This is a genomic window from Bacillus sp. 22475, assembly GCF_052044835.1.
Classification (GTDB): domain Bacteria; phylum Bacillota; class Bacilli; order Bacillales; family Bacillaceae_G; genus Bacillus_A; species Bacillus_A cereus.
Window position 1 is genome coordinate 1 of the sequence record NZ_JBQENW010000034.1, and the last position, 49,110, is coordinate 49,110.

Sequence of the window (49,110 nt, forward strand, 5' to 3'; positions counted from 1 at the left end):
AAGTGCTTCGACTGACCCTTCAGCTAAAGGTTGTTTTAATTGTTTATTTGAATCTTTTTTCATGGATGGACGCCCCTTTTTCTTAGATTGAAGGGCATCAATTCCTTGTGTTTCGAGCTGTTTTTTCCAAACAGAAATCGTTGAAGGGGCAGGAATATTAAAGATAGCTGCTGTCTCAAATAAGGACATACCGTTTTCAATCATAAAGTTTAGTATGTCTAGTTTAAATTGTTGTGTGTAATTTGTACATCGTTTTAGAAAAGCTTCCAGACCATTCTGTTTATATTGGTTTACCCAATTCAAAATGATTGTGTCACTTATACCGAGCGATCTACCCATTTCTCGATAACTTTCATTTCCGTTCAAATAACGTAGAACGATTTGTATTTTTTCATCAGCTGTAAATTTAGCCATAGAAAAACTGCACCTCCAATTGTTAGACTGTGTCTAACAATTGGGGTGCAGTTCATTATTGTTCACTCTTTTTTAATTCTATTTCAGCTAAAAGTGGTAGTACGTTATCAAAAATATGCGTATTATTCTTTTCACCTGTTACATATCCACCGTAATATCTACTAAATACGTTGTCATTTCGGAATGTGGCCATATGATCATACAATTCCTTCGCAAACTTTGTATCACCTGTTTGTAGTACGTACAAAATCGTTAGTCCGTACGCGGCCGGCGATTCATAATTCACAGTTTGTTTTCCCGTTTCTAAATTGTAACGACCGTATAGCTTTCCATCCTCCTGGAACTTCTTCTTTATAAATTCCAAATAAGCAGCTGATGAAAGACCACCTAAACTTCGATGATATGCAACGTATGATTGGTCAATAAGATTCACTTCTTTATCGTACGTAAATGTACCATCTTCTTTATACTCTTTTGGGAATGCCCAGCCATGCCTTGGATAATCAGCTAAAAATTGAACGACCTCCTGATATTGCTGAGCAGAAACTTTGTCGTACTTCTTCATATAGGAGAATGCACGCGGATTTATGTATGATGTTGTTACAAAATTATTTTGTTTCCCTGCATCTGCATCATAATAATCAACATAATAATTATCTTTTTTATTATAACGAAGTACAGCATCACTTAATTGATCGGCAAGGTTTTTATAACGCTCTTCCTTATACATTTCATAAGCACGATATAATTGTTCTATAATACGAAGATCGTCTATAAGTGCATTTGTAGCTGACTGCCTCTCTCCCTTTTCAGAGAGTTTCCATAAAACGATATGATTCTTATATATGAAATTATCTTGAATAACCTTTACGTGCTCATCAAATAACGCCTGATCATCTTTATCAAGTGTATATTGTAACCATAATCCCGCCGATTCTGATAAAGCTTCACGTCCCTTGGCTTCACCTGTACCTGCCTTAGTATCTACTAAACGATACGTGGCAAGCGTTCCATTGTCATTCACCATATGTCTTAAAATAAAATTTTCTGTACGGTTTCCTTGTAAAGCTGACCAAAATACAATTCCACCTAAAGCGATTAAGAAGATAACTCCAATCCCTATATATAAACGTTTCCGCAATCTTTTCACCTCCCTAGTAAGGCTAACCTTAATTTTATCAGAACATACATAAATTTAAAAAAGACAATCTATTAGATTGTCTCCCGCATTTCTATCCCCCGCAAACCTCTTTAGAAGGTTTATATAGCGATTGTACAAGTCGATCATATTCACGACGTGTAATTTCTTTATTATATAGCTTCAATAATAAATCTCTATGCTCTTTTGAAAATGCCATCTTTTTAATGACTTCAGGATACATAAAACACCCTCTCCATTTCACATAAACTTCTTGATTCCGAAAAACAGAACTTATGTTCGCATAAAAGATTATAAAAGATTCCTGAGCAAAAAACAAACAAAACATGACCAACTATTTATTTCTTTCTATTCAAAATATTACAACATTATATTATCATATTCACTTTTTAAATACATATATATTTTTGGTAGTTTTTTGAATAAATCTTCCAATTCAATCAGAAAATAATGGCAAAAAAGAAGAGGAGTTTACATATGGATACGGTAACATTAGCAAGAGCATTTTTTGGTTCTTCATTAGCATTCCACATTATCTTTGCAACACTTGGCGTCGGACTTTCATTGATGATTTTTATAAGCGAAATACTCTATCACTGGAAGAAAGACTCCGACTATGCCATTATGGCGAAAAGATGGACAAAGGCGTTTGCTATTCTTCTCGGTGTAGCAATTCCAACTGGAACAATTGTTGGTGTGCAAATCTCACTTCTTTGGCCTGGTTTCGCCAAAATTGTTGGGCAAGTTATTTCTGTTCCCTTCCAAATTGAGATTTTCGCCTTCTTTTTGGAGGCTTTATTCATGTCGATTTACGTATATGCAGCCGATAAACTTCCTCCATTTATGAGATTAATCTCGCTATTTTTCGTCATGCTTGGTGCCACGGCATCCGCCGTGCTTATTACATCAGCAAATACATGGATGAATACACCAGCAGGCTTTTCAATGAATCCAGATGGATCTGTTTTTAACGTTGATCCGTGGAAAGCTTTCTTTAATCCAAGTTTTGGCACAAGTGCATTCCATGTTGTTATTACGGCTTATGCAACTGGTGCGGCTGTCATTGCTTCTATCGCTGGATTTAAATTATTGAAGAAAAATTTAAGTACACGTGAAATTGCTTATCATAAAAAAGGGCTACTATTAGGGCTTGTCGTTACATTTATTACAGGCGCTACGATGTGGCTTTCAGGACATGAATCAGCGATTGCCTTACATAAACACTCACCTGAAAAACTTGCATCTGCTGAAGCTTTATTTGAAACGACATCACACGCACCGCTATCCATTGGCGGAGTTGTGGATCCTAATACACTTGAACTAAACTATGCACTTGAAATTCCAAACATGCTTAGCTTATTAGTGGGACTAGACCCTAGCACTGTCGTAAAAGGTCTAAACGAATTCCCACAAGAAACATGGCCACCATTTTATACACATACACTATTCAACTTAATGGTCGGCACCGCTGCGTTCACCTTTGCAGTTGCAGCAATTGCGCTCTTATATTGGTACTTCGTGTACCGAAAAAAGGGAACAGAACTACCGAAGTGGCTACTTTGGGGGGCTGCCGCATGCGGACCAATTATGATGCTCGGTATTGAATTCGGATGGATTTTCAGTTGTAGCGGTCGTCAACCATGGACAATTTATGGTATGCAACGTACCGTCGATGCAGCTACACGCGCTGATTTCGTCGGTCCTTTATTTATTTTGTTCATCATTTTATATATTGGACTCGCTATTTTAACAGTCTTTGTTCTACGGACATTCTTTAGAAGACATCCATTAAAGAATGATTTACAACACCAAGGAGGCGATTCTCATGCATGAGGAAAGTATTGCAATCATCATCTTATGGGCCCTTATTTTCGTATACAGTATATTAGGGTCCATCGATTTTGGCGCTGGTTTTTGGGGCATGGTATACGCAAAACATCCAACGCTCGCTGCCAAACTTGCGAATCGGTACTTATCACCAACTTGGGAAGTAACAAATACGTTTCTCGTCTTCGTCGTTGTCGCATTTCTCGGCTTCTTTCCGAAAGCGGCCTTTACCCTTGCGACAGTAATGTTCGTACCAGTTATGTTAATTTTAGTGCTCGTTGCAGTACGTAGTACATTTATGGTGTTTGCTTACTCCTTGCCGAAATATCAGTACCTTCTTCGGGTTATTTCAGGTATTACTGGTCTCTTAATTCCAGCACTATTAATTACCGTTTTACCCGTTACAGAGGGAGCCTATATTACAATGTCTGAAGGGAAAGAAGTACTCCTGTATGGAAAACTTCTTTCTAGCCCGGTTATCTATTGCTATATGCTCTTCGGAATAACGTCTGAACTATTTCTCTCCTCTCTCTTTCTTGCTGATTTTGCGAGAGAACAAAGTTCAGAAGATACGTATAGAATTTATAGAAGAAATGCCATCATCCTTGGTCCTGCAACGCTCGTTACGGCGATCATCGCCCTCGTTGTAATGGATCCTGAAACACATTGGCTTATGCAAGGATTAATAAAGCAATTCCCGTGGTTTACAGTTTCTATTGTTTTATTCGTTATCGGATACTCGTCCCTTTGGTGGACAAACAAAAAGTACAATACACTAGGATATCCTCGTATTGCCGTTTTAGCTGTCATCGCTCAATATGCATTTGCAAGCTACGCTTACGGCGTCGCGCATTTACCGTATATTATTTATCCTGACGTAACTGTATTTACAAGCTTTACAACGACAGAAACGTTCTATGCACTGCTCATTCTATACGCAATTGGGATTGCAATTTTATTACCAGGATTTATTTTCTTCTGGAATTTATTCTTGAAGGATCGTACTTTTTTGAAGGAAAAATAATATAGTCTTGGGGTCTGTTCCAAAAGGCATTTTGGGATGGGCTCCTTTTGTCATGTTTTGTCGATAAGTCGATATATTTTAAAAATCGCCGATATATTTTGAGTTGCGCCGATATATCTCAATACTCGCTGATATATTTTAAGTTGCGCCGATATATTTCAATAATCGCTGATATATTTTAAATTGCGCCAATATATCTCCATAATCGCCCATATAAATTTCATTTACTATTTTACTGCCCCAATAATTTATAGACTCATCTCATAATAGTTATTTCACTATTCGTGACACTTGTCCTTTAGCATGAAAAACACATATTCGCTTCATCTCGTTATACGTCTAGTTCTTCTTATTTTTTGCTGAATATACTACCAATATAACCTTGAGACAAGCTACATCTATTCAAGGGAAAATAGAAAGGTAGGCAAAATATGAGCATTGAAATATGGATTACTATTATTGTATTCTTCTTAACGATGATTGTTATCTTTTGGCGGCCTCGAGGTTTAAATGAAGCGTGGCCAGCAGCAATCGGAGCTGGTATCATCATAATTACTGGACTTGTATCAAAACCAGACGTCATGGATATTATAAGTAAAATTGGCGGTGCTTCCATAACAATATTAGCGACCATCGTCATGGCAGTTATATTAGAAAGCTTCGGCTTTTTCCATTGGTCCGCAGCGAAACTAGCAAATCTAGCAAAGGGTTCTGGACGCCGCTTATACTGGTATATTCAATTATTATGTTTTCTCATGACTCTTTTATTCAATAACGACGGTAGTATTTTAATTACAACTCCAATTTTAATTCTTCTTCTAAAAAATCTTCAATTAAAACCTCATCAGCAAATTCCTTATTTATTAAGTGGTGCTTTAATCGCTACCGCATCTAGTGCACCAATTGGTGTAAGTAATATCGTAAATTTAATCGCATTAAATATCGTTAATATGACTCTTTATATGCATACTGCTATGATGTTTGTACCTGCAACATTAGGCTTATTATTTATGTCATGGCTCATGTATACAGTTTTGAAGAAAAAACTTCCGAAAAAATTACCTGTTTCTTCATATGATATTGAAGAAATTTTCTTCACGAAAAACTTCCATCCACTAAAAGGAAATAATTCTGTTGATACGAAACAAAAACGGACAAGATTCATGTTAAAAGTATTAGGTTTCGTCTTCCTTATGCGCTGTCTTCTATTCGTTGCATCCTTCTTATCCATCCCAATTGAAATCGTTGCAGTACTTGGTTCACTCGTTCTTCTCATTTGGAGATGGTACTACTTACGAACAAATCCTGTCGACATTTTGAAAAAGACACCGTGGCACATTTTAATTTTCGCCTTCTCTATGTACGTCATTATTTACGGACTCCACAACGCAGGATTAACAGCTGCACTTGTACAATGGCTCGAGCCAATTGTGAATCAGCATCTACTCTATGCTAGCTTTGCAATGGGTGGACTTGTATCCATCCTCTCTAACGTCTTCAATAACCATCCTGCCCTTATGATTGGTACAATTACATTAACAGAAATGGGACTAGATCCAGTCACATTAAAAACAATCTATCTTGCAAACATCATTGGTAGTGACATCGGTTCACTATTACTACCAATTGGTACACTAGCTTCACTCATTTGGATGTATATTCTGAAACAAAACAAAATTAAAGTAAAATGGAAAGACTATTTAAGTGTATCCCTTATCGTTATCCCGCTCACAACAGTCGTCACACTATTCCTCTTATTCTACTGGGTACATCTCTTCTTCGCCTTATAAAGTGAAACTTTAATCAGTGGGGGTTTTGTTCATCCCCCACTGATTATTAGCCTTCACCAATCAGGCTTTTACGGGCAGCCCGACCCCGACCTAACTTCTTTGCTTCCGCTGAATTTTGAGGTGGGGGTCTTACTGCCCACAAATAGCGGGATAAACAACAGAAGCCCCATTTGCTACCGTCTTAGCAAATGGGGCTTCTTCTATAATAAAGTTAGGTACTACAGTGTGATCAATCAAGTAAAGAGGTGTAACATGTTATTGATATAAATGACTACCAGCTTCTTTAAATTCTTCTGCTTTCTCTTTCATTCCTTTTTCAATTGCTTCTGTCGTTTCTAAATCATTTTCTTTTGCATACTCACGAATATCATGTGAAATTCTCATACTACAAAACTTCGGTCCACACATTGAACAGAAGTGAGCTGTCTTTGCCCCTTCTGCAGGCAACGTTTCATCGTGATATTCCATCGCACGTTCAGGATCTAAAGATAAATTAAATTGATCGCGCCAACGAAATTCGAAACGTGCTTTTGAAAGTGCATCATCACGCTGATGAGCCGTTTTATGTCCTTTTGCAAGATCAGCCGCATGCGCTGCAATTTTGTACGTAATAACACCCGTGCGTACATCATCTTTGTTTGGTAAACCTAAATGTTCTTTCGGCGTTACATAACAAAGCATCGCCGTTCCAAACCAACCGATCATCGCAGCTCCAATTGCCGATGTAATATGGTCATAACCTGGTGCAATATCTGTCGTTAGCGGCCCAAGTGTGTAAAACGGCGCGCCCTGACAAATATCAAGCTCTTTCTCCATATTCTCTTTAATTAAGTGCATCGGTACGTGTCCAGGTCCTTCGATCATAACTTGCACATCATGTTTCCAAGCAATTTTAGTTAATTCACCAAGTGTTTCAAGCTCAGAAAACTGTGCTTCGTCATTTGCATCTGCAATAGACCCTGGACGTAATCCATCTCCAAGAGAGAACGAAACATCGTACTGCTTCATAATTTCACAAATCTCTTCAAAGTGAGTATATAGGAAGTTTTCTTTATGATGGAATAGACACCACTGCGCCATAATCGAACCACCGCGCGAAACGATACCTGTCGTACGCTTTGCCGTGATTGGAATGTAACGAAGCAATACACCAGCGTGAATCGTAAAGTAATCAACGCCTTGCTCCGCCTGCTCAATTAACGTATCACGATATACTTCCCACGTTAAATCTTCTGCAATTCCGTTTACTTTTTCCAGCGCTTGATAAATCGGTACAGTTCCAACTGGTACAGGCGCGTTACGAATAATCCACTCACGCGTCGTATGAATATTTTTACCTGTAGATAAATCCATAATCGTATCTGCACCCCAGCGCGTTGCCCATGTCATCTTCTCTACTTCTTCTGCAATCGAAGAAGATACAGCTGAGTTTCCAATATTCGCGTTTACCTTCACATGGAAATTACGCCCGATGATCATCGGTTCAGCTTCTGGATGATTAATATTGGCTGGTAAAATAGCGCGGCCTTCTGCGATTTCCTTACGAACAAACTCCGGCTCTACCCCTTCACGAATCGCAACATATTCCATCTCAGAAGTAATAATGCCATTACGTGCATAGTGCATTTGCGTAACATTTGCACCTTGCTTTGCTCTAAGCGGTTGGCGATCCATTTGCGGGAAAACAGGTGTATGCTTCGAAGCTACTTTCACACCGTCATCCTCTGGTTTCACTTCACGCCCTTCGTATGCTTCTACATCACCACGCCCCATAATCCAAGAGTGGCGCGGCGTTGGAATGCCTTTTTCCAGCTCGACCTTATACGCAGGATCTGTATAAGGACCGCTCGTATCATACACACGGATTGGTGGATTTGGGACGCCATTCGTTTCGCTTTGTTCAATCTCACGCATCGGTACTTTCATGCCTTCTCGTGGTCCATCCACATATACTTTCTTACTCCCTGGTAAACTCGATTTCAATTCAATTTGCTCAGCTGAAACAGATTGTTTCATAATTTTTGTTGCCCCCCTGTTCGTGACAAGGACGAGATATGGCCAGCGCATGCCAAAATAAAAAGAGCCAGGTCCATAAAAAAATAAGGACCTGGCTCATAAAGACATCATTATGTAAAGCCGTTAACTTCCCTACGCTGGTACGAGCCAGATCAGGTCCAAAGGGTTAAGAAGTTCACGCGCTTCTCTCTCAGCCTACGCATACGTTAGGCACCCCTAGTTTATCACTGATTTAATTTTCAATACTTTCCCATCATACACGATAATCTGAAAAATTCAAAGTTTATTTCTTTTGTTTTTTATGGAATCATCCACGTTAAATAATACGCCTGCACATACGTCATAATACCAACAATAATTACGAAGAATAAGCTATGCTTCACTGTAAAACGGAACAAATCCGATTCTTTTCCAGCAAGACCAACCGCCGCACAAGCGATCGCAATCGACTGCGGGGAAATCATTTTCCCTGTTACACCGCCTGTTGTATTTGCTGCAACGAGGAGCACTTCAGATACGCCGACTTGCTGCGCTGTAATGGCTTGTAAATTTGAGAACAGTGCATTCGCAGACGTATCAGACCCTGTTAGGAATACGCCAATCCAGCCTAAGAATGGTGAGAAGAACGGGAATAGTCCGCCAGTTCCAGCTAATGCTAACGCTAACGTGGAAGATAGACCAGAATAGTTTGCGATAAATGCAAACCCTAGTACGAATCCGATAGATAGAATTGGCATTTTTAATTCGCTTAACGTTTCTTTAAATGTCACTACTGCATCTTTTACATTCATTTTCAAAATAAACATGGAAATGATACAAGCAATTAAAATCGCTGTTCCGGTTGCCGATAATACATCAAACTTCAGAATTGCCTCGTAAGGCGTTGGTTTATTTACAATTGGCTCTGCTTTCATTACTAGATTATGCAGACCTGGAATTTTAAACTTAAATACAAGACTTTCTAAAGCCCCTCCTGGAGCGAATAATGCCTTAAAGAAACTTTGGCTCCAAATGACTACCATAACCGTTAATACGATAAATGGAGACCATGCTTTTACTACTTTTCCAAACGTTAATTTCGGCATCGATGCTGCTGTCGTTGTTGCTGCTACTTCACTATTTGCTTGCCCGGATTGATAGATTTCTTTCGGCTGCCAAACTTTTAAGAACAGCGCTAAACTAATTAAACTTACAAGTGCCGATGTAATATCCGGAAGTTCTGGCCCTAAAAATGTCGCTGTAATAAACTGCGTAATCGCAAATGAACTACCCGCTACAAGTAACGCAGGCCACGTTTGTCTTATCCCTTTAAATCCATCCATTAAAAATACGATAAAGAATGGAACAAATAATGATAGGAACGGTAATTGATGTCCAGCCATTTGTCCAATTTTATGTGGATCAATACCTGTCACTTGTCCAGCAACTGTAATCGGTATTCCCATCGCTCCGAACGCCACTGGTGCAGTATTTGCAATCAAACAAAGACCTGCTGCGTATAAAGGATTTAACCCAAGACCCGCAAGAAGCGCTGCTGTAATCGCTACTGGTGCTCCAAATCCTGCCGCTCCTTCTAAAAATGCTCCAAATGAAAATCCAATTAAAATAACGAGTAGACGATGATCGTTCGTAATCGATAATACCGATGCACGAATCACATCGAATTGACCTGTTTTTACAGAAATTTTATATAAAAATACCGACATAATAATAATCCAAGCAATTGGCCATAACCCGTACAAAAAACCGTACCCGGTTGCTGCCATTGCCATCTTGAACGGCATTTTATAAGCGAATAACGCTACTAAAACTGTAAGTACAACTGTAATAAATCCTGCTACATACCCCTTCATGCGGAAAACTGCTAAAGCTAAGAAAAAAAAGATAATCGGAATAAGTGCGACCGCTGCCGAAATCCAAATGTTTCCGAATGGATCATAAACTTGTGTCCATGTGTTCATTGTTCTCTCCCCCTAAAGAATCCCCTTTTAAATACAATAACCTCATCAATAGAATATCAGGTCATCATACCTTTAAGTCTAAAATAAAAAAACGTTTAAGAAAACGTTTTCAACAACTTTCATTTATACTGTACCATAACAATTTCTATTAAAAAAGATTTTTTTGAAAATTTTATTATTTAACAGAAAATCTTACAAAATCGTCACGTTCTTGTAATGTTCATCGATAGGAAGTTTGCCAAAATTATTGCATAATAATAGTATAACAACAGAAATTATTTATGAGGTGATATATATGAACGGAAATAAAATATTAGCTGCGTTATCATACTTTAGTGTACTATTTGCCCCTATCTTATTCCCTATTATCGTTTGGATTGTAGGAGACGCTGAAACAAAACCACATGCAAAACGTGCTCTATGGACACACATCATTCCAAGTATCGCTACATTCATTGGCGTAACTATTTTAGGAATTATGGGTCTTGGATCTGATCAACCAGATGTAACACTTGGAATTGGATCAATGATTGTCTTAGCTATTTGCGGAATCATCAGCTTATACTACTTCATCTGGAACATTGTAAAAGGAATTAAAGTGCTGAAAGCTTAATTTTAAACAAATGTTTGTTTAAAAAGGGCCCCTTGCAAATTGCAAGGGGCCCTTTTCCTAATTCGTTCACTTTATCTTCTGCGTTTCTTCTTTTTTCTCATCATTTTCTTTCGGCGTGTATTCACTTTATCCGCTATAATGTGGAGCGTACTTGCCACAACAATTCCCATTAAGAACGTTACAATTTCAACCTCATGTTTCTTCGCAATTTCTATTAAATTACCATCCAGTGCGATTACATTTAATAGAAATAAAAATGGAGAAAAGACGATTAACATGTACGCAATACGAATCACATCACCAAGTATAATCGTATGCGTAAAGAAAGATCGATGTGGCATTACTTTCTTATAAGGATACCAAAATATACGTAAGAAACCCCATTTGTTATAAGCATTACTGTACGTATCTAAATCTGGTGTTAAAAATGAAGTACCTACTAAAAAACCAATTGCAAAAGTTAATAAAAAATCAAAATTTGTTAATCCATACGAAAAGAGCAAAAACAAAACAACCGGAAGGGATATTAAGTTTATTTTCGTATGCGTTCTTCCTGATGGCATAATGCACTTCCTCGCTTACGTTCGTCCTGTCACCTTATGACAGGTTTCACCTATTGACCTAATTTCTGATCGATAAATGTTGTGTCTATATCCGAACCAAACCATTCTGCCAACTTCACTCGTGCCTTATCTTTCACATCTTCATTGACGTATAACGACACCTGTATTAGTGCGGCCGTTAACGCCCCTAAATCATCCGTATAACCAATTCCAGCAATGAAATCTGGAATCGCATCAATCGGTGCAATAAAATAAGCAAGTGCTCCAATTACAATAATTTTCACTCGTTTTGGAACATCGGGTCTTTGCAAAACGTAAAACAGTAATAAACTTGTATAAATGACCGACTGCCCTGCTTGCTTTGCAACATGTTTTACTTTCTTCCAAAACGCTTCAACTGAAAATTTTTGTTTCATGTAAAAGCCTCCCTATTTTTAAAAAGAAATAAGCTACAATATGTTATCAGTAAAAGTTCATAGAAATTACACAAAACCTATCAATGAACTTTCATTGTAACAAACAAACTAAAAAAGAACAAGTGTTCGTTAATTTTTACACAATTTCCTTCATATAATAGATTTCTAGATAACCCTTACCCATCTTCGTTTCTTATTTCTCAACAAAGAAAATTTTCACTTCCACTTAACATTCTGCTCTATCTTTGTTATATTTTCTAGTTGACGGACATAAAAACGAATGTTAAAGTTTTCTCTGGTAGTGACAAATCTTATACAAAAAATGTAAAATGTTATAGTGTTTCTCAGAAATGAATTTTGTTGTATAATACAGAAATGACGTTATGCTTATGAGCAACAAAAGAAACCAAAAGGGTATGCATAGTTATAGTCGTATATGGGTGAATATAGAACCTTTAATTATGGCCAAGAAAACTATGTATTTTTTATTTTAGCATTTTTCGCTCCAAAATCGACCAAGCCTGATAGAGAAAGGGTGGAAATGAATGAAAGAAACCTTGAAATCACAATTTCAAAATGTGCGTTTCACTGTATTCGTAGCATTAGCCTTATGGCTGAAAACTTACATTATTACACGCACAAGCTTTGATTTAAAACTTGAATCTTTCATGCAAGAATTCATTTTATTCCTTAGCCCATTAGCAGCATCATTACTGCTTGTTGGTCTTGCATTATTTGCAAAAGGGAAAAAACGTAACTATATAGCACTTGGAATTAATTTTGTCTTAACAATCGTTCTTGTTGGTAACGTAATGTTCTACGGATTCTACAATGACTTCGTTACTTTACCAGTACTCGGACAAACATCTAACTTCGGAAGTTTAGGTTCTAGTGTAAAAGAATTATTTAACTACAAAATTATTCTTGCATTTGCAGACATTATCATATTCTTCGTTCTATTGAAGAAAATGAAAAACTTTGCACCTACAGAGCGTGTAGCACGCCCGATGCGTTCTCTATACTTCGTATCAACAGTTGCTATTTTCTTCGCAAACTTAGGACTTGCAGAAGCTGAACGCCCAGAACTATTAACACGTTCATTCGACCGCGTTATGCTTGTTAAAAACTTAGGATTATATGTACACCAAGTATACGATCTTGGCTTACAAGCGAAATCAAGTTCACAAAAAGCATTCGCTGACGGTAGTAAATTACAAGAAACAGAAAACTACGTGAAAACAACACAAAGTAAACCAGATCCAAATATGTTCGGTACTGCAAAAGGGAAAAACGTAATTGTTGTCTCTCTTGAGTCATTACAAACATTCTTAATTGGCGCAACAGTTAACGGACAAGAAGTTACACCATTCTTAAACCAATTTACGAAAGAAAGTTATTACTTTGATAACTTCTTCCATCAAACTGGGCAAGGTAAAACATCTGATGCTGAATTCCTAGTAGATACTTCTTTATATCCACTAGACCGCGGTGCTGTATTCTTCACACACGGTAACAATGAATATACAGCAACTCCAGAAATTTTACGTCAGCAAGGGTATCACACGTCGGTATTCCACGCAAACAACGCAACATTCTGGAACCGTAACATTATGTATCCAGCACTTGGTTATGATCGTTACTACAACGAGCTTGATTACAAGATTACGCCGGAAACAAAATTAAACTGGGGATTAAAAGATATCGAATACTTCGATCAATCTATTGATATGTTGAAAGAAGTGAAGCAACCATTCTATACTCGCTTCCTTACTTTAACGAATCATTACCCATTCACTTACGATGACAGTACAAAATTAATCGACGAATATAATTCTGGTGATGGAGTATTTGACCGTTACATGGTAACTGCTCGTTACTTAGACGAAGCAATGAAACACTTTATTGAGCGTCTAAAAGCAGAAGGTATTTACGACAACTCAGTAATCGTATTCTACGGTGACCACTACGGTATTTCTGAAAACCATAACCGTGCAATGGCACAGTTCTTAGGAAAAGAAGAAATCACTGCATTTGATCATATGAACTTACAAAAAACACCGATGTTTATTCACGTTCCAGGTCAAAAAGAAGGTAAAACGATTTCGAAACCAACTGGTGAAATTGACATTAAACCAACTATTCTAAACTTACTTGGTGTAGATTCTACAAATGACGTTCGATTCGGTCATGATGTATTCTCACCTGATAATAAAGGATTTGTTGTTCTTCGTGACGGTAGCTTCATTACAGATAAATACATGTACACAAACAGTACATTCTACGACCGTGCTACTGGCGAAGTTGTACAATTACCGAAAGAAGAATCTCAACCACTAATTGATCGTGCCCAAAATGAATTGAACATGTCTGATAAAATCATTGAAGGTGACTTACTTCGCTTCTCTGAAAGTAATAAGATCAAAACTGGTGAAGTAAAAACAGCTATTAAAGAAGAAAAGAAGAGCGCTGAGTAATCTCAGCCTCTTTTTTTATTTTCTTCCATACAACTACTTATATTCATTAACTTTAAAATTACATAACCTTTACCAAATATTCACATAGTGTTAATGAAAAATCTCTATAATAAAATATGTAAACAAGGTTCTACATATTTCTTATCTCTCATCTTTCGTAAGATCCCTTAAAGAAATGTGTAAATCTTTTGTTTCTACTTTCTTATAATTGTCTTTCAACATGTTTTGTTTCCATACAAAGCATTCAACGAGACAATGTCCCTATGAAAGATAGCTACCCTCCTTGTGCAGCATTCCATAAGAATGTTGCTTTTTTTTATTTAAAAGCAGGATTCTCATTCTTATTTTCGAATTTGTATATACAAAATGCTGTAAAGTGAAACTTTAATCAGCCCTCACCAATCGGGCATTTACGGGCATATGTAGAGAATTACTTACATAAAAATTACTATAGTGATTCTTATCTCGCATGAATGAAAGTTTCACGTTACTTACGTACTTACGAAAGGATGGGACGGAAATTGGCATACGAAAAATTTGTACTTTGGAATGATAAAGTTATTGATACAACAAAACAACAAACGTACATAGAACTTGAAGAAAGAGGTTTGCAGTTCGGAGATGGTGTCTACGAGGTTATTCGCCTATATAAAGGGAACTTTCACTTATTAGATCCGCACATAACGAGATTATATCGATCCATGGAAGAAATAGAATTATCGCTCCCTTTCTCAAAAGCTGAACTCATCACTTTACTTTACAAATTAATTGAAAGAAACCATTTCCACGAAGATGGCACAATTTATTTGCAAGTATCTCGCGGTGTACAAGCTCGCACACATATATTTTCATATGACAACCCTCCGACAATTTATGCCTATATTACAAAAAAAGAAAGACCAGCGTTATGGATCGAATATGGTATACGCGCTATATCAGAACCGGATACTCGATGGCTACGCTGTGACATTAAATCATTAAATTTATTACCAAACGTACTAGCTGCTACGAAAGCTGAACGTAAAGGGTGTAAAGAAGCACTTCTCGTAAGGAATGGTATTGTAACGGAAGGAAGCCATTCCAACTTCTTTTTAATTAAAAACGGAACTCTTTACACACATCCAGCCAATCACCTTATTTTAAATGGCATTATTCGTCAATATGTCCTTTCTTTAGCCAATACTCTTCACATTCCTGTACAGGAAGAACTTTTCAGCGTTCGTGACGTTTATCAAGCAGATGAATGCTTTTTTACAGGCACAACGATTGAAATTTTACCAATGACCCACCTTGATGGAACCGCGATTCAAGATGGGCAAGTTGGACCTATCACCAAAAAACTGCAAAAATCTTTTAATCAAATCTTGTTACAATCCAATATGGCATCTTCTTAAACACGAATAATTTCTGTCCTTTCATATTCAATATATGTATTTAAATGGAAATCAAGGTGTAATTTTATGCCTTGATTTTTTTCTTGTAATCTTTTTGTCATATTCAGATTCCTATATAAGTCTTGACAGTAATCGACATGCTCTTTAGAATTTTTAACAGTTGGTAAATATTTCTTCACTACATTACAGACAGAAAGGAATCGACAAATTATGAAAAAGTACCTTGCCGGTCTTGCGGCAGTGTCTGTAGCAGGAGGAGCAGCACCTACACTTGATAGTGTTCAAGCTGCACCTGAACAAAATGCACAAAAAGCTGCTACAACTGTCCAAGCTTCTGCATCAAACGACTCATCTTATAAGGTAAACGCGAGCGTATTACATGTTCGTGCGGGATCAAGCACTTCTCACGACATCATCTCACGCGTTTATAACGGTCAATCATTAAACGTGATTGGCGAAGAAAATGGTTGGTTCAAAATTAACATTAACGGACAAACAGGCTTTGTTAGTGGCGAATTTGTATCAAAAAGTGGAGCAGCAAACAACAATGTAAGCACAGGTGGAAACAATAAAGTTACTGCTGATGTATTACGTGTACGTACAGCTCCTAACACATCTAGTTCTGTTTCTGGACGTGTATATGAAGGACAAACATTAAACGTAATTGGACAAGAAAATGGTTGGGTGAAAATTAACCATAATGGACAAGTAGGTTATGTAAGTGGCGAATTCGTATCTGGCGTTTCTTCTAATGGGGGTTCTTCAAACAACAATACGAATAATAACAACCAAGAAGTAAAACCAGCAAGCGGAAACTATACAGTAAATGTATCTTCCCTTCGCGTTCGTACAGGTCCTAGCACTTCTCACACAACTGTAGGTTCTGTCAAAAAAGGACAAGTAGTACAAGTTGTCGGCGAAGTTCAAGATTGGTTCAAAATCAATTACGCAGGACAAACTGCTTATATAAGCAAAGACTACGTAACAAAAGGCGGTTCTAACGAAAACGTTACAGAAGGCAACAAACAAGAGCAAAACAATAATAATGGAACTATTCAAACTGGTGGTTCTTACGTAGTTAACGCTACATCTTTACGCGTTCGTACAGGCCCTGCCGCTTACCATAGTGTAATTGGTGGCGTTTTAAACGGTACAACATTAAACGTAGTTGGATCTGAAAACGGTTGGTTTAAAGTAAATTACCAAGGAAAAACAGGCTTTGTTAGTAGCGAATTTGTAAAATTCGTTAAAGGTGGCACTACTACTCCTGAGCAACCAAAACAACCTGAAAAACCTAACCAAGGTGCAATTGGCGACTATTACATTAATGCTTCTGCACTAAATGTACGTAGCGGCGAAGGTACAAATTATAGAATCATAGGCGCACTTCCACAAGGTCAGAAGGTTCAAGTAATCTCTGAAAACTCTGGATGGAGCAAAATTAACTACAACGGTCAAACTGGTTATATCGGAACACGTTACCTATCTAAAACACCAGTTGGAGGCGCAGTAGATAATAAGCCTAACAATAACCAAAATAACAATCAAAACAATCAAAACAATCAAAACAATAACAACAACAATAATAATACAGGCAATAATAGTGGCGACAGTTCTTCCGTACTTGCATATGCAGAATCAATGCAAGGTGTACCATACGTTTGGGGCGGAACTTCTGCTAACGGCGTAGACTGCAGTGGCTACATCTACCACGTATTTAAGAAATTTGGTCATAACATTAGCCGTCAAAGTGTTGCGGGATATTGGAGTAGCCTACCACAAACTTCAAATCCACAACCAGGTGACTTAATTTATTTCCAAAATACTTATAAATCAGGTCCTTCTCACATGGGTATTTACCTTGGGGGCGGATCATTTATCCAAGCTGGAGATAAGGGTGTAGCAATCGCTTCATTAAGTAACTCTTATTGGAAGAGCCACTTCTTAGGATACACGAAAGCACCTTAATTAATAGTTTCAAAGCCTTCTAGTTTACTAGAAGGCTTTTTTGTGCGATTTCAACACATTACTCCCTCTCCCCTAGCTACCCTCTACAAAAATAATGTATCTATTCTTCCATTTCATACACTTTATTCTGCAAAAACAATCCATAACGTTATCATAATGTATATATTCCCATAAAAAACATAACCTATTTCATGTCTATTTATTTCATATGTGTTTTTTTGAAGAATTTTCTTTTTATTTAAACTTTTCATTAGACGTTTGACCTCCGATGTCCATTATGATAAGTTACTTAAGATGTATATTCGCAAAAGTATAGACAACTGGTTTATACACTTTTTTACTATGAGGAAGGAGCATACACTGCATGAATCTTTTATGGGGAATTGGCGGCGTGATTGGGGTATTAGCAATTGCTTTCTTACTATCTTCCAACCGCAAAGCTATTAATTGGCGCACAATTTTAATCGCGCTAGCATTACAAATGTCATTTTCATTTATCGTATTACGATGGGATGCTGGTAAAGCAGGTTTAAAACACGCTGCTGACGGTGTTCAAGGATTAATTAATTTTTCTTACGAGGGAATTAAGTTCGTTGCTGGGGATTTAGTCAACGCAAAAGGACCTTGGGGATTTGTATTCTTTATTCAAGCACTACTTCCAATCGTATTTATTAGTTCATTAGTAGCAATCTTATATCATTTCGGTATTATGCAGAAATTTGTTAGCGTCGTTGGTGGTGCATTAAGTAAACTTCTTGGAACTTCTAAAGCAGAAAGCTTAAACTCAGTAACGACTGTATTTTTAGGACAAACTGAAGCTCCAATCTTAATTAAACCTTACTTAGCACGCTTAACAAATAGTGAATTCTTCACTATTATGGTAAGCGGTATGACAGCTGTTGCTGGATCAGTTCTTGTCGGCTATGCAGCAATGGGTATTCCGTTAGAGCACTTATTAGCAGCTGCAATTATGGCCGCTCCATCAAGCTTATTAATTGCGAAACTAATCATGCCAGAGACAGAAAAAGTAGATAATAACGTTGAACTTTCTACAGAACGTGAAGATGCAAACGTTATCGATGCAGCTGCACGTGGTGCATCTGAAGGTATGCAACTTGTTATTAACGTAGCAGCAATGTTAATGGCTTTCATCGCATTAATCGCTTTATTAAATGGTCTATTAGGATTAGTTGGGTCTTTATTCCATATTAAACTTAGCCTTGATTTAATCTTCGGCTACTTACTATCACCATTTGCAATCTTAATCGGGGTTTCTCCAGGTGAAGCTGTACAAGCAGCAAGCTTTATCGGTCAAAAACTTGCAATCAACGAATTCGTTGCATACGCAAACTTAGGACCACATATGGCAGAGTTCTCTGCAAAAACAAATCTAATTTTAACATTCGCAATCTGTGGATTCGCAAACTTCTCTTCTATCGCAATTCAATTAGGTGTAACAGGAACACTAGCTCCTACTCGACGTAAACAAATTGCACAATTAGGGATTAAAGCAGTTATCGCTGGTACATTAGCGAACTTCTTAAATGCAGCAGTTGCAGGTATGATGTTCCTATAAACTTATATACAGTCTTCTCTTTTTCCAAGAGAAGACTTTTTTCATGCACTCCAAACGTCTTTTATGTATCTATCAATCACCTTATCCCAAATATAAGAACATTATGATACAATAATGTTTAGGTCTTTTTATTTTTCTCATGAAAATAGAGATACTACTTGTTGTTGCCCTTCAAAAGAATGTAACGACATAGTCAATTTCTTAATAATTGCGCATACTACAAGTATCTATGGATGAAATAGCTTTAAGGAGGAAAGTTTTGTGAAAGATAAGTTCTATAAAATCCTCTCTATGTGGATTCTACAAATTGTATTTTATTTTACTACTGTACATGTGACGAATTATGAGCATGCGCTCATTTTTACAATAATATACGTAATCGTAAATGTGCTATTCTTATTTTTAGCTGACAAAACAGCATTTATTTTCTTCATACTAGGAACCATCATTTCCGTATTTTATTTATTTTATCAAGCATGGCTTCATTTATGGAGTACATCAGTTCAATGGCAATATATGATTACCCACTTCCTGATGGCAGCTAACTTCTTCATTGTATACATAACAACTCACCTATTGAAAAAAGTGATTCATGAAAATAAAACTTTAACTGAGCGTGTGAGAACGTTGGAGCAATATATTGGAGAATCAAAATTACTAACAAGACAAGAATTCGAGAGACGCCAAGCGTTATTAACGACTGCAATGAATCGTCGTAATGAAACAGGCATTATTGTTTACTTTGATTTCACTTCCTTTAGTAAATATACGAAGGAAAGTGTTATGGACCGTGTAGCTTCCTTATTAGTTGAAACGGTAAGGAATGATTTTGACCTTGCTGCTGAATATGATAATAATACGCTAGTTATTTTATTACAAAACACAAATGAAGCTGGTGCTGATATTGTAATGAACCGCCTAAAGCCAAAAATGGAGCAATGGCTTGCAGCTGAAGCAATCCGAGATGTAAAAATTTCACGCGAGCAAATTGGAAACAAAGGACAGACATTGTTATGATGACTCTCGTTATACTTCTTTTATTTCTTCTGTTTTGCGTACTCGTTTTTTGGATCAGTATCACATTTTCAATTAAATATGTACTTATTTTTACAGCCTTTCTATTCTCTGGCTTACTCGTTTACTACTCTTTCTTAACAATCGCGGGCTTAATTCACCGAAATAGTAAACGAAAAGATCGTACGCTAGAACATTATCCGAGCGTTGATATTTTCATACCTGCTCATAATGAAGGGGTCGTTATTAAAGATACTTTAGAGGCAATGGCGAAGATTGAATATCCAGGAAAGCTAACCATTTATTTATTAAATGATAACTCTCAAGATGAAACACCTGAAATCGGCGATGATTTCGACAAAGCTTATGCCCACATTCGTCACATTCGTGTTCCACCCGGTGAACCGAAGGGTAAATCACGTGTACTAAACTACGGCCTTAGTATTTCAGATGGTGAATACTTCTGTGTTTACGATGCAGATAACCAGCCTGAACCACACGCACTACGAATGCTTGTAGAGCACGCTGAAACAACTGAAGATGCTGTTGGAGCAGTTGGACATGTTCGTACAGTAAACGAAAAAAGAAACTGGCTGACGCGAATGATTTCGCTAGAATTTCAAATCTTCCAGCTCCTTATGCAATCTGGCCGCTGGTTACTATTCCAAACGGGCTCACTGACAGGAACAAACATGCTTCTTCGTCGCTCCGCACTAGAAGAGCTTGGTGGCTATGACCCTTATGCAATTGCAGAAGATGCTGAATTAACATTACGAATTACACAAAAAGGTTATCTCTTACCAATCGTCCCAGAATCAGTTACTTGGGAACAAGAACCAGAGCATTTAAAAATTCTTATTAAACAACGTACACGTTGGCTCCAAGGAAATTTATACATTTTAGAAAAAATGTTCTCGTCATTAAGTTTCTTTAAAGGAAAACTGCTCGTTCATTCCTTACAACAAGTTCTAGTGTATGTTGTATTTTGGCTATTCCTAATCATTTCGAACGTTTGGTTTGTAATTGGGCTACTCGGGATATTCCAAATTCAATATAGCATTCCGCTACTATTTATGTGGTATGTCGCATATATTACATATGTTTCTCAATTATTTAGTGCCCAGAGTGTCGAACGAACCTTTACACCGACTAATATTTTTATTAGCGTTATTATGTACTTTACGTACGCACAGCTCTTTACGTACTTATTTATTCGTAGCTTAATCTTATACTTACGTGCAAAGAGTAAGAAACAAGTCATCGGCTGGGATAAGACAGTTCGATTCAAAAAAGATAAATAATAAAAATAAGCACAGAGCGCCGTATGCTCTGTGCTTATTTATTGCCGTATAAATTATATATCAGACAATACCCCTTAGCTGAAAGTAATTTCACGTCCATCCCCCAACGAACGATCGACCTTCATTTATATACGAAAAAGTGATTGCTATTTTTGTAGAACCAATTGCTTCTCTTGCTGTTCTTTGCGCGTTTCAGTCTTAGGTTCCGTGCTTTCTTGGACACTACGATGTGCCACACGTTTCAAACAAATATGCTTCCACTTTCTTTCGTAACGTTTCATTATTCTAGATGTCCCCCTTGAATGCGCTTTAAAACTATTTGAAATCGCTTACAGGAAATAATATAGCACATATACATAAAAGTGACAACACATTTCCGACATATTTTTGACAAAAATACGAATAGAATTCGTAAGGTATCGAATATTGTCGAAACCTATCGTTTTTTCTTCGTATAAAAGGCATACTACTTATATAGTAAAGTATTTTATTTCCCTTACCCGCATTTCAAATTCCTTCTATATAAAGTGAAACTTTAATCAGCCAACAAATAGAGGGATAAAAAAAAGAGCTGATATAAAATCAGCTCTTTTTCTTCTATTATTAATGACGCTTCATACGTCCTTCTTTTTGTAACTCTTTAAATAATGCTGCCATCATAAAGAAAATAACAAAGACGAATGGGAATGCTGCAATGATAGCTGCTGTTTGTAATGCTTCTAATCCGCCAATATATAATAAGGTTGAAGCTATCGCGGCTAGAACGATACCCCAAATCATTTTAATACGATTTGGTGGGTTTAAACTACCATGTGTCGTTAACATCCCTAAAACGAATGTTGCAGAGTCTGCAGATGTAATAAAGAATGTAGAAATAAGAAGAATCGCTAAAACAGATAAAGCTGATCCAAAGCTTCCCATTTGATCAAACATAGCGAATAATCCTACTTCTGTTCCCATCTCTTTAATTTTTTCAAAGACATGTGCATCACTAAACAGCTCCATGTGAATACCAGTCCCGCCGAAAACTGAGAACCAAAGTGCACCTATTACGGTCGGTACAAGTAACACACCGATAACAAACTCACGAATTGTACGACCTCGTGAAACACGAGCAATAAACGTACCTACGAACGGTGACCACGCAATCCACCATGCCCAATAGAAAATTGTCCATGACTGAATCCATTGATTTCCGCCTTCATCCAATGGACTTAAACGGAAGCTCATGCTTGGTAATTCCTGAATATAAGAACCGATTGTTGAAGTGAAGTAATTCATAATAAAGTTTGTTGGACCTGCAAATAATACAATGATCATAAGTGCAAATGCAAAAATAATGTTCGTATTACTTAAATATTTAATTCCTTTATCAAGACCTGTTTGTGCAGATAACATGAAAAGAACTGTTACGATTGCAATAATAACTAACTGTGTCGTTAATGAATTCGGAATAGATGTTAAATAGCTAACACCACCTGCAATTTGTTTTGCACCGAGACCTAACGACGTTGCAACACCAAACACAGTTGCGAAAACAGCTAACACATCAAACGAATGAGCAATACGTCCGTGTTCCCCGCCCTTAAATAACGAACCTACTGTTGCACTAATCGTACTTGCTTTTCCTTTTCTAAAGGTAAAATAAGCAATACATAACGCTACAAACGCATATAGTCCCCAAGGATGTAATCCCCAATGGAAAAATGAAAAACGCAGTGCAAGGCGTGCACTTTCCTCAGTTGCACCTTCTCCAAATGGAGGTGCGTATAAATGGTTTAATGGTTCGGCAACGCCCCAGAAAACTAAGCCGATACCCATACCAGCACTAAATAACATAGCAAACCATGTCATATAACTATAATCAGGTTCGTCATCATCTTTACCTAAACGAATAGAACCGTATTTCGAAACAATTAAAAAGATAGATACACCTAAAATAATAGAAACGGAAATAATATAAAACCATCCAAACTTACTAACTAATGCAGTTTGAATTGCGGTTGTTACATTTCCTAAGCTACCTTTTCCAATAATAGATTCGGGAATAATCCCCCAAATTGTAAATGCAATACATAATGTTAATGAAACGATGAATGTTTTTGTCAGTTTCCTCATCAAATCCCCCTTCGTAGGTTTCGTTTTTGTAAATAACATAAATTCCGATATGTAAAATCGGATAGAAAACTATAATTTTGCGGTGATTTTCTTACTTTCACCTTCACCAATTCGAATTCTTATGGACAGCCTTACCTTTCGTATAACCTTTTCACTCTGCAAGAGCTACAAGTTAGAAATACTGCTGTCAAATTGTGTGAGAAAAACGCGGATAGGAATGTATTTTCCTAAAAAAGGATGTGTTACATATGTAAAAAAGGGCAAAGTTCTTCCTTGCAACCCTTTCGTCTTGTAACAATTATGCGGTTTTTTTGCTAGTATATAGCACGTGTTTATAGATCCACAAACAAAATGTTTATGTTTATATAACTATATTACCCATAAAACGGTAAAATACTCAAGGAATGTAATCGTTTAGTAAACATCATGTAACATTCCTGTAATGTTTTTATTTGCGTCGAAAAAAACATGTTGTATTAAATATTTTGAATATAACTAGAAACCTATGAGTCATATAGAATGAAAAACGCTTTCCTATATTTTTTGTTATATTACAGGATGTTAACGACTTATTACGAATGGTTTGTAATTGTGTGTTTTCCCCAAATCCGAAAAAATCTGTTGCTATAATGAGGACACGAAAACAAACGCAATGGAGGCTATCATGAAAAAATTAATTGGTATAGCAACAGCAGCAGTTTTTGGTCTTGGGATTTTCACATCATCTGCTAATGCAGAAACTGTTGTAACAACAGACGTACTAAACGTACGCGAAAACCCTACTACGGAATCAAAAGTTGTCGGTAAATTACTAAACGGTAATAAGATAGATGTTCAAAATACAGAGAACGGATGGTCAAAAGTTACTTTAGACGGTAAAGACGCATTCGTAAGTACAGAGTTCACAAAAAGCATCTACTACGTAACAGCTAACGTATTAAACGTACGTGCTGAAGCGAACACAAACTCAGAAATTCTTGGAAAGTTGAAGAAAGACGATGTAATCGAAACAACGAACCAAGTACAAAATGAGTGGTTACAATTTGAATATAACGGGAAAACAGCTTACGTTCACGTTCCTTTCTTAACAGGTACAGCACCTGTAATTGAGAAACAAGAAACGGCTGTTCCTGCTAAAACTGAAGCACCAGCTAAGGCTCAAGCACCTGCAGCACAAGCAAAACCAGCTGCTAAGCCTGCTGTGAAAGCTGCTGAAACTAGCACACCATCTGGTGGTCGTGAGTTAACAGTTGTAGCTACAGCATATACAGCTCACCCGAGCGAAAACGGTGGCACATATGGCGGCCGTGTATTAACTGCAATGGGTCATGATTTAACTGCGAATCCAAACATGAAAATGATCGCTGTTGACCCGAAAGTAATCCCATTAGGATCTAAAGTATGGGTAGAAGGTTACGGAGAAGCTATCGCTGGAGATACTGGTGGTGCAATTAAAGGTAACCGTATCGACATCTTACTTGGATCAGATAGCGCTGCTCAAAAATGGGGACGCAAAACTGTTAAAGTGAAAATTTTAAAATAACCAATGACTGCTAAATTACAAGCCGGTTCTCTTTATTGAGAGCTGGCTTTTATTTATTTATAATACATATAAGGAGGCTATGCCCATGAATGTACAAGCAAAAGTAGACTGGATTGGTACGCCAAAGCCGTACATATATAAAGATGAAGTAACATATAACGCTACTTCTATTGATTTCTCACTCGCTGGCGATGATAATCGCTATAAGTTAATTGTGCTCAAGTCTGAAAACAATACACATTACAAAATTGTGCAATATGGAATAAAACCAGGCTCTCAAAAACCATTTCCTATCGACATTCCATTTGAACAAAATATGTTGCCAATTATAGAGCAAATATTACATGATTCGTATGTACAAGCGATATTAAAGGAAACGCACTCATAATCGTAAAAAAAGATATCACCTCGCCCGATTTTTCGGCTAAGTGATATCCTTTTTATTTTCCCTTCGTGAACACAATTTAAGAAAAATATATCAACGATTTTTCAATTATACCTATCATAACTTACGATATATCAACGGTTACACGAAATATTGATTTAGCTACAAAATAAAGAGGCTGTTCAAATATTGAACAGCCTCTTTCATATTAACGAGTTGGACCAGATACATCTTCTGATTTCAACGTATTATTTGCACCAAGAGAATGATACAGCATCTTTCCATTTCCATTCACAGTTACAATATGTTCGTTATTAAAACTTTTGAACTTCACAGATCCATCACCGTAACGAATATGATACTCTTCATATGTCGTTACTTTATATTTCGTAGCACTTTGACGCTCTACATTACGAACTTCCATCGTTAATAAGTCTTCTGTAATTCCTTTTTTGTGTAAATACTGTATATAATCACGATCTTCCTTATACGATTTCCCGCTCTTATCATAATTATTTTCAATTAAACTAAAATCATTTAATGAAATTGCACGTACGTTATCATAAATATGATTTCTTACAAAATCTCCAACGGCCGAACTCGAAGTTTCTTTCGGGAATCTTAAGTAATATGTACTTTGATCTCCCACTTTAACGCTTTCTGATTTAATTAAGCCAAACTCAGCATTTTTCTCTAAATGCACTTCTACCGTTTCATCTGTTGGTACAGGACCAAGTTTATAACTTCCGCGGCTTAACTTCCCACGCTTCTTACCATTCACAACTACATTTGCATCATTTTCATCAGAGGAAATTGTTACATAATTGCCTTCTAATGATAAATTCACATCTACCTTCGCACTTTTTTCATCTGCTAAATCTACTTCTTTTTCTGTTTCTAACTCAGTTAACTCTGACTTTGCTTTTGCCTTTACAACGTAAGAACCTGGAAAATATGGACCAATTTCTTTTGAAGTTTTGTCATTAGACAATTCTACTTCTTTCTTATCATTCACATATATTTCTGCATTCTTCGCAGTTGTACTTACATTCACATAATAAGATTTCATGCTAAATTTATACTTCGGATACAAAAACCATTCTTTTCCATCTTCTATAATTTGTCCATCTTTAAACGATGCTTTATCACTTGCTAGTTTTTGATCCACTGTCTCTCTTTGTAAATAAGACAGCAACTCTTTATTATATGAAGGGTTGTCTTTTAAATAACGGATATACGCCTTAATATCCTCTGCCTTAATCTTTAAGCTCGGATCATCTACCTTTACAAACTCATCAATTGCATTCGCATCTTTCTTTTGAAATGCCTCAATCATAACGTTTACTTGTTTTTCCTTTGAAAACTTGCTTGCACCAAATTTATATGCCCCGAACAATATAGCAAAAATAACGAGAAAACCTAGCAGTAAAAATATGTTCTTCTTACTTTTCACCGGCTTTGTTTCCCTTTGTATTTCTGAACGAGAAGAAGCTGTTTGATCAGCGATTTCTTCTAGCTTACTTCCACACTCTGGACAAAAATTTAAATGGTCTGCAACTTTTTCATTACATATTCCACACAACTTCAAGCGACTCTCCCCCTTATTTTTTTATCAATTTCATCCCAGCAAACACTAATACGTAAGAAAGAATAAAGCTACCTACTATTAAATAGATTGTGCTACTTTGAATCGATAATAGCGGACCAGAAATCCCCGTAAATTCCTTCATAATTTCCTTACTACCTGAAGCTTCGATTTGGATTTTTGCTAATCCATTTACACAAAGCATCATCACAGTATAAACCGCACTAAACATCGCAATCGTTACATATATGTTTTTCATTGGATATTGAGCTAATTTCATTCCAGCTCTAAATAGTAAGATACATGGTATTAAAATTAATAACCCCCACCAATGCATGTAGGAATTGAAATCATCCATATATTTAATTTCTTTAACAGAAGCACCATTAGCAATTGCCACATCTTTTAAAGACGTACCATTTAATGATATGCCTGATGTATATGATAAATGTAACGGCCCTTTTCCTCCTGGATAGTTCTGTATTTCTTTCTCCATGTTCGCCCATTCAATTGCAGTTGGAGCAAAGTGAGCCATGTTCCACATATACGGTGTTGCTTCTAATGAAATTAATGCTTTATATGTTTTCTCAGGAAAATCAATTGGTCCCATTGATTTTGAACTACTAAATAAAATCGTAATAAGTATAATACCAAATGTAATGATTAATCCTTTTAAAACAGTCACTACACTGTAATAAATAGATGCTGCATATGGAACACTTTGACTAATCGCGGAAAGCATACGATGTGGTCCCGCTGCAATACTCATGCCAATAAAGCTAAATAATAGACCAAATATAATACCGTACAACAAACTAATAATATGAGAATAACTAACATTAATCGTCATTGTTTCATAGAATTGAGAAATCGTCGTAGAAGAACTTGCTACAAAACTTACAACACATAAGAAAATTCCATATACAATACCGATAATACATGCTGTTACTAGCTTCTCACGCCAAACAATAGACGGTTTTTTTTTCTCTACAAAAAAGCCAATTCCACCTAATATAAGTGCTGGAATAGTTAACAAAATGAACAATGGGACATGAAGAATAAATGACATTATGTATGTACCACTTCCACTGACTTCAAGACCCATTAAATGATACGTTAAAATTAATGGTGCTATGCCAATGAAAGATTGATTAATAGTAGTCATATCCAGCATACCGTTCATATTTGTAACCATCGTTCTCATTAAGTCATTCATCGCTGCATCGATAATTAAACTACTAATCCAGCCAGCCAAAAACATGCATATAATTGCCAGACCACCACCAAGTAAGCCTTTTTTCAAAGCAATTCCAGATGAACCCACATTTAGTTGTACACCCTGGTCTGGTAATTTCGTTTTCATTTCTTTTTTCGTAATACCTACTAGTAAGGAATCGCCACATTTCTCACAATATGTAGCAGTTTCTTTACTTTCCACTCCACAAGTTCGGCAATATTTTGAGTCTTTGGGCGCTAATATAATATGACTCGCTACACTACCTGTACTAGACCCATCATGCGTACAATAATTTGATACATCAGACTGTTCTAAACCACAAGTTTTACAATACATGTTCCTCACTCCTTACTTTGCTTCATACCACAAACTGGACAGAATATAGCTTCTGTTACGATTTGTTCACCACACAAAGAACATGATTCATTTTCAACATTGTTTGTTTGAAGGAGTAACTCATTTTCTTTCCCGCACTGTCCACAAAATTTATCATTTAATGATAATGAACCACCACAGCTACACTGCCCCTTCTGACCTTGATTCTGCAAATTAGCAATTTGCTTACGCATGTTATAAATAGCAATATCAAGCTCTTGCACCGGTTCTACAATTCCTTTCAATACCTCTATTCGAACTTCATCATTACGCAGTTGCATATATGTAGTTTGACCAAGCTCCAACAAAATTTCAGTTTTCGCTTGTAACTTCTCCTGCGTAATTTTCTTTAGTTGTGCAACCTCTTGTGCAACTTGCAACTTCATCTTTCCTTGCTCAATTCCCTGTTGCAACTTGTTCATACCATTACCAAACTTCGCTTGTAAATCTGACACAACTTCCCCTCCTATAAATATATAGTAATATACGAAATTAACATTTTATATATTACCATGATTTTCAAGTTGTGTAATCCAAATTTCATTTTTTCTGTTTTGAGCATTTTTTGTTTATAATGGTAAAGGAAAGAAATATGTGTACGGAGGAATATTATGCTGCAACACTCAATTACGAAAGATGAAATTATGATGATTGCGAATGAGTTCGTTCAAGGACTAGATCCACAGCAAACAGCTGATCAGGAACATGTCGCTACAGCTCGGCACCTATATCGTAGTGGTGTTGTCTACAACGTTGACTTTGATGGTTATACACTATCAGGAACTGTAGATGCGGAAGGCAACGTATATAGCGTTCATATTCCGATTCGTAACGTCGCTGAAAGTTATTGTGATTGCTTCGCACCAACACAATGTGAGCATATGCTTGCTGTATTACTATCTGCAGCGTCTAGTTTTGGGCAAGTAGGAGATGTATTAACTTTATTTAAAAATAATACGAAACCTTCCCTTCCCCCTATTCGAACTGCAAGACAAGTATTGCAATCATCAGCTTTTGAAGAAACTGACTATAAAAGTTGGGAATCATATTTTGAAAAAGAATATGATTCATTTAAAAAAGAACAAGCTCGGCTTACTTATAAACAAATGTATTTTCTTATGAGTATCTTTACAGATTTCTATACGAAACTTGAGCGGAAAGCTCCGCGTGTCATTGCGATACATGAATTATTCAGGTTACACGCAGCACTTTACTGCTTTCAAAAGTTATTAGAAGAAATTCAGGCATTCGACGCAAACAAAACGTATTCTTATCACCAACCTGTTAATGTCATTCGCCTATTTGTAGACAAAGTGGAATCCATCGTTCGGGACTTACAATCAGAAGCGATTCCTTCAGAGTCTGAAATAATTTTACAAGAAACAGCTCGTCTCGTTCATGAAGTATTCTTCTCTACCGACACTTATACGCAAGAGCGATTTTTCATTTATCGTCACATATGGAGTGAACTTTTAAACAATAAAGAGAAAATACAAGAAGAAGAAAAACGAATCGATACGAAAATCAATCCACTATCCAAAGCGTTAGCGTCTTCCCATCTTCTCTTTTTGGATGACGAAGATCTACTAGCGATGGACTTACTAAAAAAACAGCCTGCTTCTGTTGTGAGTCTATACTTCTATTGGTTAGAAGAACTATTAAGTGCCATGCAGTGGGATCGTGCGAAAAATTGGCTTTCCTTTACGTATAAACAAGTAAAGAAAACAATCCAAGATCACGAAAATACGATTTTCATAAAAGACGTCGTTCGGCTATTTGTAATCATGTATGAAACATATGCAACACATACAAATGAACAAGCTGGTTTCGAAATGATTTTACAAGAACTATTACCATATAGTTTCACAAACTACGAACAGTACGTACTCGCGAAAAAACAGTATCGCACATGGGCAGAGCTTCATCTCCTATATGGATTTGAAGCAATTGAACTGTTGAAAGAGCCACTGAAAGATATTGAAAAAGAAGCGCCAGAAGCGGCACTTCCTCTTTACCATCTTGCTGCTGTAGAGGCGATTGAAGAACGAAATCGTAAATCATATAAACGCGCAGTTCGTTACTTAAAGAAATTACGTACATTATATAAACGATTAAAACGCACCGATGAATGGGATGCTTTCATTATTCACATTGCCAATCTCCATTCACGTCTGCGTGCACTACAAGAGGAATTACGGAAAGGAAAATTAATCGATGATCAATCAAACTGAAGTAACAATTAGGCTCCAGCATGTTAGTCAAGGTTGGTTCCTTTGGGGAGAAGATGACAGCGGTACTCCATTATCCGTAACAAGTTGGAAACGAAATGCATTCACATGGCACTCCACTTCTTTCTACGGTACGTTTCTAAAAGAAGCAACCTTCGAAGGAAAACAAGGTGTTATGCTAACAAATGCACAAGCTTTTGAATACATTGCAAACAAACCGATGAATTCATTTGCACATATGCAAATAAACGGACCTATTACAGCCCTTACGAAAGATGCAAATGAATTATGGGATGCCTTTACGAGTGGTAGCCTCGTACCAGATATGAATCATTGGTCCAAACGACCATCTTGGAAAGTTCAAAATACACCAATTGAAGATGACACATTAGCATCTCTTTTCTCAGCAGCAGTTAATGAAAGCATATTACAAGACAATCGCTCAAATGACGGCTGGGAAGATGCCAAAAGACTATATGAACATTACGACTTTACGAAAAGACAATTGGAAACAGCACTACATGAAGAAGATTGGCTTCGAAAAATTGGTTATATTGAAGATGATCTTCCGTTTACAATCGGACTAAGATTGCAAGAACCACAAGAAGAATTTGAAATGTGGAAGCTTGAAACAATTGTGACACCAAAGCGCGGGGCGCATCGCATATATGTATATGAAAACATCGATTCCTTACCGAAAAGATGGCACGATTACGAAGAACGGATTACAGAGACACAAGAAGGTTTTAGTAAGCTCATACCGTGGTTAAAAGAAGGAGATACGTTCCGAAATGAGCTCTTTGAAACCGAAGCGTGGAACTTCTTAACAGAAGCAAGCAATGAATTACTTGCAGCCGGCATTACAATTTTACTACCATCATGGTGGCAAAATTTAAAAGCAACAAAACCGAAATTACGTGTCCAGCTGAAGCAAAATACAGTACAAACACAATCGTTCTTCGGTATGAATACGCTCGTTAATTTTGACTGGCGCATTTCGACGAATGGCATTGATTTATCAGAAAGCGAATTTTTCGAACTCGTTGAACAAAACAAACGTCTATTTAATATAAACGGTCAATGGATGCGACTAGATCCAGCCTTTATCGAAGAAGTAAGGAAACTCATGAACCGTGCCGATAAATACGGACTAGAGATGAAAGATGTCCTGCAGCAACATTTATCAAATACGGCTGAAACCGAAATTGTAGAAGATGATAGTCCGTTTACTGATATTGAAATCGAACTAGATGGATATTATGAGGAACTATTCCAAAAGCTGCTTCATATTGGAGATATTCCAAAAGTAGATGTCCCTACTTCACTAAACGCAACACTTCGTCCGTATCAACAACACGGCATTGAATGGTTATTATATTTACGAAAGCTTGGATTTGGAGCATTGCTAGCTGACGATATGGGACTCGGGAAAAGTATTCAAACAATCTCTTACTTACTATATATAAAAGAAAACAATCTCAAAAAAGGCCCTGCATTAATCGTAGCGCCGACATCTGTTCTTGGAAATTGGCAAAAAGAATTTGAGCGTTTCGCACCGAATTTACGTGTTCAATTACATTACGGAAGTAATAGAGATAAGGGCAATTCATTTGAAGATTTCCTTCAATCAGCAGATGTTGTATTAACATCTTATGCATTGGCTCAACTCGATGAGGAAGAACTAACTTCATTATGCTGGGATGCTGTTATTTTGGATGAAGCACAAAATATTAAGAACCCACATACAAAACAGTCGAAAGCAGTACGAAACTTGCAAGCAAATCACAAAATCGCTTTAACTGGTACGCCGATGGAAAATCGCCTCGCTGAACTTTGGTCCATTTTCGACTTTATTAATCATGGATATCTCGGAAGCTTAGGGCAATTCCAGCGCCGCTTCGTCACACCGATTGAAAAAGATCGTGATGAAGGAAAAATCCAGCAAGTTCAACGGTTTATCTCACCATTTTTACTGCGCCGAACGAAGAAAGATCAAACAGTCGCATTAAATTTACCAGATAAACAAGAACAAAAAGCTTACTGTCCTCTTACTGGTGAACAAGCTTCCTTATATGAACAACTTGTTCAAGATACACTGCAAAATGTAGAAGGATTAAGCGGAATTGAAAGACGCGGCTTTATATTACTTATGCTGAACAAGCTAAAACAAATTTGTAATCATCCAGCTCTTTATTTAAAAGAAGAAGAGCCACAAAATGTCGTTGAACGCTCTATGAAAACAAAAACGTTAATGGAGCTCATCGAAAATATAAAAGATCAAAATGAAAGTTGCCTCATCTTCACTCAATACATCGGTATGGGGAACATGCTAAAACGTGTGCTAGAAGAAAAATTCGGCCAGCGTGTCCTCTTCTTAAACGGTAGTGTACCGAAAAAAGATCGTGACAAGATGATTGAGGAGTTCCAAAATGGAACGTATGACATTTTCATCTTATCCTTAAAAGCTGGCGGAACAGGACTAAACTTAACCGCTGCCAACCATGTCATTCACTACGATCGTTGGTGGAATCCAGCTGTGGAAAATCAAGCAACAGACCGCGCATATCGCATTGGTCAAAAACGATTTGTTCATGTTCACAAACTCATTACTACAGGAACATTAGAAGAAAAAATTGATGAAATGCTAGAAAGAAAACAATCTCTAAACAATGCGGTCATCACAAGCGATAGCTGGATGACTGAACTATCAACAGACGAACTAAAAGAATTACTTGGTGTATAAAGTGAAACTTGAATCAGGCCGTTTACGGGGAGTTTTACTACCCGTAAAAAAAAGCGCTAATCTCGAAATGAGATTAGCGCTTTTTTCTATTCCAAAACCAATTACTTATTATAATCCCCGTTAATCCGCCGCACGTATCAAGCAATGAATCTTGCCACATTGGTGTACGGTCCCCCGTATACCATTGATGGATTTCATCAAATGTTGCATAACCTGCAACGAAAAGAAGGGCATATATAAAACATCTTTTCCTCGAATTACCTGATCGATGAAAAGCGTAATAAATCAATGAACCTAGCATAAAGAACACCATAAAATGAGCACCTTTACGAAGGAAAAACTCAATAAATCCGCCTACACCTTTATTCGCAATACTAACAGGGGTTCCTCCACCATAATCGATAGATACCCATGAAAAATGTTCTTTCACAAATTCAACATTTACATATTGTTCAATATCTGAACGCATATCCTGCTTTTTATATGGTTGTGCCGAAGAATAGAAAATCAGCCCCATCCATAGTAATACAGGAATCCAAAATAACCATTTACGATTCATTATCCAGAATTCTCCTCTCTTAATCTTTTAAGGGTACCAAAAAAAAGAAAAAATTTCACGCCAAAACATGACATTTGTACCCTATTTATAAAGTGAAAGGAGGTGATACACATGGCAATTGAAACAATCGTAATGGATTTAACTTTACGTCTTGTCTTAAACAACGGATTAGATAAGAACGGCAAAACAGTTTTCAAGAGCAAACAATTTAAACGTGTTAAAACAAATGCGAGCTTAGATCAAGTACACAACGTAGCTCATGCTCTCGCTTCCTTACAAGCATCACCACTTCACGCTGTACAACTTGTAAGCACATCAGATCTTTCTAAACTATAAAGTAAAACTCGGATCAGTGGGGATTTTATTCATCCCCACTGATTATTAGCCCGCAATTTAACCGGCAGACCCGAATCCCGTAAATAGCGGGATAAATACAAAGGAGGGAATAACACATGCAAGTACTAGAGTTAATTTTCGCGAAAGAAGATGGAAAAACAGTCGTTTTTTCTATTGATACGCCTATCACACCAATTGATGCACAAGTCGTAAATCAAGTAATGGATACAATCCTTGCCTCATCTGTATTTTCATCCATTGATGAAAATACAAGAAAAAAGGGAGCTCGCCTTGTAGAAAAAAATGTATCTGAAGTTCCAATTACTCTATAAAATGAAAAAGACGAATCTGCATCATTTTGCAGATTCGTCTTTTTTCTTCGGCATTTCAATCGGAATAAAAATCTTTGAAAAACCGACGCATACGTACTTATAATGTTCTTCACCTATATCAAACTCAGTCGTATATGTTGAGAAGAATATATAATCATTTCGCTTCGTATAATGATCAATTAATAACCCAACTTGTGGCTCAACATACTTTTTCGCTAACTTTTTACCGGCCGATGCCAAGTCGCCAAGGAGACCCTCTTCATTCTCTTTTTGAACTTCATCTAGCTTCTTACTCACATCATTACGCTTCATAAACTGCTTCGCTGCCCATTCTGTATATTCTCCTTTACTCGGATTGCTATTTGCTAAATATACTAAGAGAATGACAACTAAAGCCATAATAATATACTTTTTCTTCATACTATATCACCGCCTACTCTTTTCTATTTTCATATATATGTACAAGCGATGCAAATTAGAAAGACCATCACCTATTGATTGTAAACGAATAGCCAAAATTTACAATATGAAATAGAATATTAACAATCAATTTACTTAATTTATATATAATTATATTCAGAATGAAAATTATAAGGGAGGATATAGAATTATGGATAATGAAAACAACATTTTTATTTCTAGTTCTACAATGATGCTTGAACCATGTAAACACCCTTATTACCGTACAAAAATTATCGACAGTAGCGGGAACCATCTTTACTCCTGTCAAACTGCTCTCCAACTTATACAGAAATCTTGTCTAACAAATATTCATTCTACTTATCAAGGGAGACGTAATGCCGTAAAAACAAAATTTAAATTTAAACAAAACGTTCCAATTCCGATCAATCATAGAGAATATATTTGTGCTTTCCCAACAGAATCTCCTGCTTCTCCAAATTGTATTTGGCTTTTCTTTAAACATGTTCATACAATAGAGTTTTTCCAAAAAGCTAAACGAGCTAAAGTTCATTTTTCAAACGGAGCTACCGTAACGATACAAATTAGTTCCCATAAGCTAAGTCAGCAATTATGGAAAGCTGGATATGTATTATCCCAAATGAACATGCAAGATTCATCACCTTAATAACAAATAGAATGGAAGGTAGTATTTCCTTACCTTCCATTCTATTTGTTATTTTTATCCTCTTACACTATCTCGCATTTTCTCGATTGCTTGCCGATACATCCATCTTACTTGATAATATGTCATTTCCGTCTCTAAAGCGATTTCTCCCATCGTCTTCCCTGCAAAAAAACGTTCAAAAATAATATACTTCTCCTTCTCATCTAACACACTCATAAAATCCTTCACTCTTATTTCAACATCTTCAAAATGAAAGATTTCCTCATACTCACCTACACATACACATCTTTCTTGCAAAGTAGATTCTTTCTTTAATCTTTCTAATATATAACCACGCACCGTTACAAGTGCATATGCAGGGAAATACCCCTTCTTTGCATCAAATCTTTCATACGCATGCCAAAGACCAATTAAACCACATTGATAATATTCTTCATAATCTTGGCGAATACCTAATTTCTTTATTTGATTTACAATCATTCCTTCATACAAAACAACTGCCTCTGTAAAAGTCGCTGGCTTCACACAGTACCCGTTTCTAAAAGGTATACCTTTCTAGTATTCCGCGGTACCTTCACAATATAAAAATAAAGAAAAGATTTCACTGTGAGTAATTTCAAATACTACCGATGGAATTTGAAATTACACTAGATAGTATTTGAAATTTTGTTGGCGGTATTTGAAGTAAGGGTAAAAATAAAAAAGGTGACTCTCTTGAAGAGTCACCTTTTAATTCAATCATATTATTATACAGGCAAACCAGGTAAAAACTTTGCAATCAATACAACAATCGCAGCTAGGAATCCCGCTTTAATAATGAATAAAACAATAATTGGAATAGCTGCTTTCACTTTACTTACTCCAGCTGTAATTTGTAACCCTAGCCAAATTAAAACGATATTCCATAAATAGAACAATTCAATTGTATTACCAATTCCATATGCAAGTGAACCTTGATCAAATAGTGGTCCTAAACTTGTATACGCAGTTGGTCCAGCACCTAAAATTAAAGCTATAACACCATTAATAAGTCCACCTATAACAACAACAATATCCGCATATACAATAATCATTACTATTTTTTTATAAGAAGTATCATTCCCATAGAACATCATAAACACCTTATAAATAGCTGCAATAACAAGTGTTGCAATCATAACACCTACTATTCCCCATATCGTACCAGAAATTACCTCTGATACAAGCGAACCCTGTTTTGCAAATTCGCCTCCTAATTTCTTTTGCATTTCAATCATCTCAGGTGATGTATACGTAACATACGCATTTAAACCACCTACAAGCCCTTGTAACAATGCGACTAAGAAGAACATACCCCAAACTTTCTCCGTCGTCTTCATTCGCTCAAACTGTAAACCCGGAGAAGCAATCATTCCAAATAATGATGGCTTTTCTCCGCCAACTTTTTGCGTATTCAAATTCGCTTCCATTATAACGCCTCCTTCTATTTATATAACCCGTTCTAACGGGCGGTTCACTTCCTCCACGCAAGAGGCTACGAACCGCCCACTAGAACGGTAATGTGTAGTTCTACTACACTATTAATTATTCATAACGCAATGCTTCAATTGGATCTAATTTCGCAGCTTTATTTGCTGGAATTAATCCGAAAATAATACCGAGCGTCATCGAGAATAATACGCCGCCAACGACAACTTCCCATGAAACGAGTGGTGGCCATTTTGCAAATGTGGAAACAATATATGCTCCGCCATATCCAAGACCAATTCCGATTAAACCACCTAGAAGCGTCAACATAACTGCTTCAATTAGAAACTGTAATAAAATTTTACTACGTGTTGCTCCAAGTGCTTTACGTACCCCAATTTCGCGCGTACGCTCCGTTACAGATACAAGCATAATATTCATAACCCCAATACCACCAACAACTAATGAGATACCAGCGATACCACCGATAATCATTGTCATAATACCGGTCATCTTCGAAATACCTTCTTGAATTTCTTTTAAATTCATAACTTCATATTTACCAGTTGCATCAGTCGGTTTACGACTATTTAAAACATCTGCAGCTTTTTTACCTGCTTTTTCTAGATTATCTACATTTTTTGCTTGCACAGAAATATTTTGAATTTCATCTTTCCCATACAGTGTCGGCCATAATGAAATTGGAACTAGTGCTTCTGATGGTCCCATTCCCATAAACTCATTATCTGATTTGTAGACACCAATAATTTGCATCGGTTGACCTTTCATTTCAATAATTTTACCGACTGGATTGGTATCCTTAAACACCTTTTCTTCCATTTGTTTACTAATCATGACAACGTTATTACCTTGATCCACATCTGATTCTTGTAAAGAACGTCCCTTTAACAACTTTACTTTATTTACTGCAAAGTACTCACTATCTAATCCAGTAATACTCACCATTTCTTTTTTATCTTCAATATCAAGTGGTTCCATGGTTGAATTTGTTGTTACCACATGTGCGATTTCTGGAATTTTTTTAATTTCAAAAATGTCTTCTTCAGTTATCTTCGGTGCTTCTACCATTCCCATACCGAAAGGATCGTTTATATCTGCACTATAATGAATCGGAACCGTTTGATTACCTGCCCCAACAAACTGCGATTTCAATGCAGCTTCCCCGCCTTGCCCAATTGCAACGACAGTAATAATCGAACCTACCCCGATAATAATACCGAGCATCGTAAGAGCTGAACGTAGTTTATGAGCTAAAATAGAAGATAGGGCAATTTTTATACTATCTAGTAAACTCATACCGCACACCTTCTATCTTCTGTAACTTTCCCGTCCCGTAGTACAATGCGGCGGGAAGAATACGCTGCTACTTCCTCTTCATGCGTAACCATAACAATCGTCGTACCTTCTGCATTAAGCTTCGTGAAAATATCCATAACTTGCTCACCAGACTTCGTATCAAGTGCACCAGTCGGTTCATCGGCCATAATGAACGTTGGGTTATTCGCAATCGCTCTTGCAATCGCTACACGCTGCTTCTGTCCACCGGATAACTCATTTGGTAAATGATGCACGCGGTCTGCTAATCCAACTTTACCTAACGCCTCCAAAGCACGCTTGCGACGCTCCGCTTTCTTCACGCCACCATATACGAGCGGAAGCTCAACATTCTCCACTGCTGAAAGACGAGGCAGTAAATTAAAATGCTGGAATACAAAGCCAATATATTCATTACGAATTAAAGCAAGCTTTGACTCGTCTGCTGTTAAGATATTCACGTCATTCAGCATATATTCGCCTTCTGTTGGACGATCTAAACAACCGATAATATTCATAAGCGTCGACTTACCAGAACCAGACGGTCCCATAATCGAAACGAACTCACCACTCTGAATCGTTAAACTAATACCATGCAAAATCGGCACCGCCAATTTTCCTTGATAATACGTTTTAGCAATATTATTTAACGTAATCATTTCTCTTTCACTTCCATTCCGTCATACACATCGTCGGAAGGATTTTTAACCACCTTTTGCCCCACTGTTACGCCCTCTACAACCTCTGTCCAGTCTCCATCAGTAGAACCTTTTTTCACATTTTGTTTACGAAGCTTCCCTTTATCCTCAACATAAACAAATGCATCATCGCCTTTTTCTACAATGCTTTTACTTGGAACAGCAATCATCGTCTTATTCTCTAAACTTACTTGCAGAGAAACATGGTAACCTGGAGATAAACCATCTTGACTATCAAGGCTAGCTTTATATGTATACTGAGACATATTTTGAGTTGCTTCACCCATGCCGCCAGCTTGCGCCATCTCTGCACTTGTTGGGAACTCACTTACCTCTGTAATCTTACCTGTCCACTTCTTCTTATTATTTGCTTTCGCCGTTACAGTGAATGTTTGATCCTTTTGAATTTGTGACTTCTGAAGCTCAGTTAACGTACCTTGAACTTGGAATGGATCTTTAGAAGCTACTTGTAAAAACGATTTTCCTTGACCACCTAACGCTTGAGATGAACTTTGTGCCGCATCTTTATCTAACTTTTGAACAACACCAGCGAAATTACTATAAATCGTAAGCTCTTTCTGCTTCTTACTTAACTCTTCTTTCTGCAACTTCCCTTTTTCTTTCTCAAGATCAGTTGTCTTTTGAGCAATCTCCAGCTCACTTACTTGCTCGTCCATCGGATCTGTTACTTCTTTCCCAGCTCCGCTATCTTTCGCCTTCTTAATTTCTTTCTTGAGCGAATCAATCTTCTTTTTCCCTTGATCGTAACGCATATCCGCCATCTTCTGATCAAGCTCAGCTTGCTTCATTTGAAGATTAATCTCTTCATTATCATAAGAGAATAACTTCGTACCTTTCTCTACCTCTTGCCCTTCTTTTACCTCAATATCTTTCACTTTCCCTTTGGCCGGATCTGCATAGAAGCTTTCAATATTACCAGGCTTCACCTGACCAGAAATTAACTTCGTATTATTCAGCTTACGCTCTGTCACTTTCTCAAAACTTACAGCATCAGCATTTGTTGATGCACCCTTCTTCTTACCTTGCATAACAAAAATATTAATTGCCGCTACAATAACAATTAGTGCAATAACCCCAATAATAATCCATTTCTTCTTCTTGTTTGGAGTACGAACCGTATTTGGTAACATATTCTCGCTCCCTTTTATAACTTAATAGTTTAATATAAAAATTGTATAAAACTTTCTGAAAATATATTACATATTATTACATTATTTTTACAAAGTTTTACACATCCATTTATATTGTAACAAAAATTCCAATGATTAGAAATATGACATTATATCTTTTAAGATAGATTTAAGGAAAGGAAAAAGGGCAATTTTAATTGAATGGAAGCCATTCTTTATTAACAAACTTCTTGCCAAAATGAATCATTAAAATCATTTTCCTAATTGCACCATCGCTATTTTGTCATATATATTTGACATTTCATCTATTCAATTATAAAATGTCACATATAAATGACATTTCGGTACACGAGGTCTACAACCATCAATGGGAGGGTTATATTTGAATAACGTTAAACAATATCGAAAATCTGAAGGGCTATCGCAACTAGAGTTAGCTAAAAAAGTTAACGTGGCGAGACAGACAATAAATTTAATTGAAAACAATAAATATAATCCCTCTTTAGCCTTATGTATCGAATTAGCAAAAGCACTAAAAACAGATTTAAATAGTCTATTTTGGGAGGGAGATTAAATGATGAAAATTGAATGGAAAGAAAGAGTTTATAATAGTTTTGTTGGAACACTAAGTGAGAGAGATGAATACCAAAAACAAGAAATCAATAAAGAGTTATCTGTAGCTGGAATTGGTTTGTGGTGGTTAAATATGTTGGTAATGCTTATTATGTTACTTGTTGATACTATGAATCACACAATATCTATAGGGACAATATTCATTTTTCTATCTAATATGATTTATGCTAATTACTTAGCCTTTAAATTCAAGAAAAAAGGTTTAAGTGATACTGAATGTACAACAAAAGAAGAATATTTACAACACAAGAAAAAATTAAGAAAAGCTGGCTTAAAAGCAGGTGTGCTTTGGGGCTTTCAAATGTTTGTTTTTATGAATTATATCCTTCCCTATGTAGGTTCAGAGGAAATCTCTATTTCTTTATTTAAGGTTGTAATTTTCATCTGTGGCGGCGGATTTTTCGGTCTAACTATGTACGTAATTGGTTTATTAAACCTAAAAAAATTATATTAATTAACAAAAATCATTTATATATTAAACTGCAATTTTACATACTGTTTGTTTTTTCTAATATAAAAGCTATCCAATCACACACAATTGGATAGCTTTTTCAAACAAAATATTACGCTACTTTAGGATCTTTTCTCTCATGTCCACGTTGAACAATAAATAAGAAGATTGTTGATAAAACCGCACCTGTTAGTAGTAAGATGAAACAACCATCCCAGCCAGAACGATCAACAATAACACCAATTGCTGCGTTAGCTACAAGACTTCCGCCTACATAACCGAATAGACCACACATACCAACTGTCGTACCTACTGCAAATTTCGGTACTAATTCCATCGCACTTAAACCGATTAAGAACTGTGGTACATAAATTAAACAACCGATAATAGAAACTGCAATACTTACAACAAGTACGCTAGTTGCTTGCCAATATATAAACGTACCAATAACAACTCCAACCATACTAATAATACATAATGGCATACGTTTTCCTTTAAATAATTTATCACTTAAAAAACCAACGATTAATGAACTTGGAATTGCCATACCTTCAAAGATTGCATATGCCGCATGCGCTTCTGCTTTTGAAAATCCTTTAACTGTCGTTAAATAAAGTGGAACCCAGTTAATAACACCGAAACGAATTAAATAAACAAAAGCATTCGCAATACATAAGAACCATACAAATTTATTTTTCACTACATACTTCATTAAAATTTCTTTTGGTGACATCTTGTTAGCATTATCTGCTTTTTCAAGATTTTCATAGTCATTACGATACTCATCAATTGGAGGAAGACCTTCAGATTCTGGTGTATCCTTCGCATTGATCCAAACAAGAACTGAAATTACCATTGCGATAATCGCAGGGAAAATAAACACGCCGCCTTGCCAATGGTTTTCACCAAAAATACCTACACCAATTCCGACAAGTGGTGGCACAAGCATTCCACCAACGTTATGTGAAATATTCCAAAGACCTGTTTTCGTACCGCGTTCTTTCTTCGAGAACCATTTTGTCATAACGATACTACAAGGTGGTGCTCCCATACCTTGTACAATACCGTTAACAACAAGTAATGTAACAATCATCCCAAATGATGATGCAAAGCCGAAACAAATATTTACAAGCCCTGATAAGAATAAACCTACTGCGATAAAGCGCTGGGCGAAAGCTTTATCTGATAAATTCCCCATAAAGAACTTACTAAATCCATAAACAATTGCCATTACTGAACCTAGTAGACCAATTTCAGCTGTACTAAAACCATATTCTTGTACTAAATACGTACTTGATAACGTAAAGTTACTACGAACTAAATAATAAGCAGCATATCCAACTGAAATCCCGATTAACACACGAATACGTAGTAATCGATATACACGGTCGATCATATCCGCTGGCAATCTTTCAATTGCAGGTGCTGGCTTGAGCCATTTAAACATATATTTTCGTCTCCTTTTCTCACTTCAGAGAGAGACGCTGTCTATTCCATATCTCGATTATTCCGCTATTTGATATATTTTGGTTCGTCCTTCTAACCGGCTGTCCTTCTATTTCTTTCTCATTCTTCGCAAACATCGTTGGTACGCCAAACGACACTTTTTCTAAAATGTGACCCGCTTCTTCTGATAAACAATAATCAATAAATAAATCCGCAATAATACCACTCGGTGCACGTTTTAGTTTAGAAATCGCATTAACGGATAACCCTGTTTGCTCAGGTTCGTTACTTAAAATCGGAAAGCCTTGTTTTTGAAGCATTCTCTGATCTCCCATAAAGTTGATGCCTACCATATATTCACCACTTGCAACAAGTTCTGCTGGGATGTAACCATTCACTGTTACTTCTCCAACTTGTTCTGCCAGATTCTTCACATATTCCTTCGCTTCCTCTTCACCTAACGTATCAATAAGTGACTGAAAAAACGTATATGCTGTACCTGAAACATTTGGATCGGGCATGACAATCTTTCCTTTATATACTGGATTCAATAAATCTTTCCATCTTAACGGATACGAGAGACCGAGCGGCGCTATTTCCTCGCTCCACCGCTCTTTATTAATCGCAATTGCCAGCTTCTCCACTTCATAACCGTACCAATAACCATCTTTATCTTTAACAGTTTTTGAAATACGATTTGCATGTTGGCTTATCACAGGAATAGAAAGATTTTTTTGCTTCATCATTTGATGCGCATCTACTGTACCGCCAATAATAATATCCGCCTTCGGATTTCCAGCTTCTTCTTCCACTCTACGAAGAAGTTCTTCTGTTGAAAGACGAATAAATTCATACGTACATCCGCGCGGTTTACAAAATGATGAAAGTAACGCTTCACCAACTTCCTCACGAGCCGCTACATACGCAACAATATGACGATCATCCAAAATAGGGAGACCATTTTTACTATATTTAATAGAGGTTGTATCTCGAGAGCAACTAGACATCGCTCCTCCAATTACTAGCAAAAAGAAGAAAAAGGCTATCTTTCTCATGACGCATTCTCCTTTACGAATAACTCTGCTAGAGAGCCTTTCATATACATGACATTTCCGTTATTATCACCGAGATATTGCACAACAAAGTACGATGGATACACAGAAATCGTAAGAATATCTTCACGATCATTTTTTACGCGCTTACCTGTTTTATAAGCTGTAATATAAGCAATCGGTTCATTCTGCGATTGTAATAACTTCTGAATTTCTCCGTAATCTGTAATTTGCTTTGCGTGCCGAATAGAATCAAGTATGTGCGTAAGATTGATAGTACGTACCACATCGCCTTGACGTACTACGACTTCCTTCGCTGAAGCAAAGAAATCACTAATACGCTCTGGCGTGTAATACAGGCTTAATAAATACGTTTGAAGTGCTGAAATCATCGGATCCATGCCATTCTTTCCGTATACATTTTCCCCATACTGGAACAAGTCACCTACTGCAAAAGTACGCTTATGTCCATTCAAGTACGTTACTTCTCCAGTAAATACTTGTTCTTTGCTCTTAACGTCACCTGGCTCTATTCGAATTCGGTCAAAGAATGAAACAATCGTATGCAAACGAACTTCATCCGTTACAACGATTTCTCCCCACTTTTCATGTCTTACTTTCACTTCAATTGGAAGAGATTCATTCACCCTTTGTAAAACGGCTTGTTTATCATTTACAATGTTAATTCGATTATAGATTTGCTTCTCCATAACATAAAACAAAACAAGAGAAACAATCATACAAATGACAAACATAAGAATTTGAAATGATAGCCTTTTCATTTCTGCCTACCTCCAAGATAAAAAAACGTTGTTTCGAAAATACCGCATAATTGTTTCATAAATGTATCATTTAACCGCTTTCAAGTTTTTTATGTCTTCCATCCTTCTCGGAAGCAAAAATGTAATGAATATTGTAGTACCTATTTCTTCACTACTCTCAATCCGCATGCTTCCGCCCTGCTTATTCATAATCTCCTGACAAATATACAAACCATAACCATTCCCGTAACTAGAAGGAAGTGCTTTTCCTTTCGGAGACTCATTCCACTCTGCAAGCACCACTTCATCTATACCGATCCCATCATCATGAACAAAAACCTTCGCCTCATGCTCATTTACAATTACATTCATACGAATGTGCGAAGCATCACTATACTTAATTGCATTATCAAGCACATTTAAGAAAATTTGCTTCGTCTTATCAAAATCCGCAACAACATGTACATCCGTTAACTCATTTATCACTTCAATTTCAAATTGATTTAGACGAGGTTTCACAATTGAAACTGCTTCTTCTGCCAATTCCTTTATGTTCACAACTGTAGGTGACACTTCAAACGTACTCTTCCCATATTTCGAAGACTTGAGCAGTTCCTCTACAAGTGATAATAAACGCTCACTTTCCACCGCCACATAACGAAGACTTTCCTGTACATCTTCTTTCGATTGTAACTTCGGAATTAAATCCACATAACCGATAATTGCCGTTAGCGGTGTTTTTAGCTCATGCGTAATGCGGTCTAGGAAATCCTTCTGCTTCTCTTTCTCCTCCTGCAATTGCTTAATATGCAGCTCAATTCCATCGGCCATCGCGTTAAAAGATGCTGAAAGCTGAGCGATTTCTACGTACTCATTTAACTCAATCTTACTCTTATAATCACCATTCGCAAGCTGCTGTGCCATTTGTCTCAACTGATCAATTGGCTTATGAAGAGACTTCGCCAAACGAATCGCAAAGAAAATACCCGCAGCTACTAAACAAAGGGACGCCATTAAGAATGTCCAGCTCACATTTGTTAAAACTTCCTTCTCACCCGTTAACTCATTTATAAAACGAATACTTCCAATGACATCGTTTCCATAATATACTGGGCTTGAAAACAAAAGAATAGGAGCTGGATCCGCCTCCTCAAAAACGTAAGACTTCTTCCCCTTCAAGGAACTCTCAATGTCAATGTTACGGTGAAGCAATGCTCCTTTTTGTGTATCTGCAACAACATCGCCATTCTTCCCGATCATCTGCACACGGACATCCATACGCTTCGCTAAATACGACGCAATTAAAAGTGAATTAGGACCAAGCGTATCCACTTCTGCTTCCTTCTCTAAATAATTCATCGTATAAATTTGTGCTTCTACACTTAACTTTTCTAAAGAATCTGCTGCGTTATGATACATATTCTTTTCTAACGTAATATAAACAACTGCATATAAAAGAACAAAAATCGGAATTAACAGCCCAACTATTCCAAACACCATATTTCGCTTTAAAGACATACCATCACCACTTAACAATCCAGTTTATAGCCAACGCCATAAATTGTCTTAATATATTCTCCGCTCGTCCCGAGCTTCTTTCGAAGTCTCTGCACCATAATATCAACGGCTCTCGTATTTCCGATATACTCAAATCCCCATACTTTCTCAAGTAACTCATCCCTCATAAACACACGCTGCGGATTTGAAACAAATAACTGACATAAATTAAACTCTCGGTACGTTAACTGAATCTCTTGTCCACTCACATGTACCTTTCTTTCCTTAGGACAAATCACTATCTCTCCAGCCTCAATTACTTCATGACTTACAGCGTTCTCCGTCTTCTTTACACGCCGCGCCATATTCTTAACCCGAAGAATAAGCTCCGCATAATTAAACGGCTTCGTCACATAATCATCAGCACCAAGCTGCAAGCCAAGCAACTTATCATTCATCTGACTCTTTGCCGTTAACATAAGCACCGGAATATCCCTATCCCTCTCACGGAACAAACGAAGCAACTCATACCCATCCGTATCCGGAAGCATAACATCCAAAATCAATACATCCGGCCCCTCATTCCATCGCTCTAAAGCTTCTCTCCCATCAGCCGCTGCTAATACTTCATAACCTTCCATCTCCAACTGCATCCGAATCAAATTACGAATACTCGATTCATCATCAACAACAAGTATTTTCATTATTTTCCTCCTTCCATCATGTATTATAGTACAGTTTAGTATAGCAAAAATCCTATAAAAAAAGAGAGAGTATTGTCGAACATATTTTGTCGACGATACCCTCTCTTATACAAGTCATAGCTTATATCCTATCTTGCAGCATACAACCTATTAAATAAATCAACCTTATTATAAAAGAAGGATTCGACACATAACCAAATCCTTCCACAATTTATTATAAACGATTCATAATGTCTTCTTTAATAGTAAGTAACTTTTGTTCACTATTTTGTAAAGAACTATCTTGTACACCGAAGTAGAACTTAATCTTCGGTTCAGTTCCAGATGGACGTAGGCAGAACCATGAACCATCCTCTAATTGATATTTTAACACATTTGATTTCGGTAAGTGAATCTCTTCTTTATGTCCATCTTGTAAAGACGTAACGATGCTTGCTTTATAGTCTTCCACTGCTACGACTGTTAAGCCCGCTACTTCTTTCGGAGGATTCTCACGGAACGTCGCCATCATCTCTTGGATTTGTTCCGCTCCATCTTTTCCTTTTAACGTTAACGATACAAGGTCTTCACGGAAGAATCCGTATTTCTCAAATACTTCTAATAGACCGTCATATAACGTTTTCCCTTGTGATTTGTAGTATGCAGCTACTTCACATGCAAATAGGACAGATTGTACTGCATCTTTATCACGGCAGAATGGGCGGATTAAATAACCATAGCTTTCCTCATAACCGAATTGGAATTCATATTGTCCGCTTTCTTCATACTGTCTAATTTTCTCACCGATAAATTTAAATCCAGTTAACGTATCAATTGTATCTAAACCGTATGCTTTTGCAATTGTACGACCAATCTCAGACGTTACGATTGTTTTTAATACGAAACCGTTTTCCGGAAGCGTTCCGTTTTCTTTCTTTTGAGATAGTAAGTAATCAAGCATTAATGCACCTGTTTGGTTTCCTGTTAATACTTGGAACTCACCATTATGATTGCGCACCGCTACACCTAGACGATCTGCGTCAGGATCAGTTGCGATTAATACATCTGCGCCTACCTTTTCACCGTCACGAATTGCATACTCAAACGCTGCGTGCTCTTCTGGGTTCGGTGATTTTACTGTAGAGAAGTTTGGATCTGGTAACTCTTGCTCTTTTACAACTGTTACATCTGTAAATCCAACTTCTTTTAAACCACGGCGTACAGAAATATTTGATGTTCCGTGTAATGGTGTAAAGACGATTTTTAAGTCTTTACCAACCTTTTGTACCATTTCTTTATTAATGATGACATTGTTCAATTCTGCAGCATATGCATCATCTACTTCTTGTCCAATAATATGTAATAAACCGTCAGCTTTTAATTGCTCTACATCAGCGACTTCAACTGTTAATTCATCTTCTACTGCGTTTACGTAACTAATTAACTCATCGGCCTCTTTTGGAGGCAACTGTCCACCATCTTCACCGTATACTTTATATCCGTTATATTCAGGCGGATTATGGCTTGCCGTAAGAACGATTCCACTTACTGTATGTAAATGACGAACTGCGAAAGAAAGTACTGGCGTTGGACGTAAGCTTTCAAACACATATGTTGTGATACCACGTGCACCAAGTGTAGCAGCAACCTCCATTGCGAACTCAGGTGATTTATGACGAGAATCATAGGCTACAACAACACCTCGTTTTTTCGCTTCCTCACCTAACTTTTCAATAAAGCTTGCTAATCCTTTTGTTGCTTTACGAACTGTATATACGTTTAAACGGTTCGTACCAGCACCAAGTTCACCACGCATACCACCTGTGCCAAACTCTAGATTTTTATAAAAGCTATCCTCGATTTTCTTCTCATCTTGCTTCATATTTTCTAGCTGTTCTTTTAATTCTGCATCTAATTGT

Annotated in this window: 44 protein-coding genes and 1 riboswitch; of the genes, 19 read left to right on the forward strand and 25 right to left on the reverse strand. The window is 36.8% G+C overall.

Features of this window, described 5'->3' with window-relative positions:
- The 3 genes from ACTJJY_RS28095 to ACTJJY_RS28105 form a co-directional block, all read right to left on the reverse strand.
- The coding region (locus ACTJJY_RS28095; RefSeq protein WP_440605686.1) for a transposase at window positions 1–414 on the reverse strand (414 nt) is incomplete at its 3' end.
- A gap of 55 nt (window positions 415–469) precedes the next feature.
- On the reverse strand, window positions 470–1,555 hold the full coding sequence (locus ACTJJY_RS28100) for a transcriptional regulator (protein WP_440607121.1): 1,086 nt from the start codon (window positions 1,553–1,555) through the stop codon (window positions 470–472).
- Window positions 1,556–1,646: 91 nt separating this feature from the next.
- Window positions 1,647–1,796: a hypothetical protein gene (locus tag ACTJJY_RS28105; RefSeq protein ID WP_000283180.1), complete on the reverse strand. Its 150-nt coding sequence runs from the start codon at window positions 1,794–1,796 to the stop codon at window positions 1,647–1,649.
- Window positions 1,797–2,050: 254 nt separating this feature from the next.
- Here ACTJJY_RS28105 and cydA point away from each other — a divergent pair, with 254 nt between their 5' ends.
- From cydA to ACTJJY_RS28120, 3 genes are all read left to right on the forward strand, one after another.
- Window positions 2,051–3,406 (forward strand): cytochrome ubiquinol oxidase subunit I, encoded by a 1,356-nt coding sequence (cydA, locus tag ACTJJY_RS28110; RefSeq protein WP_078994054.1) that lies wholly within the window; start codon window positions 2,051–2,053, stop codon window positions 3,404–3,406.
- Window positions 3,399–4,424 (forward strand): cytochrome d ubiquinol oxidase subunit II, encoded by a 1,026-nt coding sequence (locus ACTJJY_RS28115; protein ID WP_440607122.1) that lies wholly within the window; start codon window positions 3,399–3,401, stop codon window positions 4,422–4,424. The genes cydA and ACTJJY_RS28115 overlap by 8 nt, the downstream gene beginning before the upstream one ends.
- A 431-nt stretch (window positions 4,425–4,855) precedes the next feature.
- Window positions 4,856–6,214: an arsenic transporter gene (locus ACTJJY_RS28120; RefSeq protein ID WP_000021123.1), complete on the forward strand. Its 1,359-nt coding sequence runs from the start codon at window positions 4,856–4,858 to the stop codon at window positions 6,212–6,214.
- Window positions 6,215–6,469: 255 nt separating this feature from the next.
- On the opposite strand, the gene thiC is transcribed toward ACTJJY_RS28120, so the two are convergent.
- Together thiC and lldP are read right to left on the reverse strand one after the other, a co-directional pair.
- Window positions 6,470–8,230 carry a phosphomethylpyrimidine synthase ThiC gene (thiC, locus tag ACTJJY_RS28125; protein WP_000814479.1) on the reverse strand — a complete coding sequence of 587 codons (1,761 nt, stop codon included), beginning with the start codon at window positions 8,228–8,230 and terminating at the stop codon, window positions 6,470–6,472.
- A gap of 112 nt (window positions 8,231–8,342) precedes the next feature.
- A riboswitch (TPP riboswitch) is annotated at window positions 8,343–8,458 on the reverse strand.
- A gap of 71 nt (window positions 8,459–8,529) precedes the next feature.
- Window positions 8,530–10,191, reverse strand: coding sequence for an L-lactate permease (lldP, locus tag ACTJJY_RS28130; RefSeq protein ID WP_440607123.1), 1,662 nt, complete (start codon window positions 10,189–10,191; stop codon window positions 8,530–8,532).
- Window positions 10,192–10,486: 295 nt separating this feature from the next.
- Between lldP and ACTJJY_RS28135 the strand changes: the two genes are divergently transcribed.
- A complete protein-coding gene (locus tag ACTJJY_RS28135; protein WP_001014099.1) occupies window positions 10,487–10,804 on the forward strand; it encodes a DUF4870 domain-containing protein in 318 nt (105 codons plus the stop codon).
- Between the two features lie 71 nt (window positions 10,805–10,875).
- On the opposite strand, the gene ACTJJY_RS28140 is transcribed toward ACTJJY_RS28135, so the two are convergent.
- Window positions 10,876–11,367: a metal-binding protein gene (locus tag ACTJJY_RS28140; RefSeq protein ID WP_001139059.1), complete on the reverse strand. Its 492-nt coding sequence runs from the start codon at window positions 11,365–11,367 to the stop codon at window positions 10,876–10,878.
- Between the two features lie 50 nt (window positions 11,368–11,417).
- The gene (locus tag ACTJJY_RS28145; protein ID WP_000810378.1) at window positions 11,418–11,783 is read right to left on the reverse strand and encodes a YkvA family protein; all 366 of its coding nucleotides are present in this window, start codon (window positions 11,781–11,783) and stop codon (window positions 11,418–11,420) included.
- A 545-nt stretch (window positions 11,784–12,328) separates the two neighbouring features.
- Here ACTJJY_RS28145 and ACTJJY_RS28150 point away from each other — a divergent pair.
- The 6 genes from ACTJJY_RS28150 (at window position 12,329) to ACTJJY_RS28175 (ending at window position 21,510) form a co-directional block, all read left to right on the forward strand.
- A complete protein-coding gene (locus ACTJJY_RS28150; RefSeq protein ID WP_440607124.1) occupies window positions 12,329–14,257 on the forward strand; it encodes an LTA synthase family protein in 1,929 nt (642 codons plus the stop codon).
- Window positions 14,258–14,766: 509 nt separating this feature from the next.
- Window positions 14,767–15,651 (forward strand): D-amino-acid transaminase, encoded by an 885-nt coding sequence (locus tag ACTJJY_RS28155; RefSeq protein ID WP_440607125.1) that lies wholly within the window; start codon window positions 14,767–14,769, stop codon window positions 15,649–15,651.
- 210 nt (window positions 15,652–15,861) lie between these two features.
- Window positions 15,862–17,619, forward strand: coding sequence for a C40 family peptidase (locus ACTJJY_RS28160; protein WP_440607126.1), 1,758 nt, complete (start codon window positions 15,862–15,864; stop codon window positions 17,617–17,619).
- Window positions 17,620–17,983: 364 nt separating this feature from the next.
- Window positions 17,984–19,195 carry a NupC/NupG family nucleoside CNT transporter gene (locus ACTJJY_RS28165; protein ID WP_377823296.1) on the forward strand — a complete coding sequence of 404 codons (1,212 nt, stop codon included), beginning with the start codon at window positions 17,984–17,986 and terminating at the stop codon, window positions 19,193–19,195.
- A gap of 261 nt (window positions 19,196–19,456) precedes the next feature.
- Entirely contained in the window at window positions 19,457–20,212 is a 756-nt protein-coding gene (locus ACTJJY_RS28170) for a dGTP triphosphohydrolase (protein WP_440607127.1), read from the forward strand.
- Window positions 20,209–21,510 carry a glycosyltransferase family 2 protein gene (locus ACTJJY_RS28175; protein ID WP_000988751.1) on the forward strand — a complete coding sequence of 434 codons (1,302 nt, stop codon included), beginning with the start codon at window positions 20,209–20,211 and terminating at the stop codon, window positions 21,508–21,510. Before ACTJJY_RS28170 ends, ACTJJY_RS28175 begins: the two co-directional genes overlap by 4 nt.
- A 146-nt stretch (window positions 21,511–21,656) precedes the next feature.
- Here the strand turns inward: ACTJJY_RS28175 and ACTJJY_RS28180 are convergent, their stop codons facing one another.
- Together ACTJJY_RS28180 and opuD are read right to left on the reverse strand one after the other, a co-directional pair.
- Window positions 21,657–21,791, reverse strand: coding sequence for a hypothetical protein (locus ACTJJY_RS28180; protein ID WP_000833067.1), 135 nt, complete (start codon window positions 21,789–21,791; stop codon window positions 21,657–21,659).
- A gap of 322 nt (window positions 21,792–22,113) precedes the next feature.
- Window positions 22,114–23,628: a glycine betaine transporter OpuD gene (opuD, locus tag ACTJJY_RS28185; protein WP_029443628.1), complete on the reverse strand. Its 1,515-nt coding sequence runs from the start codon at window positions 23,626–23,628 to the stop codon at window positions 22,114–22,116.
- A 664-nt stretch (window positions 23,629–24,292) separates the two neighbouring features.
- Here opuD and ACTJJY_RS28190 point away from each other — a divergent pair.
- Both ACTJJY_RS28190 and ACTJJY_RS28195 read left to right on the forward strand, forming a co-directional pair.
- A complete protein-coding gene (locus tag ACTJJY_RS28190) occupies window positions 24,293–25,171 on the forward strand; it encodes a cell wall-binding protein EntA (RefSeq protein WP_440607128.1) in 879 nt (292 codons plus the stop codon).
- An 85-nt stretch (window positions 25,172–25,256) separates the two neighbouring features.
- Window positions 25,257–25,559, forward strand: a complete 303-nt coding sequence (locus ACTJJY_RS28195) for a DUF3910 family protein (protein WP_001102541.1) — start codon at window positions 25,257–25,259, stop codon at window positions 25,557–25,559.
- A 205-nt stretch (window positions 25,560–25,764) separates the two neighbouring features.
- Here the strand turns inward: ACTJJY_RS28195 and ACTJJY_RS28200 are convergent, their stop codons facing one another.
- From ACTJJY_RS28200 to ACTJJY_RS28210, 3 genes are read right to left on the reverse strand one after another with little or no spacing between them, the layout of a single operon-like run.
- Window positions 25,765–27,144, reverse strand: a complete 1,380-nt coding sequence (locus ACTJJY_RS28200; RefSeq protein ID WP_440607129.1) for a zinc ribbon domain-containing protein — start codon at window positions 27,142–27,144, stop codon at window positions 25,765–25,767.
- A gap of 13 nt (window positions 27,145–27,157) precedes the next feature.
- Window positions 27,158–28,714, reverse strand: coding sequence for a hypothetical protein (locus tag ACTJJY_RS28205; RefSeq protein WP_440607130.1), 1,557 nt, complete (start codon window positions 28,712–28,714; stop codon window positions 27,158–27,160).
- A 5-nt stretch (window positions 28,715–28,719) separates the two neighbouring features.
- Window positions 28,720–29,208 carry a double zinc ribbon domain-containing protein gene (locus ACTJJY_RS28210; RefSeq protein ID WP_440607131.1) on the reverse strand — a complete coding sequence of 163 codons (489 nt, stop codon included), beginning with the start codon at window positions 29,206–29,208 and terminating at the stop codon, window positions 28,720–28,722.
- A 156-nt stretch (window positions 29,209–29,364) separates the two neighbouring features.
- Between ACTJJY_RS28210 and ACTJJY_RS28215 the strand changes: the two genes are divergently transcribed.
- Together ACTJJY_RS28215 and ACTJJY_RS28220 are read left to right on the forward strand one after the other, a co-directional pair.
- Entirely contained in the window at window positions 29,365–30,984 is a 1,620-nt protein-coding gene (locus ACTJJY_RS28215; protein WP_097988039.1) for an SWIM zinc finger family protein, read from the forward strand.
- Window positions 30,968–33,724, forward strand: a complete 2,757-nt coding sequence (locus ACTJJY_RS28220) for a DEAD/DEAH box helicase (RefSeq protein ID WP_440607132.1) — start codon at window positions 30,968–30,970, stop codon at window positions 33,722–33,724. The genes ACTJJY_RS28215 and ACTJJY_RS28220 overlap by 17 nt, the downstream gene beginning before the upstream one ends.
- 73 nt (window positions 33,725–33,797) lie before the next feature.
- Here the strand turns inward: ACTJJY_RS28220 and ACTJJY_RS28225 are convergent, their stop codons facing one another.
- The gene (locus ACTJJY_RS28225) at window positions 33,798–34,283 is read right to left on the reverse strand and encodes a VanZ family protein (protein ID WP_440607133.1); all 486 of its coding nucleotides are present in this window, start codon (window positions 34,281–34,283) and stop codon (window positions 33,798–33,800) included.
- Window positions 34,284–34,394: 111 nt separating this feature from the next.
- Here ACTJJY_RS28225 and ACTJJY_RS28230 point away from each other — a divergent pair, with 111 nt between their 5' ends.
- Window positions 34,395–34,619 (forward strand): DUF1659 domain-containing protein, encoded by a 225-nt coding sequence (locus ACTJJY_RS28230; RefSeq protein ID WP_000963861.1) that lies wholly within the window; start codon window positions 34,395–34,397, stop codon window positions 34,617–34,619.
- 116 nt (window positions 34,620–34,735) lie between these two features.
- Entirely contained in the window at window positions 34,736–34,951 is a 216-nt protein-coding gene (locus ACTJJY_RS28235) for a DUF2922 domain-containing protein (protein WP_001197593.1), read from the forward strand.
- Window positions 34,952–34,972: 21 nt separating this feature from the next.
- Here ACTJJY_RS28235 and ACTJJY_RS28240 read toward each other — a convergent pair whose 3' ends face one another.
- Window positions 34,973–35,371, reverse strand: a complete 399-nt coding sequence (locus ACTJJY_RS28240) for a DUF4359 domain-containing protein (RefSeq protein WP_000731400.1) — start codon at window positions 35,369–35,371, stop codon at window positions 34,973–34,975.
- A 190-nt stretch (window positions 35,372–35,561) separates the two neighbouring features.
- Here ACTJJY_RS28240 and ACTJJY_RS28245 point away from each other — a divergent pair, with 190 nt between their 5' ends.
- Window positions 35,562–36,038: a competence protein ComK gene (locus ACTJJY_RS28245; protein ID WP_098013985.1), complete on the forward strand. Its 477-nt coding sequence runs from the start codon at window positions 35,562–35,564 to the stop codon at window positions 36,036–36,038.
- Between the two features lie 54 nt (window positions 36,039–36,092).
- On the opposite strand, the gene ACTJJY_RS28250 is transcribed toward ACTJJY_RS28245, so the two are convergent.
- From ACTJJY_RS28250 to ACTJJY_RS28270, 5 genes are all read right to left on the reverse strand, one after another.
- On the reverse strand, window positions 36,093–36,563 hold the full coding sequence (locus tag ACTJJY_RS28250; protein WP_440607134.1) for a sigma-70 family RNA polymerase sigma factor: 471 nt from the start codon (window positions 36,561–36,563) through the stop codon (window positions 36,093–36,095).
- A gap of 221 nt (window positions 36,564–36,784) precedes the next feature.
- Complete coding sequence (locus ACTJJY_RS28255; protein ID WP_377823279.1) at window positions 36,785–37,486, reverse strand: Yip1 family protein; 702 nt, start codon at window positions 37,484–37,486, stop codon at window positions 36,785–36,787.
- 115 nt (window positions 37,487–37,601) lie between these two features.
- Window positions 37,602–38,801, reverse strand: coding sequence for an ABC transporter permease (locus tag ACTJJY_RS28260; protein WP_006922891.1), 1,200 nt, complete (start codon window positions 38,799–38,801; stop codon window positions 37,602–37,604).
- Window positions 38,798–39,478 (reverse strand): ABC transporter ATP-binding protein, encoded by a 681-nt coding sequence (locus tag ACTJJY_RS28265; protein WP_000631624.1) that lies wholly within the window; start codon window positions 39,476–39,478, stop codon window positions 38,798–38,800. The genes ACTJJY_RS28260 and ACTJJY_RS28265 overlap by 4 nt, the downstream gene beginning before the upstream one ends.
- Complete coding sequence (locus tag ACTJJY_RS28270) at window positions 39,475–40,668, reverse strand: efflux RND transporter periplasmic adaptor subunit (protein WP_440607135.1); 1,194 nt, start codon at window positions 40,666–40,668, stop codon at window positions 39,475–39,477. The genes ACTJJY_RS28265 and ACTJJY_RS28270 overlap by 4 nt, the downstream gene beginning before the upstream one ends.
- Before the next feature lie 382 nt (window positions 40,669–41,050).
- Between ACTJJY_RS28270 and ACTJJY_RS28275 the strand changes: the two genes are divergently transcribed.
- Together ACTJJY_RS28275 and ACTJJY_RS28280 are read left to right on the forward strand one after the other, a co-directional pair.
- Complete coding sequence (locus ACTJJY_RS28275) at window positions 41,051–41,242, forward strand: helix-turn-helix transcriptional regulator (protein ID WP_001067016.1); 192 nt, start codon at window positions 41,051–41,053, stop codon at window positions 41,240–41,242.
- A complete protein-coding gene (locus ACTJJY_RS28280) occupies window positions 41,243–41,755 on the forward strand; it encodes a DUF3278 domain-containing protein (RefSeq protein ID WP_000975594.1) in 513 nt (170 codons plus the stop codon).
- Between the two features lie 109 nt (window positions 41,756–41,864).
- On the opposite strand, the gene ACTJJY_RS28285 is transcribed toward ACTJJY_RS28280, so the two are convergent.
- The 6 genes from ACTJJY_RS28285 to ACTJJY_RS28310 all read right to left on the reverse strand — a co-directional run.
- On the reverse strand, window positions 41,865–43,199 hold the full coding sequence (locus tag ACTJJY_RS28285) for an MFS transporter (RefSeq protein ID WP_000477603.1): 1,335 nt from the start codon (window positions 43,197–43,199) through the stop codon (window positions 41,865–41,867).
- Window positions 43,200–43,218: 19 nt separating this feature from the next.
- Window positions 43,219–44,253: an ABC transporter substrate-binding protein gene (locus ACTJJY_RS28290; protein WP_088019813.1), complete on the reverse strand. Its 1,035-nt coding sequence runs from the start codon at window positions 44,251–44,253 to the stop codon at window positions 43,219–43,221.
- Window positions 44,250–45,032, reverse strand: a complete 783-nt coding sequence (locus ACTJJY_RS28295; protein WP_440607136.1) for a DUF3919 family protein — start codon at window positions 45,030–45,032, stop codon at window positions 44,250–44,252. The genes ACTJJY_RS28290 and ACTJJY_RS28295 overlap by 4 nt, the downstream gene beginning before the upstream one ends.
- 66 nt (window positions 45,033–45,098) lie before the next feature.
- Window positions 45,099–46,529 (reverse strand): HAMP domain-containing sensor histidine kinase, encoded by a 1,431-nt coding sequence (locus ACTJJY_RS28300; protein ID WP_440607137.1) that lies wholly within the window; start codon window positions 46,527–46,529, stop codon window positions 45,099–45,101.
- Between the two features lie 11 nt (window positions 46,530–46,540).
- Complete coding sequence (locus tag ACTJJY_RS28305) at window positions 46,541–47,212, reverse strand: response regulator transcription factor (RefSeq protein WP_000699555.1); 672 nt, start codon at window positions 47,210–47,212, stop codon at window positions 46,541–46,543.
- A 214-nt stretch (window positions 47,213–47,426) separates the two neighbouring features.
- Window positions 47,427–49,110: phospho-sugar mutase (locus ACTJJY_RS28310; RefSeq protein WP_440607138.1), on the reverse strand; the 1,684-nt coding region annotated here is incomplete at its 5' end.

Coding starts and splice junctions, on each gene's coding strand:
- ACTJJY_RS28140 (WP_001139059.1), bottom strand. CDS start 11,367: ATGCCATCAGGAAGAACGCATACGAAAATAAACTTAATATCCCTTCCG.
- ACTJJY_RS28145 (WP_000810378.1), bottom strand. CDS start 11,783: ATGAAACAAAAATTTTCAGTTGAAGCGTTTTGGAAGAAAGTAAAACAT.
- ACTJJY_RS28245 (WP_098013985.1), top strand. CDS start 35,562: ATGGATAATGAAAACAACATTTTTATTTCTAGTTCTACAATGATGCTT.
- ACTJJY_RS28270 (WP_440607135.1), bottom strand. CDS start 40,668: ATGTTACCAAATACGGTTCGTACTCCAAACAAGAAGAAGAAATGGATT.
- ACTJJY_RS28195 (WP_001102541.1), top strand. CDS start 25,257: ATGAATGTACAAGCAAAAGTAGACTGGATTGGTACGCCAAAGCCGTAC.
- ACTJJY_RS28205 (WP_440607130.1), bottom strand. CDS start 28,714: ATGTATTGTAAAACTTGTGGTTTAGAACAGTCTGATGTATCAAATTAT.
- ACTJJY_RS28285 (WP_000477603.1), bottom strand. CDS start 43,199: ATGTTTAAATGGCTCAAGCCAGCACCTGCAATTGAAAGATTGCCAGCG.
- ACTJJY_RS28175 (WP_000988751.1), top strand. CDS start 20,209: ATGATGACTCTCGTTATACTTCTTTTATTTCTTCTGTTTTGCGTACTC.
- cydA (WP_078994054.1), top strand. CDS start 2,051: ATGGATACGGTAACATTAGCAAGAGCATTTTTTGGTTCTTCATTAGCA.
- ACTJJY_RS28225 (WP_440607133.1), bottom strand. CDS start 34,283: ATGAATCGTAAATGGTTATTTTGGATTCCTGTATTACTATGGATGGGG.
- ACTJJY_RS28240 (WP_000731400.1), bottom strand. CDS start 35,371: ATGAAGAAAAAGTATATTATTATGGCTTTAGTTGTCATTCTCTTAGTA.
- ACTJJY_RS28120 (WP_000021123.1), top strand. CDS start 4,856: ATGAGCATTGAAATATGGATTACTATTATTGTATTCTTCTTAACGATG.
- ACTJJY_RS28215 (WP_097988039.1), top strand. CDS start 29,365: ATGCTGCAACACTCAATTACGAAAGATGAAATTATGATGATTGCGAAT.
- ACTJJY_RS28105 (WP_000283180.1), bottom strand. CDS start 1,796: ATGTATCCTGAAGTCATTAAAAAGATGGCATTTTCAAAAGAGCATAGA.
- ACTJJY_RS28220 (WP_440607132.1), top strand. CDS start 30,968: ATGATCAATCAAACTGAAGTAACAATTAGGCTCCAGCATGTTAGTCAA.
- lldP (WP_440607123.1), bottom strand. CDS start 10,191: ATGAACACATGGACACAAGTTTATGATCCATTCGGAAACATTTGGATT.
- ACTJJY_RS28115 (WP_440607122.1), top strand. CDS start 3,399: ATGCATGAGGAAAGTATTGCAATCATCATCTTATGGGCCCTTATTTTC.
- ACTJJY_RS28155 (WP_440607125.1), top strand. CDS start 14,767: ATGGGACGGAAATTGGCATACGAAAAATTTGTACTTTGGAATGATAAA.
- ACTJJY_RS28260 (WP_006922891.1), bottom strand. CDS start 38,801: ATGAGTTTACTAGATAGTATAAAAATTGCCCTATCTTCTATTTTAGCT.
- thiC (WP_000814479.1), bottom strand. CDS start 8,230: ATGAAACAATCTGTTTCAGCTGAGCAAATTGAATTGAAATCGAGTTTA.
- ACTJJY_RS28230 (WP_000963861.1), top strand. CDS start 34,395: ATGGCAATTGAAACAATCGTAATGGATTTAACTTTACGTCTTGTCTTA.
- ACTJJY_RS28180 (WP_000833067.1), bottom strand. CDS start 21,791: ATGAAACGTTACGAAAGAAAGTGGAAGCATATTTGTTTGAAACGTGTG.
- ACTJJY_RS28305 (WP_000699555.1), bottom strand. CDS start 47,212: ATGAAAATACTTGTTGTTGATGATGAATCGAGTATTCGTAATTTGATT.
- ACTJJY_RS28290 (WP_088019813.1), bottom strand. CDS start 44,253: ATGAGAAAGATAGCCTTTTTCTTCTTTTTGCTAGTAATTGGAGGAGCG.
- ACTJJY_RS28265 (WP_000631624.1), bottom strand. CDS start 39,478: ATGATTACGTTAAATAATATTGCTAAAACGTATTATCAAGGAAAATTG.
- ACTJJY_RS28255 (WP_377823279.1), bottom strand. CDS start 37,486: ATGGAAGCGAATTTGAATACGCAAAAAGTTGGCGGAGAAAAGCCATCA.
- ACTJJY_RS28150 (WP_440607124.1), top strand. CDS start 12,329: ATGAAAGAAACCTTGAAATCACAATTTCAAAATGTGCGTTTCACTGTA.
- ACTJJY_RS28165 (WP_377823296.1), top strand. CDS start 17,984: ATGAATCTTTTATGGGGAATTGGCGGCGTGATTGGGGTATTAGCAATT.
- ACTJJY_RS28235 (WP_001197593.1), top strand. CDS start 34,736: ATGCAAGTACTAGAGTTAATTTTCGCGAAAGAAGATGGAAAAACAGTC.
- ACTJJY_RS28300 (WP_440607137.1), bottom strand. CDS start 46,529: ATGTCTTTAAAGCGAAATATGGTGTTTGGAATAGTTGGGCTGTTAATT.
- ACTJJY_RS28160 (WP_440607126.1), top strand. CDS start 15,862: ATGAAAAAGTACCTTGCCGGTCTTGCGGCAGTGTCTGTAGCAGGAGGA.
- opuD (WP_029443628.1), bottom strand. CDS start 23,628: ATGAGGAAACTGACAAAAACATTCATCGTTTCATTAACATTATGTATT.
- ACTJJY_RS28190 (WP_440607128.1), top strand. CDS start 24,293: ATGAAAAAATTAATTGGTATAGCAACAGCAGCAGTTTTTGGTCTTGGG.
- ACTJJY_RS28295 (WP_440607136.1), bottom strand. CDS start 45,032: ATGAAAAGGCTATCATTTCAAATTCTTATGTTTGTCATTTGTATGATT.
- ACTJJY_RS28280 (WP_000975594.1), top strand. CDS start 41,243: ATGATGAAAATTGAATGGAAAGAAAGAGTTTATAATAGTTTTGTTGGA.
- ACTJJY_RS28135 (WP_001014099.1), top strand. CDS start 10,487: ATGAACGGAAATAAAATATTAGCTGCGTTATCATACTTTAGTGTACTA.